At 72.5% G+C, this 56,663-nt stretch carries 51 protein-coding genes (1 of these 51 only partly in view); 24 read left to right on the top strand and 27 right to left on the bottom strand.

Features of this window, described 5'->3' with window-relative positions; all coding sequences use genetic code 11:
* Both ACIGYR_RS01130 and ACIGYR_RS01125 read right to left on the bottom strand, forming a co-directional pair.
* A protein-coding gene (locus tag ACIGYR_RS01130) for a response regulator (protein ID WP_399604679.1) crosses the window boundary here: on the bottom strand, positions 1 to 427 show its 5' portion. The gene continues 278 nt to the left of window position 1, outside the view; 427 of the gene's 705 nt are visible here — the first part of the coding sequence; it begins with the start codon at positions 425 to 427; its stop codon lies off the left edge, out of view.
* 265 nt (positions 428 to 692) lie between these two features.
* Positions 693 to 1,964 (bottom strand): sensor histidine kinase, encoded by a 1,272-nt coding sequence (locus tag ACIGYR_RS01125; RefSeq protein WP_399604681.1) that lies wholly within the window; start codon positions 1,962 to 1,964, stop codon positions 693 to 695.
* 190 nt (positions 1,965 to 2,154) lie between these two features.
* Between ACIGYR_RS01125 and ACIGYR_RS01120 the strand changes: the two genes are divergently transcribed.
* Positions 2,155 to 2,355, top strand: coding sequence for a hypothetical protein (locus ACIGYR_RS01120; protein WP_399604683.1), 201 nt, complete (start codon positions 2,155 to 2,157; stop codon positions 2,353 to 2,355).
* 145 nt (positions 2,356 to 2,500) lie between these two features.
* On the opposite strand, the gene ACIGYR_RS01115 is transcribed toward ACIGYR_RS01120, so the two are convergent.
* The 3 genes from ACIGYR_RS01115 to allB form a co-directional block, all read right to left on the bottom strand.
* Complete coding sequence (locus tag ACIGYR_RS01115) at positions 2,501 to 3,316, bottom strand: AIM24 family protein (protein WP_399604685.1); 816 nt, start codon at positions 3,314 to 3,316, stop codon at positions 2,501 to 2,503.
* A 125-nt stretch (positions 3,317 to 3,441) separates the two neighbouring features.
* Positions 3,442 to 4,557 (bottom strand): allantoicase, encoded by a 1,116-nt coding sequence (gene alc / locus ACIGYR_RS01110; RefSeq protein WP_399604687.1) that lies wholly within the window; start codon positions 4,555 to 4,557, stop codon positions 3,442 to 3,444.
* Between the two features lie 88 nt (positions 4,558 to 4,645).
* Positions 4,646 to 5,983 carry an allantoinase AllB gene (gene allB, locus ACIGYR_RS01105; RefSeq protein WP_399604689.1) on the bottom strand — a complete coding sequence of 446 codons (1,338 nt, stop codon included), beginning with the start codon at positions 5,981 to 5,983 and terminating at the stop codon, positions 4,646 to 4,648.
* Positions 5,984 to 6,255: 272 nt separating this feature from the next.
* Between allB and ACIGYR_RS01100 the strand changes: the two genes are divergently transcribed.
* Positions 6,256 to 7,050, top strand: a complete 795-nt coding sequence (locus ACIGYR_RS01100; RefSeq protein WP_391841464.1) for an IclR family transcriptional regulator — start codon at positions 6,256 to 6,258, stop codon at positions 7,048 to 7,050.
* 98 nt (positions 7,051 to 7,148) lie between these two features.
* On the opposite strand, the gene ACIGYR_RS01095 is transcribed toward ACIGYR_RS01100, so the two are convergent.
* Entirely contained in the window at positions 7,149 to 7,466 is a 318-nt protein-coding gene (locus tag ACIGYR_RS01095) for a DUF5955 family protein (protein ID WP_399604692.1), read from the bottom strand.
* A gap of 145 nt (positions 7,467 to 7,611) precedes the next feature.
* Here ACIGYR_RS01095 and ACIGYR_RS01090 point away from each other — a divergent pair, with 145 nt between their 5' ends.
* Together ACIGYR_RS01090 and aceB are read left to right on the top strand one after the other, a co-directional pair.
* Positions 7,612 to 8,220, top strand: a complete 609-nt coding sequence (locus ACIGYR_RS01090) for an NTP transferase domain-containing protein (RefSeq protein ID WP_399604693.1) — start codon at positions 7,612 to 7,614, stop codon at positions 8,218 to 8,220.
* A 184-nt stretch (positions 8,221 to 8,404) separates the two neighbouring features.
* The gene (gene aceB, locus ACIGYR_RS01085) at positions 8,405 to 10,030 is read left to right on the top strand and encodes a malate synthase A (RefSeq protein ID WP_399604696.1); all 1,626 of its coding nucleotides are present in this window, start codon (positions 8,405 to 8,407) and stop codon (positions 10,028 to 10,030) included.
* A 3-nt stretch (positions 10,031 to 10,033) separates the two neighbouring features.
* Here aceB and ACIGYR_RS01080 read toward each other — a convergent pair whose 3' ends face one another.
* The 6 genes from ACIGYR_RS01080 to ACIGYR_RS01055 form a co-directional block, all read right to left on the bottom strand.
* Entirely contained in the window at positions 10,034 to 10,309 is a 276-nt protein-coding gene (locus tag ACIGYR_RS01080) for a SelT/SelW/SelH family protein (protein ID WP_391841456.1), read from the bottom strand.
* On the bottom strand, positions 10,306 to 11,220 hold the full coding sequence (locus tag ACIGYR_RS01075) for a HipA family kinase (protein ID WP_391841454.1): 915 nt from the start codon (positions 11,218 to 11,220) through the stop codon (positions 10,306 to 10,308). The genes ACIGYR_RS01080 and ACIGYR_RS01075 overlap by 4 nt, the downstream gene beginning before the upstream one ends.
* Before the next feature lie 745 nt (positions 11,221 to 11,965).
* Positions 11,966 to 13,471: a 3-carboxy-cis,cis-muconate cycloisomerase gene (gene pcaB, locus ACIGYR_RS01070; protein ID WP_399604699.1), complete on the bottom strand. Its 1,506-nt coding sequence runs from the start codon at positions 13,469 to 13,471 to the stop codon at positions 11,966 to 11,968.
* Positions 13,468 to 15,696: an FAD/NAD(P)-binding protein gene (locus ACIGYR_RS01065; RefSeq protein ID WP_399604701.1), complete on the bottom strand. Its 2,229-nt coding sequence runs from the start codon at positions 15,694 to 15,696 to the stop codon at positions 13,468 to 13,470. Before ACIGYR_RS01065 ends, pcaB begins: the two co-directional genes overlap by 4 nt.
* Positions 15,687 to 15,899 carry a hypothetical protein gene (locus tag ACIGYR_RS01060; protein WP_399604703.1) on the bottom strand — a complete coding sequence of 71 codons (213 nt, stop codon included), beginning with the start codon at positions 15,897 to 15,899 and terminating at the stop codon, positions 15,687 to 15,689. The genes ACIGYR_RS01065 and ACIGYR_RS01060 overlap by 10 nt, the downstream gene beginning before the upstream one ends.
* 269 nt (positions 15,900 to 16,168) lie before the next feature.
* On the bottom strand, positions 16,169 to 16,342 hold the full coding sequence (locus tag ACIGYR_RS01055; protein WP_399604705.1) for a sigma factor: 174 nt from the start codon (positions 16,340 to 16,342) through the stop codon (positions 16,169 to 16,171).
* An 886-nt stretch (positions 16,343 to 17,228) separates the two neighbouring features.
* Here ACIGYR_RS01055 and ACIGYR_RS01050 point away from each other — a divergent pair.
* Entirely contained in the window at positions 17,229 to 17,474 is a 246-nt protein-coding gene (locus tag ACIGYR_RS01050; RefSeq protein WP_399604707.1) for a hypothetical protein, read from the top strand.
* On the opposite strand, the gene ACIGYR_RS01045 is transcribed toward ACIGYR_RS01050, so the two are convergent.
* Entirely contained in the window at positions 17,416 to 17,844 is a 429-nt protein-coding gene (locus ACIGYR_RS01045; protein WP_399604708.1) for a hypothetical protein, read from the bottom strand. The genes ACIGYR_RS01050 and ACIGYR_RS01045 overlap by 59 nt on opposite strands.
* A gap of 370 nt (positions 17,845 to 18,214) precedes the next feature.
* Here ACIGYR_RS01045 and ACIGYR_RS01040 point away from each other — a divergent pair, with 370 nt between their 5' ends.
* A complete protein-coding gene (locus ACIGYR_RS01040; protein ID WP_399604710.1) occupies positions 18,215 to 18,811 on the top strand; it encodes a 4'-phosphopantetheinyl transferase superfamily protein in 597 nt (198 codons plus the stop codon).
* A gap of 78 nt (positions 18,812 to 18,889) precedes the next feature.
* The gene (locus tag ACIGYR_RS01035) at positions 18,890 to 20,143 is read left to right on the top strand and encodes a 3-deoxy-7-phosphoheptulonate synthase (protein WP_399604712.1); all 1,254 of its coding nucleotides are present in this window, start codon (positions 18,890 to 18,892) and stop codon (positions 20,141 to 20,143) included.
* Between the two features lie 205 nt (positions 20,144 to 20,348).
* Here ACIGYR_RS01035 and ACIGYR_RS01030 read toward each other — a convergent pair whose 3' ends face one another.
* Positions 20,349 to 21,863: an IucA/IucC family protein gene (locus tag ACIGYR_RS01030; RefSeq protein WP_399604714.1), complete on the bottom strand. Its 1,515-nt coding sequence runs from the start codon at positions 21,861 to 21,863 to the stop codon at positions 20,349 to 20,351.
* A 138-nt stretch (positions 21,864 to 22,001) separates the two neighbouring features.
* Between ACIGYR_RS01030 and ACIGYR_RS01025 the strand changes: the two genes are divergently transcribed.
* The 3 genes from ACIGYR_RS01025 to ACIGYR_RS01015 all read left to right on the top strand — a co-directional run bounded on the left by ACIGYR_RS01025 (position 22,002) and on the right by ACIGYR_RS01015 (position 25,893).
* Positions 22,002 to 23,513, top strand: coding sequence for an IucA/IucC family protein (locus ACIGYR_RS01025; protein WP_399604716.1), 1,512 nt, complete (start codon positions 22,002 to 22,004; stop codon positions 23,511 to 23,513).
* A 317-nt stretch (positions 23,514 to 23,830) separates the two neighbouring features.
* Positions 23,831 to 25,093 (top strand): VWA domain-containing protein, encoded by a 1,263-nt coding sequence (locus tag ACIGYR_RS01020; protein WP_399604718.1) that lies wholly within the window; start codon positions 23,831 to 23,833, stop codon positions 25,091 to 25,093.
* Positions 25,093 to 25,893: a hypothetical protein gene (locus tag ACIGYR_RS01015; RefSeq protein WP_399604719.1), complete on the top strand. Its 801-nt coding sequence runs from the start codon at positions 25,093 to 25,095 to the stop codon at positions 25,891 to 25,893. Before ACIGYR_RS01020 ends, ACIGYR_RS01015 begins: the two co-directional genes overlap by 1 nt.
* A 167-nt stretch (positions 25,894 to 26,060) precedes the next feature.
* On the opposite strand, the gene ACIGYR_RS01010 is transcribed toward ACIGYR_RS01015, so the two are convergent.
* On the bottom strand, positions 26,061 to 26,687 hold the full coding sequence (locus tag ACIGYR_RS01010; protein ID WP_399604721.1) for a winged helix-turn-helix transcriptional regulator: 627 nt from the start codon (positions 26,685 to 26,687) through the stop codon (positions 26,061 to 26,063).
* Positions 26,688 to 26,768: 81 nt separating this feature from the next.
* Between ACIGYR_RS01010 and ACIGYR_RS01005 the strand changes: the two genes are divergently transcribed.
* From ACIGYR_RS01005 to ACIGYR_RS00980, 6 genes are all read left to right on the top strand, one after another.
* On the top strand, positions 26,769 to 27,977 hold the full coding sequence (locus ACIGYR_RS01005) for a pyridoxal phosphate-dependent aminotransferase (protein ID WP_391841431.1): 1,209 nt from the start codon (positions 26,769 to 26,771) through the stop codon (positions 27,975 to 27,977).
* 167 nt (positions 27,978 to 28,144) lie between these two features.
* A complete protein-coding gene (locus ACIGYR_RS01000; protein WP_399604724.1) occupies positions 28,145 to 29,983 on the top strand; it encodes a trypsin-like serine peptidase in 1,839 nt (612 codons plus the stop codon).
* A 77-nt stretch (positions 29,984 to 30,060) separates the two neighbouring features.
* Positions 30,061 to 30,687, top strand: a complete 627-nt coding sequence (locus ACIGYR_RS00995; protein ID WP_399604726.1) for a DUF4232 domain-containing protein — start codon at positions 30,061 to 30,063, stop codon at positions 30,685 to 30,687.
* 12 nt (positions 30,688 to 30,699) lie between these two features.
* Positions 30,700 to 31,299: a histidine phosphatase family protein gene (locus ACIGYR_RS00990; protein WP_399604728.1), complete on the top strand. Its 600-nt coding sequence runs from the start codon at positions 30,700 to 30,702 to the stop codon at positions 31,297 to 31,299.
* An 86-nt stretch (positions 31,300 to 31,385) separates the two neighbouring features.
* On the top strand, positions 31,386 to 32,006 hold the full coding sequence (locus ACIGYR_RS00985) for a hypothetical protein (RefSeq protein WP_391841423.1): 621 nt from the start codon (positions 31,386 to 31,388) through the stop codon (positions 32,004 to 32,006).
* Between the two features lie 53 nt (positions 32,007 to 32,059).
* Positions 32,060 to 32,482 carry an acyl-CoA thioesterase gene (locus ACIGYR_RS00980; protein ID WP_399604730.1) on the top strand — a complete coding sequence of 141 codons (423 nt, stop codon included), beginning with the start codon at positions 32,060 to 32,062 and terminating at the stop codon, positions 32,480 to 32,482.
* 19 nt (positions 32,483 to 32,501) lie between these two features.
* Here the strand turns inward: ACIGYR_RS00980 and ACIGYR_RS00975 are convergent, their stop codons facing one another.
* The 9 genes from ACIGYR_RS00975 to ACIGYR_RS00935 all read right to left on the bottom strand — a co-directional run bounded on the left by ACIGYR_RS00975 (position 32,502) and on the right by ACIGYR_RS00935 (position 40,520).
* Complete coding sequence (locus tag ACIGYR_RS00975) at positions 32,502 to 33,155, bottom strand: TMEM175 family protein (RefSeq protein ID WP_399604732.1); 654 nt, start codon at positions 33,153 to 33,155, stop codon at positions 32,502 to 32,504.
* Positions 33,156 to 33,238: 83 nt separating this feature from the next.
* Positions 33,239 to 34,606 (bottom strand): nucleobase:cation symporter-2 family protein, encoded by a 1,368-nt coding sequence (locus ACIGYR_RS00970; protein WP_391841417.1) that lies wholly within the window; start codon positions 34,604 to 34,606, stop codon positions 33,239 to 33,241.
* Between the two features lie 269 nt (positions 34,607 to 34,875).
* The gene (locus ACIGYR_RS00965) at positions 34,876 to 36,261 is read right to left on the bottom strand and encodes an 8-oxoguanine deaminase (protein WP_399604734.1); all 1,386 of its coding nucleotides are present in this window, start codon (positions 36,259 to 36,261) and stop codon (positions 34,876 to 34,878) included.
* Positions 36,262 to 36,333: 72 nt separating this feature from the next.
* A complete protein-coding gene (locus ACIGYR_RS00960; RefSeq protein ID WP_399604736.1) occupies positions 36,334 to 37,752 on the bottom strand; it encodes a nucleobase:cation symporter-2 family protein in 1,419 nt (472 codons plus the stop codon).
* Between the two features lie 64 nt (positions 37,753 to 37,816).
* Positions 37,817 to 38,740 carry a factor-independent urate hydroxylase gene (gene pucL / locus ACIGYR_RS00955; protein ID WP_399604738.1) on the bottom strand — a complete coding sequence of 308 codons (924 nt, stop codon included), beginning with the start codon at positions 38,738 to 38,740 and terminating at the stop codon, positions 37,817 to 37,819.
* 3 nt (positions 38,741 to 38,743) lie between these two features.
* Complete coding sequence (uraH, locus tag ACIGYR_RS00950) at positions 38,744 to 39,139, bottom strand: hydroxyisourate hydrolase (RefSeq protein ID WP_391841409.1); 396 nt, start codon at positions 39,137 to 39,139, stop codon at positions 38,744 to 38,746.
* 4 nt (positions 39,140 to 39,143) lie between these two features.
* Complete coding sequence (gene uraD, locus ACIGYR_RS00945) at positions 39,144 to 39,656, bottom strand: 2-oxo-4-hydroxy-4-carboxy-5-ureidoimidazoline decarboxylase (RefSeq protein ID WP_391841407.1); 513 nt, start codon at positions 39,654 to 39,656, stop codon at positions 39,144 to 39,146.
* A gap of 241 nt (positions 39,657 to 39,897) precedes the next feature.
* Entirely contained in the window at positions 39,898 to 40,260 is a 363-nt protein-coding gene (locus ACIGYR_RS00940; RefSeq protein WP_399604741.1) for a helix-turn-helix domain-containing protein, read from the bottom strand.
* The gene (locus ACIGYR_RS00935; protein ID WP_391841403.1) at positions 40,257 to 40,520 is read right to left on the bottom strand and encodes a hypothetical protein; all 264 of its coding nucleotides are present in this window, start codon (positions 40,518 to 40,520) and stop codon (positions 40,257 to 40,259) included. The genes ACIGYR_RS00940 and ACIGYR_RS00935 overlap by 4 nt, the downstream gene beginning before the upstream one ends.
* A gap of 148 nt (positions 40,521 to 40,668) precedes the next feature.
* Between ACIGYR_RS00935 and ACIGYR_RS00930 the strand changes: the two genes are divergently transcribed.
* From ACIGYR_RS00930 to ACIGYR_RS00915, 4 genes are all read left to right on the top strand, one after another.
* Positions 40,669 to 41,517, top strand: a complete 849-nt coding sequence (locus tag ACIGYR_RS00930; RefSeq protein ID WP_399604743.1) for a TIM barrel protein — start codon at positions 40,669 to 40,671, stop codon at positions 41,515 to 41,517.
* Positions 41,518 to 41,558: 41 nt separating this feature from the next.
* Positions 41,559 to 42,452, top strand: coding sequence for a 2-hydroxy-3-oxopropionate reductase (locus tag ACIGYR_RS00925; protein ID WP_391841400.1), 894 nt, complete (start codon positions 41,559 to 41,561; stop codon positions 42,450 to 42,452).
* A 173-nt stretch (positions 42,453 to 42,625) separates the two neighbouring features.
* On the top strand, positions 42,626 to 44,089 hold the full coding sequence (locus ACIGYR_RS00920) for a catalase (protein WP_399604745.1): 1,464 nt from the start codon (positions 42,626 to 42,628) through the stop codon (positions 44,087 to 44,089).
* A 406-nt stretch (positions 44,090 to 44,495) separates the two neighbouring features.
* Positions 44,496 to 44,729 carry a hypothetical protein gene (locus ACIGYR_RS00915; RefSeq protein ID WP_391841397.1) on the top strand — a complete coding sequence of 78 codons (234 nt, stop codon included), beginning with the start codon at positions 44,496 to 44,498 and terminating at the stop codon, positions 44,727 to 44,729.
* Positions 44,730 to 45,231: 502 nt separating this feature from the next.
* Here ACIGYR_RS00915 and gcl read toward each other — a convergent pair.
* On the bottom strand, positions 45,232 to 47,019 hold the full coding sequence (gene gcl / locus ACIGYR_RS00910; RefSeq protein WP_399604747.1) for a glyoxylate carboligase: 1,788 nt from the start codon (positions 47,017 to 47,019) through the stop codon (positions 45,232 to 45,234).
* A gap of 250 nt (positions 47,020 to 47,269) precedes the next feature.
* Between gcl and ACIGYR_RS00905 the strand changes: the two genes are divergently transcribed.
* On the top strand, positions 47,270 to 48,100 hold the full coding sequence (locus ACIGYR_RS00905; protein WP_399604748.1) for a hypothetical protein: 831 nt from the start codon (positions 47,270 to 47,272) through the stop codon (positions 48,098 to 48,100).
* Between the two features lie 96 nt (positions 48,101 to 48,196).
* Here the strand turns inward: ACIGYR_RS00905 and ACIGYR_RS00900 are convergent, their stop codons facing one another.
* Positions 48,197 to 49,789 (bottom strand): AMP-binding protein, encoded by a 1,593-nt coding sequence (locus tag ACIGYR_RS00900; RefSeq protein ID WP_399604750.1) that lies wholly within the window; start codon positions 49,787 to 49,789, stop codon positions 48,197 to 48,199.
* The gene (locus ACIGYR_RS00895; RefSeq protein WP_399604752.1) at positions 49,786 to 51,456 is read right to left on the bottom strand and encodes an AMP-binding protein; all 1,671 of its coding nucleotides are present in this window, start codon (positions 51,454 to 51,456) and stop codon (positions 49,786 to 49,788) included. The genes ACIGYR_RS00900 and ACIGYR_RS00895 overlap by 4 nt, the downstream gene beginning before the upstream one ends.
* Positions 51,457 to 51,570: 114 nt before the next feature.
* Here ACIGYR_RS00895 and ACIGYR_RS00890 point away from each other — a divergent pair, with 114 nt between their 5' ends.
* The 3 genes from ACIGYR_RS00890 (at position 51,571) to ACIGYR_RS00880 (ending at position 56,519) form a co-directional block, all read left to right on the top strand.
* Positions 51,571 to 52,401 (top strand): response regulator transcription factor, encoded by an 831-nt coding sequence (locus ACIGYR_RS00890; protein WP_399604754.1) that lies wholly within the window; start codon positions 51,571 to 51,573, stop codon positions 52,399 to 52,401.
* Positions 52,402 to 52,554: 153 nt separating this feature from the next.
* The gene (locus ACIGYR_RS00885) at positions 52,555 to 55,485 is read left to right on the top strand and encodes an AAA family ATPase (RefSeq protein WP_399604756.1); all 2,931 of its coding nucleotides are present in this window, start codon (positions 52,555 to 52,557) and stop codon (positions 55,483 to 55,485) included.
* Between the two features lie 242 nt (positions 55,486 to 55,727).
* Positions 55,728 to 56,519, top strand: a complete 792-nt coding sequence (locus tag ACIGYR_RS00880) for a S1 family peptidase (RefSeq protein WP_399604758.1) — start codon at positions 55,728 to 55,730, stop codon at positions 56,517 to 56,519.
* The last annotated feature ends 144 nt before the right edge of the window (positions 56,520 to 56,663 follow it).

Here is a 56,663-nt window from a genome sequence, read left to right as displayed (position 1 = left end):
CCGCCGCGTGCCGCATCAACTGCCGGGTGACGGCGGGCGACAGGACCGGGTCGCCGGCGGCGACCCGGCGCACGGCGTCGACGATCTCGGCGGGCGGGGTGTCCTTCAGTACGAAACCGGCGGCTCCGGCGCGCAGGGCGTGCAGCACCTGTTCGTCGGCGTGGAAGGTGGTGAGCACCACGACCTGCGGGGCGTCCGGCCGCGCGCGCAGCCGGCGCGTCGCCGTGATCCCGTCCACCGACGGCATCCGGATGTCCATCAGGACGACGTCCGGCCGGGTCCGCCGCACGAGCGCGTCGGCCTCCGCGCCGTCGGCGGCCTCCCCGACGACCTCGATGTCCTCGGCCCCGCCGATCATCAGCGCCAGACCGGCGCGCACGAGGGGGTCGTCGTCCACGAGGAGGAGTCTGATCGGCGTCGCAGTCATGGGGTCACGTAATCACGGCCGGGCAGCGGGATGGTGGGGAACCGGTCAGGAGCGGGAGGCACGCGTACGCGTGCGGGAAGAGTGCGCGGACACGTCCCGGGTGAGTGCGCGGGCTCGTCCCCGGGTGAGTTGGCAGAGGCGTACGGGGATGAGTTCGCGCAGGCGTCCCGGGATGAGTGCGCGGACGCGCGTGCCCAGGCGAGTGCGGACACGTCCCGGGTGCGTTGGCGTAGGCGTACGGGGATGAGTGCGTGGACGGCGTCCCTCAGGGCCGCGGCCACGGCAGCCAGCCCCGCACCTCGAACCCCCCGCCGGGGCCCGTGCCGTGTTCCAGGTGTCCCCCCGCCAGCGTGGCCCGTTCCGTGAGGCCGATCAGGCCCTGGCCGGAGCCGGGTACGGGCGGGACGTCGGCGGGCGGCTCGGGGTTGGTGACGGTGACCGTCAGACCGTCGCCGGGGGCGCCGGTGAGGCGGACGGTGACCTCGGTGCCGGGGGCGTGCTTGCGGGCGTTGGTCAGGGCCTCCTGGGCGATGCGGTAGGCGGTGCGGCCGACGGAGGCGGGGACGGCGGCCGGGTCGGCGACGCGGTGGTCGAGGGTGACCTTCATGCCGGCCTGGCGGCACTCGGCGACGAGCGCGTCCAGCACGGCCAGTGTCGGCTGGGGACGCCCGCCGGACGGCTCGTCGGACTCGCCGGCCCGCAGTACGCCGATGATCTCCCGCAGATCCTGGAGGGCCTCGTGGGCGCTCTCCCGGATCACCCCGGCGGCCCGCGCGACCTCCTCCCGGGGCGCGTCCGGCCGGAACTCCAGGGCGCCCGCGTGCACGCTGAGCAGGGTGAGCCGGTGGGCCAGCACGTCGTGCATCTCGCGGGCGATGGCCTCGCGGGCCAGGCGCTGCGCCTGCTCGGCCCGGAGCCGTGCCTCGGTCTCCGCCCGGTGCGCCCGGTCCCTGAGGCTCAGCATCAGCATCCGCTTGGAGCGGACGAACATGCCCCAGCCGGTGATCGACACGGTGAGCAGCGCGGTGAAGACGGTGACCACGACGTAGGGCAGGTCGGGGTCGGGCCGCACCCAGAAGAAGAGCGGTAGCAGCGCGAGATCGACGCCGCCGACCCCGGCCACGTACCGGAAGGGCCGGTGCACGGCGAGCGTGAACAGGGCGACCATCGCCGCGCCGCCCGAGGTGTTGGACAGCAGGCCGACCGGGACCATCGTGAGGGCGAGCCCCACCGGCCACCGGCGGCGCAGCCAGACCGCCCCGCAGGAGAGGGCGCCCAGTATCTGGTCGAGGACGACGAAGGAGTGCGGCAGGCCGGCTTCCTCGGGCAGGGACTGGGCCGCCGCCAGGCCGATGCCGAGGGCCAGCAGGAAGCAGGAGAAGTCGACGACCCAGTCGCGCGCCGTGCGCCGTGGCCGCCGGCCGGAGTCGCCGGCGTCCGGGTCCAGCTCGTACACCAGCGCGGACGGGAACAGCCACCGGCGGCCCAGGAACTCCCTCGGCGTCCGCGCCTGCTCGTCATCGCTCACGGTCGACAAATGTACGCACGGCTCGCGCTCCCTCGCCGCTCCGCGGCCCGGATCACCGACCAATCGCCCGGGGGCAGCGACCAAAGTCGCACCGCCGTGGACTTTCGGCTCCGCCCGCCGGCGCAGGAGCAGCCTTTCGGCGCCGCGCACCCGCCCCGCGGCCGATGCGCCGGGGAGCGCCGCGGGCGAGGGTCGTGGCGTGAAACAGGTTCTGGAACTTCTCGGATTCATCGCCCTGGTGCAGGGCGTGCTGGGCCTTGTGCACGAGTTCACCGGCCGGCACGTGGGCCTCGTGCAGCGGATCGGTTTCCTCGACGGCTACGAGATCTACGCGAGCGTCGCGCTCGTGGTGCTCGCGGTCGCCCTGTTCACCGCCGCGGAGAGCCACAAGCCCGGCTGAGCGCGGACCGGACACCGGCCTCCGGCACGGTTGTCCCGGCCCGCCCTGGCCGATGAGCCGCAGGGTGTCGTCCGCCTGCGACGGAAGGGCGCTGTGACAGATGCCGCCGACGGAGGCGCCCCGCACTCCCGGCGGCCCGGTCCGCTCAGCCGGTGTGTGTCGAGAACAGTCCGCCCGTCGGGCCCTGCTTGTCGCCGCCCTGGGCCTTCTTCAGGGCGTTGGCCAGGCCCTCGATGGTGAGGGACTGGAGGATCACCCGGCCGTTGCCCTCCAGGGTGGCCAGGGACAGGCCCTCACCGCCGAAGACGGCGTTCATGATCCCCTGGCGGTTGAGGCCGCCGACGCGCTGGACGCCGTACTGGATGCCCTCCTCGAAGGCGACCACACAGCCGGTGTCGACCTCGATTCGGCCACCGAAGTCCGCCGGGTTCAGATCGATGAAGTTGCCCGCGCCGGCGATGATCACCGTGCCGTGCCCGGTGAACTTCTCCAGGATGAAGCCCTCGCCGCCGCTCATCCCGGTCCGGCCGCCGGCGAAGGCGATCCCGAAGTCGACGGTGGACTCGGCGGCCACGAAGGCGTCCTTCTCGGCGAACCACGCGCGCGTGCCGTCGAGCTCCAGGGCCCGCATCTCGCCGGGGAGCACGCCGGCGAGGCCGACCGTGCCCTCGCCGCTCTGCGCGGTGAAGTACTGGAAGGCCAGGGACTCACCGGCGAGCATGCGCTGGCCGACCTGCATGGCGGTGCCCATGGCCTGGCGGAGCAGGCCGCCCATGCCACTGCCCGAACCGCTCTGCTGCTGGCCGCCGCCGTTCGACGGGCCGGACAGCCGCGTCTCCATGGTCACGTTCGCCGTCTTGAACAGGAACTTTCCGGCCTCGCAGTAGACGGTCTGGCCGGGGTGCAGGTTGACGACCGCCATCTGCATGGCGGTGCCGACGATCTCTTGCTGAAGGGTCACGTGGAAGACAACGCAGGAGATGGAGGGAAGAGTTCCGCACCGGCGGGACGGGGTTCACGAGGGGTGGCGCGTGGAACGCCCCGGTGCTGTCCGGCCGGGGCGCCCCACGCGCGCGTGGGCGAGGATCAGCCGCCCAGCTCCTGGTGGCGGGCGGCGAGGCCGCTCGCGCCCGGCTCGGTCAGGGAGCCGAACAGGCGCAGACGGGAGATGCCGCCGTCGGGGAAGATGTCGACCCGCGCGTGCGTGCCGACCGCCGGCTCGGGCAGGACGAAGCGGTGGTTGGTGTCGGGCTGGAGCCGGGTGCGCGGGAGGATCTCGGTCCACTCGCCGTCCTCGCCGTCCCGCACGGAGACCGACGCCCAGCCGGCGCTGTTGCCCTTCAGGTAGGCCGTGTCGATCTCGATCGCGCGGATCTGGGACTGGGCGACGAGCCGGTAGCGGATCCAGTCGTTGCCCTGGTCGCGGCGGCGCCGGGTCTCCCAGCCGTCGTCCATCTTGCGGGAGCGGCCCGGCTGGATGGTGTTGGTGGCCGGCGAGTAGAAGAGGTTGGAGGCGTCCTCGACCTGCCCGCCGTTCTCCAGGGCGACCACGTCGAAGGTGCCGAGGACCGCAAGCCACTCGGGGTCCGCGACGACCTCGCCGTACACGCGCAGGCGGGCGATGCCGCCGTCGGGGTGCTGGTTGATCCGCAGGTGGGTGAAGCGCTGCTCGGCCGAGACGGCGAAGCCGTTCGCCGCGTGGCCGCCGACCGGGGTGCGCGGGACCAGGGTCGTCCACTTCACGTCGTCGCCCAGCAGCTCCTCCGGGGAGGGCGAGCCGGGTAGGGAGGCGCCCTCGACCGAGACCGCCTGCGGGTAGTTGCCGCGGAAGTGGGCGGTGTCGACGACGATCCCGCGGATCACTCCGGGCGCGCCGAGGCGGACCAGCGCCCAGTCGTGGTCCTCGGCGGTCGGCCACGGGTGCCCGGCGGAGGCGCCGCGCCGGCGGCGGGTCTCCCAGCCGTCCATGATCTTGCCCTTGTGGCCGAAGTGCTCGGGGTCGAACTCGGCCCGCTCGGGCACCAGCAGGTTCTCCCGCTGGGCGAAGAACTCGTCGTTGGCGGCGATGACACCGGCGCCGAGCTGCCGGTCGGCGAGGTTGGCGTACTGGGTGAAGGGGAAGTCGGCAGTGCGGTAGTCCGCGTACGGGTCGCCGCCTCCGTAGGGGTTCGCGTCGCCGGTGAAGGTAGGTATCGCCGTCACGGTGATCAGGGGGTCCTTTCTGGGAGTCGGCCGGGTGCGGGTGCGGGATGGGCCCCTGCTCGGGCGAGGCCGCGCGCAGGGGGAAGGCTCACTGGGGGCGGCTGAGCAGCGTGCCCTTCGGGTCGCTGAACTCGCCGTCGGCGACGATGCGTTCGCCGCGCAGCCAGGTGGACTTGACGACGCCGTACAGGGTCCTGCCGGCGTAGGCGGTGACCCGGTTGCGGTGCTGGAGGCCGGCCGGGTCGACGGTGAAGGTCTCGTCGGGGGCGAGGACGGCGAAGTCGGCGTCACGGCCGGCCTCGATGGCGCCCTTCTGCCCGAGACCGACGAGTGCGGCGGTCTGCGTGGACATCCAGCGGACCACGTCCTCCAGGCCGTGGCCACGCTTGCGGGCTTCCGTCCACATCGCCGACAGGCTGAGCTGGAGGCCGGAGATGCCGCCCCACGCGGTGGCGAAGTCGTCGGTCTTCAGGTCGGCCGTGGAGGGCGAGTGGTCGGTGACGACACAGTCGATGGTGCCGTCGGCCAGCGCCGCCCACAGCAGGTCCCGGTTGGCGGCCTCGCGGATGGGCGGGCAGCACTTGAACTCGCTGGCGCCGTCCGGGACCTCCTCCGCGGTGAGGGTGAGGTAGTGCGGGCAGGTCTCCACGGTGACGCGGACGCCCTCCGCGCGTGCCGCACGGATCAGCGGCAGGGCGTCGCTGGAGGACAGGTGCAGTACGTGCACGCGTGCGCCCAGCCGCCGGGCCTGCGCGACGAGGGCCGCGATGGCCGTGTCCTCGGCGTCGCGCGGGCGGGACGCGAGGAAGTCGGCGTACCGGGGGCCACCGTGCTGCGGGGCCGCGGCCAGGTGGTGCGGGTCCTCGGCGTGCACGATGAGCAGCCCGTCGAACCCGGCGATCTCGGCCATGGACTGGGCGAGCTGGTCCTGGTCGAGGTGCGGGAACTCGTCCACGCCGGACGGGGACAGGAAGGACTTGAAGCCGAAGACGCCGGCGTCGTGCAGCGGGCGCAGGTCCTTGACGTTGTCGGGCAGGGCGCCGCCCCAGAAGCCGACGTCGATGTGCGCCTTGTCCCGGGCCACCTCCTGCTTGGTCCGCAGGTGGTCGACCGTGGTGGTCGGCGGCAGGGAGTTGAGGGGCATGTCGATCAAGGTGGTGATGCCGCCGGCCGCCGCGGCACGGGTGGCGGTCCAGAAGCCCTCCCACTCGGTGCGGCCGGGGTCGTTGACGTGCACGTGGGTGTCGACCAGGCCGGGCAGCAGGACGTGGTCGCCGACGTCCTCCAGCCGGGCCCGGGCCGGGACCTCGGCGTCGTACGGCAGGACGGCCATGATTTTCCCGGCGGACACGGTGACCGTGGCGGCCCGCGTCCCTTCCGGAGTGATCACGCGCGTCGAGCGCAGCACCAGTTCAGCGTCGGACACCCGAACCCCTCTCTACTCCGCCGTTTTACGTCCAGGAAACGGGATTTACACCCACGTAACGGATTTCAACGTTCTGTTGAAGGAGTCTTCACTCCGGCTTCTCCGTCGTCAAGGGGCACACTTCCGGACGGCACGAGAGAGCGGCCCCTCTGGACGTTTCCACAAAGCGGAATTACAATTCCATCAAGCAGAACGTAGCTACGTACAAGCAGGGAGTCAACCGGCCGCCGGGTAGGCTTCTGCCCTCTTGCCTGTCCCGAAAGGAACGCGCCGTGCCGACGTCCAGCGCCAGCACCACCGACTCCGCCAAGCCCTCCGCCGCCGGCGGGGTGCAGTCCCTGGAGCGTGCCTTCGACCTGCTCGAGCGGATGGCGGACGCGGGCGGCGAGGTGGGTCTGAGTGAACTGTCCGCGACCAGCGGACTGCCGCTGCCGACCATCCACCGGCTGATGCGCACGCTGGTCGCCTGCGGCTACGTACGCCAGCAGGCCAACCGGCGCTACGCGCTCGGGCCCCGGCTGATCCGCCTCGGCGAGTCCGCGTCCCGGCTGCTCGGCACCTGGGCGCGGCCGTACCTGGCCCGGCTGGTGGAGGAGACCGGCGAGACGGCGAACATGGCGCTGCTCGACGGCGACGAGATCGTCTACGTCGCCCAGGTGCCCTCGAAGCACTCGATGCGGATGTTCACGGAAGTGGGCCGCCGGGTGCTTCCGCACTCGACCGGCGTGGGCAAGGCGCTGCTCGCCGGGGTCCCGGACCCGGAGGTGCGGGCACTGCTCTCCCGTACCGGGATGCCCGCGGCCACGGAGAAGACGATCACCACGCCCGAGGGGTTCCTCGCCGCACTGGACGACGTGCGGCGGATGGGATACGCCGTGGACGACAACGAGCAGGAGATCGGGGTGCGCTGTCTTGCGGTGTCCGTCCCGGACAGCCCGACGGCGGCCGCGATCTCGATCTCCGGACCGGCCGGGCGGGTGACGGAAGCGGCGACCGAGAAGATCGTGCCGATGCTCCAGCAGGTCGCCGTCGAGCTGTCCCAGGCACTGGCGAGTTCCGGCGCCTAGCCGCCCTCGGCCAAGAGGTCGGTGACTCGCGTCGGCAGTTGATCACGTCACTCCGCGGCGGCCGTGCCCCGGTCCCCCGCGCTGCCGGGTGGACGCGGTCACCCCTGCCGCGGGGGCTGCCCGAACAGTTCCACCGCCTCCCGCACACCGCGCAGGCCGGGAGCCAGCGCGCTGACCGAGCCGATCGCGCCCGCGATCAGCAACAGGGAGCTGCGCAGGCGCGGGATCTCCGGCAGGCCGCCGGCGGCCATCGCGGCCAGGGCCGCCAGCTCGTCCTCGGCTATCGCCCGGTCGGGGAAGGTCGCCGGTAACGCGGCGAGTTCCCGGCGCAGCCGGGACACCGCGGTCCGCAGTTCCGCCACCCTCGGATCCTCGTCGCTGCCGGTCACTTGCCTCTGCCCCAAGCTCCGCAACACAGCCCTCCCCCCTGACACGCCGTCGTGCGCGGGCCAGTAAACGCCACGCCGTGCGGGAGCGCCACAACGCGGACCGAAATTCAGCCCAACGGAATCGGCGCCGGAAAAACCGGCCGGTTCCGCCGCCGTCGGGTATGCAGGACCCATGAGGGACAACCAGGATCTCCAGGCGGATGTCGCGGGGCTGCTGCTCGCCGCAGGCGGCGGCAGAAGGCTCGGCGGACGCCCCAAGGCGCTGTTGACGCACCGGGGGCGGCCCCTGGTCGAGCACGCGGTCGCGGCACTGCGCGCGGCGGGGTGCGGGCGCGTCCATGTGGTGCTGGGGGCCGGGTCGGACGAGGTGCGAAGGCGCGCCGAGCTGGCCGGCTGTGTGCTGGTGGACAACCCGGACTGGGCTGAGGGGATGGGGTCCTCGCTGCGCGCGGGGCTGGCCTCGCTCACGGGTACGGGGGCGCGCGCGGCCCTGGTCGGCCTGGTCGACCAGCCCGGCATCGGGCGGGCCGCGGTGGCCCGGGTGCTCGGTGCGTACGAGGACGAGAAATCGCTGGTCTCCGCCGCCTATGACGGGGTGCGCGGGCATCCCGTGCTGTTCGGTGCCGCGCACTGGGCGGGCATCGAGGAGACGGCCGTCGGGGACCGCGGGGCGCGGGCCTATCTCACGGCGCACGAGGCGGAGATCCGGCTCGTGGAGTGCGCGGACGTCGCCGAACCGTACGACATCGACACCGAGGCCGACCTGAGCCACCTTGAGTGAAGGACGTGGCACCGAGCGCCACCTTGCCTCGACCCAGAGAATCTCGACATCAACAAACCATTGAAGTTCCACGATGAGGAAACTAGTATCCACTGTTCAGAAGCGTCCGACCGCACAGTGGGCGCTCACTGTCCCGTTCGTGCCACTTGGCACCCGGTGCCACCGCTGAAGGAAGTGACAGCTCATGTCCGCACCAGCGCCGTCCCCGCTGGCTATCGTCGACGCCGAGCCTCTGCCCCGGCAGGAGAAGGTCCTCACGGACGCGGCGCTCGCCTTCGTGGCGGAGCTGCACCGGCGGTTCACCCCGCGCCGTGACGAACTCCTCGCCCGCCGGGCCGAGCGCCGCGCCGAGATCGCCCGCACCTGCACGCTCGACTTCCTGCCCGAGACGGCCGCGATCCGCGCGGACGACACCTGGCAGGTCGCCCCGGCTCCGGCCGCGCTGAACGACCGGCGCGTCGAGATCACCGGCCCCACCGACCGCAAGATGACCATCAACGCGCTCAACTCGGGCGCGAGGGTCTGGCTCGCCGACTTCGAGGACGCCTCCGCGCCCACGTGGGAGAACGTCGTCCTCGGTCAGGCCAACCTGATCGACGCCTACACCCGGAACATCGACTTCACAGACGAGCGCACCGGCAAGTCGTACGCCCTGCGGCCGAACGAGGAGCTGGCGACCGTCGTCATGCGCCCGCGCGGCTGGCACCTGGACGAGCGGCACCTGGCCGACGCCGACGGTACGCCGGTGCCGGGTGCCTTCGTCGACTTCGGCCTGTACTTCTTCCACAACGCACAGCGGCTGCTGGACCTCGGCAAGGGCCCGTACTTCTACCTGCCCAAGACCGAGTCGCACCTCGAGGCCCGGCTGTGGAACGACGTGTTCGTCTTCGCGCAGGACTACCTCGGCATCCCGCAGGGCACCGTCCGCGCCACCGTGCTGATCGAGACCATCACGGCCGCGTACGAGATGGAGGAGATCCTCTACGAACTGCGCGACCACGCCGCCGGGCTGAACGCCGGCCGCTGGGACTACCTGTTCTCCATCGTGAAGAACTTCCGTGACGGCGGGGCGAAGTTCGTCCTCCCGGACCGCAACGCGGTGACGATGACGGCCCCGTTCATGCGGGCGTACACCGAACTGCTCGTCCGCACCTGCCACAAGCGCGGCGCGCACGCCATCGGCGGTATGGCGGCCTTCATCCCGTCCCGCAGGGACGCCGAGGTCAACAAGGTCGCGTTCGAGAAGGTCCGCGCCGACAAGGACCGCGAGGCGAACGACGGTTTCGACGGCTCCTGGGTCGCGCACCCCGACCTGGTGCCGATCGCCATGGAGTCCTTCGACAAGGTCCTCGGGGACAAGCCGAACCAGAAGGACCGGCTGCGCGAGGACGTCCACGTGGAGGCCGCCCAGCTGATCGCGATCGACTCGCTGGACGCCAAGCCGACGTACAACGGTCTGGTCAACGCCGTCCAGGTGGGCATCCGTTACATCGAGGCATGGCTGCGCGGGCTCGGCGCGGTCGCCATCTTCAACCTGATGGAGGACGCGGCCACCGCCGAGATCTCCCGCTCGCAGATCTGGCAGTGGATCAACGCCAGCGTCGAGTTCGAGAACGGCGACAAGGCCACGCCGGAGCTGGCCCGCAAGGTCGCCGCCGAGGAACTGGACGCCATCCGCAAGGAGATCGGCGAGGAGTCCTTCGCGGCCGGCCACTGGCGGGAGGCGCACGACCTGCTGCTGCGGGTGTCCCTGGACGAGGACTACGCGGACTTCCTCACCCTGCCGGCCTACCAGCAGCTCAAGGGCTGACCCTCACGGCGACTTCTCCGAGTGGCCCAGGGACTTTCCCGGGGCCACTCGGTCGCGCACCAGGCGCTTGACCGCCGTGGGCTCCGGGAAACCATGCTCGCGGCGGTCCCAGACGACCTCCCCGTTCACCCGGACCGTGAAGACGCCTCCGGTGCCGGGCTTGAGCGACAGCTCGGCCAGCTCGGTCTCGAAGGTGGTGAGCAGTTCCTGCGCGAGCCAGGCCGCGCGGGGCAGCCAGCGGCATTGGGTGCAGTACTCGATCTGCACACGATGGTTCATCCGAGGTGCACCGACCAATCCTGTTCCGCGGCCGGTTTGCCGTGCAGGTCGGGGACCCGCTTCAGCCAGTCCGGGCGGCCCGCTTGTGTCGTCGCCGTTCGGGCGGCCTCCTCGGCCGCCAGGTCCTCGCGGCTCGGGAAGTCGGTGGGCAGCCACTCGGGCGAGAGCCGGACGCGGTCCAGCAGGTAGCCGACGTAGGCGTCGCGGACGTCGTCGGGCGTGGCGAAGCCGCCCTCCCCGGCGAGCCAGGCGTCCGGCACCTGGGCGACGATGGAGCGCAGCAGTTCCTCCGTCACCCGGGGCGCCAGTTCGGCGTCGGCCGCGCGCACGTCGGGGCCGTAGTGACCGAGGGCGTGGTGCCGGAAGTCGTACCTGCGGCCCGGGGCCGTGGTGTCCCAGCGGTGGTGGAAGACCAGGGCCGCGCCGTGGTCGATGAGCCACAGCCGCGCGGGCGCGGTGCCGAGCGTGGGCCAGACCATCAGGTTGGAGCTGTGGACCGTACGGTCGACGTTGACGGTGAGCGCGTCCAGCCAGACGATCCGGCCGGCCTCCAGCGGGTCCACCGGGAAGGTCCTGGCGATCTCCGGGGTGAAGTCCCGGGCGCCCGGCAGGTGATCCATGCCGAGGTTGAGGCCCGCGCTGGCACTGTGCAGGTCGCGCACCTCCTGGTGCGGTTCCGCGGCGGCGATGGCGGGGTCGAAGCGGACGAGGACCAGTTCCGGGAAGCGCAGGCCGAGCGCGCGGGCCAGCTCGCCGACGATGATCTCGGCGACCAGCGCCTTGTGGCCCTGCGCCGAGCCGGTGAACTTCACGACGTACGTGCCGAGGTCGTCGGCCTCGACGACTCCGGGGACGGAGCCACCGGACCGCAGGGGTTCGACGTAACGGGTCGCGGCGACCTCTCTCAGCATTTCAGAAGGTCCCGTCGCTCATCTACCTTGCCTTCCACGGCAACCTCCGAGGTGCTGCCATCCGGGGAAACGCCCACGATCACCCTGGGGGAAATCCGCGGAGTCGCACCTGGCACGTTCGTCTCCCCTTCTTCCCAGCAGGCCGTCGATGGCGGTGCGACCCTTGCTTCCGGCCTCCGGCATGCCGTGAGCATAGTAACCAAGCGTCCTCGACCCCGAAGGCGTCGAAGCCGTCGTCCGGGCGCACCGTCCCGGGCACCGGCGTTCCGTTCCCCCGCCTCCCGCTCCTCCCCGGGGCCGTCCATCCCGGCGTTCTGCTCCGGGCCGTACCCGCTACCGCTCTCCGGCCTCCCGGACCGCTTCCCCGTCCGCGAAGCCCGGGAGCGTGCCCGCCGTACGGCGCCAGGGCGGCGGCCAGCGCGGGCAGCAGGACGCGCCTGCGGTCGTTCAGCGCGCGCAGCCGTACGCTCTCGTGGTCGGCGGTGACTTCGACGGGCGGGTCGACCTGGCCGAGGTCGTGCGGCCGATAGCGGCCGGGCTGGTCGCAGCGGCCCGACAGCAGCAGTCCCCGCCGGGTGTCCAGGGCGTCTTCCAGGCGGGCCGGTTCGGCCTCGGCCCGCTGCGGGTCCAGCGGCTCGGTCCGGCGGGTCACGTGCAGGCCGATCGGGGCCGCCCACCGGTGTGTGATTACGTCATCGTCAAGTCCTTCCGCGTCGGTACGCCGACAGGTGCGGGCGGGGCGGGATCAACCCCGGCCGTCCTGGCGGGATCGGCGGTGCCGGGCCAGGACGCGGTCCACGAGCGGGCCGGCGGCGCCGGTGTAGTGCTCCGGCGCGCACAGGGCGTGCAGCGCTTCCGCGTCGTGCCGTCCGGCGAGTTCGGGTGTCCCGGCCAGGACGTCCGCGAGATGGCGCCCCTCGGTCGCGGCCCGCGCGGAGGCGGCGGAGACGACGGCCTTGGCAGCGGCTCTGCCGAGGGCGGGCGAGAGGGCGGCGGCGAGCCGTTCGGAGACCACCAGGCCACGGGTGAGACCGAGGTTGGCGTGCATCCGGTCGGCGTGCACGCGCAGGCCCTCGGCCAGCTCGGCAGCGGTGTGCGCGGCGCCCCCGGCCAGCCTGAGGGCGGCACGCAGCGGCTCCCACTCGGCGTGCCAGGCGCCGGCGGGCCGCTCGTCGTCGGTGACCGCCGCCTGGGCGAGCGTGCTCGACAGGCCCGGCAACCGGTAGGCGGCGGAGCGGATCAGGGCGGCCAGGGCGGGGTTGCGTTTGTGCGGCATGGCGGAGGACGCGCCCCGGCCCTCGGCGCCCGGCTCGGACACCTCCGCCGTCTCGGTGCGCGACAGCAGCTGGACGTCGGCGGCGAAGGTGCCGAGGACCGCTCCGGTCACGGTGAGCGCGGACGCCAGGTCGGCCAGGGGGGTGCGCACGGTGTGCCAGGGCACCACCGGTTCGGCGAGAGCGAGTTCGGCGGCGTACGCGGCGGGCAGCTGCCGGGCGTACCGGTCGAGTCCGTCCGGGGTGAGGCCCGCGACGACGCGCGCGTACTCCAGGTAGCCGGCCATCGTGCCGGCCGCGCCGCCGAGCTGCACCGGCAGCCCGTCGGCCCGGACCCGGCGCAGCCGCTCGGCGGCGTCCAGGACGCCCTGGAGCCAGCCGGCCGCCTTGAGGCCGAAGGTGGTGGGCACGGCGTGCTGGCCGAGGGTGCGCGCGGCCATGGGTGTGTCGCGGTGCCGCTCGGCCAGCGCGGCCAGCGCGTCCGCGGTGCGGTCCAGGTCGGCGAGGATCAGCTCCGTGGTGCGGGCCGCGACCAGCATCAGACCGGTGTCCAGGACGTCCTGGCTGGTGGAACCCTGGTGTACGTAGTGCGCGGCGTCGGGGTCCTGGCCCGCCACGGCCTCGGCCAGCGCCCGCACCAGGGCGACCACGGGGTTGGCGGCGGCCCGCGCGGCCAGCGCCAGGGCACGCGCGTCGAACCGTTCCGCCCGCGCGACGGACGTGATGACGACGGCCGCCCGCTCGGGCACGGTGCCGAGACCGGCCTGGGCCCGGGCGAGGGCCGCCTCGGCGTCGAGCAGGGCCTGCAGGCAGGCGCCGTCGCTCGTGGCCGCCTCGGCGGGAGTGCCGGCCCGCACGGGCGAGAGCAGTCCGGTGTCGGCGAACGCCCGGTCCGCGGGCGCGGCGCCGTCGGGGGACGGCGCGGGGCGGTGGCCGGGCGACGACGGCGGGGCGGGCGGTCGGCGGTTGGTGCTCACTCGGTCTCCTGAACGGCCGTGAGGGTGGGTTCCTGGCGGGGGCGCGGACCGGCGGTCGCGGGCCGCGGGACGGTGCCGCCGGCCGGCACGGCGGTCGCGGGCCGCGGGACGGTGCCGCCGCCCGGCACGGCGGTCGCCGGCCGGTGGGTGGTGGGTTCCTGGCCGGGGCGCGGACCGGCGGTCCCGGGCCGCGGGACGGTGCCGCCGCCCGGCACGGCGGTCGCCGGCCGGTGGGTGGTCGCGCCCGGTGCCAGGGGGGCGGGCTCCGGCCTCCTGGCGACGCCTGCGGCGACCGGCGCCGGCGCGGCCAGGGCCAGGAGCGCCAGCGCGATCGCGTCCGAGTCGCCCAGCGTCACCGAGTTCACCCCGGGCCGCACCCCGGCTGCCGTCACCCAGTGGACCGACTCGGTCGGCACGCCGTAGGCGAAGCGGCGCGGGTGGGGGCGGCCGTCGGCGGCCACCAGGTGGTAGGGGCGCGGGGTGACGGACAGGCCGCCGGTCTCGTGGGCGCCGTGCACGGGGTCGGGCAGCGTGAAGGGGGCGCACTGGCCGGTGGCGGTCAGATGGCGCAGCAGCGGGTCCGTGGTCCTGCGCAGGTCCGGCTCGGGCAGCCGGGCCTCCACCAGGCCGGTCACCTCGGTGCGGGATCCGGGCACCGAGGCCGAGTCGACCACGAACACGCCGGCCGGCTCGTCGGCCCGCACCCGCATGCCGGGGCCGAGGACGTGCAGCACGCCCGCCTCCATCAGCGCGGTCATCTCCTCGATGCGGCTGGGTGGCGGCCCGATGGACAGGAACGCGTTGAGCGGTGTGTACCAGCGGTCCAGGTGCTCACGGTACGAGTGGCCGGTCAGCCCGCCGTGGTCGACGACGAGCCGGACCTCGTTGCGCAGGTCCCGCAGCACATCGAGGGCGGACTTCACGGGGCCGTCGACATTGCCGAGTTCGGACTCGGCCAGGTCCCGGCGCAACGCGTCCAGCAGCCATGACCGCCACGGCGCGGGACCGGAGAAGACCCGCTCGCCGTACGGCCGGGCGATGTGCTGCCAGTCCCAGCGGTCGGCCTCCTCGATCCCGTACGCCGCCAGCACGGCCGCTTCCTCGGCGGACTGCCGGCCGGTCGCGAGGGTCGCGGCGCGGAACCGCTCGGCCGCCCGCGCGCCCTGGCGGTGCGTCAGGAGCGTCGTGTAGTAGACGGTCTCGACCTCCTTGGCGATCAGCGGCCACAGATCGCGCCCGAAGTCGAGCCCACCCCGCTCGGCACGCTCGCGCAGTTCGGCGACCTTCGACGGGGTGAGCAGCAACGGCTCGTGGCGGCCGTGCGCGCCCTTCTGGTTACGGCCCCGGGAGCGGTACGGCACCCCTCGGCGCGAGCCCGCGTACAGGACGGGTTCGCGGCCCGAGGGGCGGTACACCAGCAGCCCGTCGCCGTCGCGTTCGAACGTGCCGCCGCGGCCCACGGTGAGCAGCGCCATGTGGTCGAAGAAGGTCAGGCCGAGGCCGCGCAGGGCCACCTTCTCGCCCGGTGCCAGCCGGGACAGATCGAGGTCGGCCGGGTTGCCCGGCGGCACGTAGGCCAGGGTGTGCCGCCGGGCGAAGGACGCCAGCCGCTGCTCGGTGTCGCTCGGCCGCACCGGCAGATGCCCCTGGGCCATGACCACCGCGTCCAGACCGTCGATGCGGGTGCCGTCGGACAGGGTGACGCGCTGGCGGCCGTCCGGCCGGTCCTGCAGCCGCACCGCGCGCAGCGGGTGGACGGTGACGCTGACGTGCTCCGGGGCCGTACGGACGACCCGCGCGAACACCCAGCGCAGATAGTTGCCGTAGAACGCGCGCGTCGGATAGGAGTCCGGCGTCAGGTCGCGTGCCTCGGCCAGCACCTGGTCGTCCAGTGCCTCTCCGTCGGCCGTGGGTTCGCCCATGAGCGCGACGCCGCGCGCCCACTCGTACAGGCTCGGGCCGGGCGCGAGGACGCCCTCCATCTCCACGCTCGGGTCGGTGAACAGGGTGACCTGCGAGGCGACGGTGTTCATCAGCAGGTGGTGCGACTGGTCGGTGCGCCACACCCGGCCGGCGCCTGGCGGGCACGGGTCGACGACGTGGACCACGACCTCCGTGTTCTGGGCGTGTTCACGGGCGTCGGCGCACAGTCGCTCCAGGACCGACAGGCCCCGGGGGCCGGCACCGATGACGCAGACTTCGAGCTGCCTTTCGCTCACATGCATTTCCGTTTCGCTGGGAAGTGGGGCCCGCACGGCTCGTCGGAGAGCCGGGCCGCGGGCGCTGGGCCGCGGGCGTACCGGGCCGTGGGCGTGCCGGCGCGCGGGGCAAGCGCGCTGCTCGCGGTCATACGCCGAGCCGGGAGGATCCCGAGCGCGGCGGTCGGCTCGGGCACGACGTCGAGCTTGAGTGCGGATTTGTCGGTCATGGTGGTTCCCTCTGCTCGGCCGGGTGATGACGTGCGGGCAGCGCAAGACGCGCCCGGACGGGGCTGGTGTGCGTGGGGGATGGCCGGGTGTCGCTCACCGTGGGCCGGGAGCCTCCGACACAGATAAGAGGTGGGATCCGGCCGATGCACTCCACCGGAATCCGACTTTTTCCGGAACGGTGCCTTCCGTGGACGGCCGGGACGGAACAGGCGCCGGGACGGAACAGACGAAGGAAGGGGTGCGGGGGCCCGCTGCCGCGCGCCGGCTGTCAGGCGCCGGGCCCGGGCGCGACCACCGCCTCGCGTACGGTGATCGTGCGGACCCACGCGTACAGGGCACGCGGGTCCTTGAGCCGGGGCAGACCCTGGAACACGGCGATCAGTGCCTCCTGTACGGCGTCGGCGCTGTTGTTCAGGGCGATCGGCCGGCACAGCCGGGTCACCTACGGGGTGAGCAGGCTCAGCAGGTCGTTGAGCGCCAGGGCGTCGCCGGCCTGCGCCGCTCGGACGAGGGAGGCCGCGGTGGCCCATGGCTCCTCCGGCGCGACACCCTGCCGGGACGGCGGGCCCTGCTGGCGGGCTTCCGCTCGCGCGGTCTTATCTGTCGTTCTCCTTCCCCTGGTGGTCGACGCTTCGGCGGCACCAAGGCGGCGTCGGTGCGGGGCTTCGATGGAAGGAGGGGACAGAACGGCGCGGTACTCCCGCCAGTTTGCGAGCTTGTCTCGCATTCGGCCCGGCGGGGGGAGGGCATCGGCCGTCGGGCGCCTCTCTCCAGTGGTCGAGGATGCCCGGCGCGGCGGGGGGAGGGCATCGGCCGTCGGGCGCCTCTCTCCAGTGGTCGAGGATGCCCGGCGCGGCGGCCGGATCCCCCGGCCGCCGCGGCACCCGACGGCAGGAGGAGGCGGGCGGTACAGAGCGACGCACGAATTGCGGCAGGAGCCGGGGGGCCGCCTTTGGGACTCGGCTCCGGGGTCGCGTGGGGTTCCGTGGATTCGTGTCGGCGAGGCCGTGCAGCCGTGTTCCTTCCTGCATATTTTGCCACCCGCCGGTTAAGTGGCGCTCCAAGTTGTTGAGCCTCTCGGACGCCTGTTCCCGGTGCTAGGGTTGCCAGCGGTGTGCGTGAGCTGTCCCATTCGCCATCAACGGGGGTATCAATTTCATGGATTTGCGCGACCTGTGCGGGAGAACGGGAACCGGTCGGTCCAATAAGAATTCGGGTGGGTACAGGAAGGCTCGGTGCGCGACGCCGCCACCGGTGAACGCATTGACCGACGCATTCCCCTTCTCCGCCTTCCGGGTGAGCGCGGCGGAGCCGGAAGCGGGGATGCGGTGACGAGGGAGGGCAACACCAGCACGCTGCACGATCCGCACCTGCTGGCTCGCCTGGTCGAGGGGGCGCAGCGCGGCGACGCGCCGGCGATGGACGAGCTGCTGGGCGTCCTCGCCCCCTACGTCGGCCGGATCTGCGGTCCGGTCGCCCTGCAGGACGGCGCGGACGCGGCCCAGGAGACCCTCATCACCGCCTTCCGCCTGATCCGTCAACTAGATCGCCGCCCGGCAGCCGCAGGCTGGTGAAGAAGGCGAACCGGCAGCCGTCACGGTCCGCCGCGGCGGCCATGCCGCTCGTCAGCACCTTGCCCTGCATCAGGCACCAGCCGGGGCGCAGCACGATGTCGACCTGCTCGCGGAACCCGAGGGCGCCGACCGCCTCACCGGTCAGCCGCTCACCCTCGGACCGCGTGATGCTGAAGCCGCGCAAACCACCGAGGACCAGGGGGAGTTCGCTCGCCAGGTCCGGGGCGACCGACCACAACCGGTCCAGGGACACGTCGAAACGGCGCTCGGCGAACGCCGCATGCCGCCCGGCCGCGGACGCGATGACGTGCAGACGGCGCACCGCGTCCAGTTCGGCTGTCGGCCAGCCGTTGCTCCCCGAGCCGGTCACCCCCGTCCCTCCCTCTGCGTCGCGAGGAGGGGCACACCGAACCCCCGCACGGTAAAAGCATAGTAAAGCAGGGAGTGTGCCGTCGCCGCGCCGCCTCTTTGTGTCCGAGAGGCCGGGATACCGACTTCACCTCGGTCACAGGGAGGGGTTCGGCCGAGCAAGGTGTGGCAGCCCGCCTGGTCGCACCGCCGTGCGGTCCGGCACAATCCGGCGAACCGGGCAGGACGTCGTCCCGGTATTCGCGGAATTCACCGTGCCGTCCATTCCCTGACCCATCAGCCAGTAACAGGGAGAATACCTCGTGCATTCGAATGGGGCGCTCCGCATTCTGCCCCGCGTATTCGCCGGTGCCGGGCCACGTATTCCGGGGGTGGGCTTCGCGGTCGCCTCCGTCCACGAGGGCCCGCCGGTCGCCGTCACCGACGAGGAACGGCGCCTGGCCCGGACGATGCCACCACCGCGCCGCGGCGATTTCCTCATCGGACGCAGCGCGCTGCACCGAACCGTACGCGCGGCCGGGCTCACCGCGGGCCCGGTGCGGTGCGACGGCCCCAGGCCCCGACTGCCCGAAGGCATCTCGGCGTCGATCAGCCATTCCCGCGGCATCGCGGTCGCCGTCGCCGGTCCCGCCGACCGGTTCCCGACCCTCGGCGTCGACCTGGAACTCGCCGATCTCCCGGTCCGCGCCGCTCACTTGGTGCTGCGTGAGCCCGAACGCCCGCTCCTCGGCCCACCCCGGACGGCGGCCCGGCGCCTGCTCACCCTCTGTTCCGCCAAAGAGGCCGCCTTCAAGGCCCTCAGCCCGCTCACCGGTCCGGCCCTGCGCGGCTTGCGGGACCTGCGGCTCACCCCGGACGGTGCCGGATTCCTCGCCCAGGCGGACGGGCACCCCGAGCGTCGGGTGCGCGTGAGCGTACGGCAGCTGCCCGAAGGCGGACTGCTGTGGTGGGCGTTGCCCCACGACTGAGCGCAGCCTCCACCCACCACCCGACCCGCACCCGACACCGCTCCCCTCACCTCACCTCACGACGGAGGCCGATGCCCCATGTCCTCGCCCGCTGCGCTCCGCTCCGCCCGGCCGCCGGCCTGGACGCCGTCCGACTGGCGGCACCACCCTGCCGCCCAGCAGCCCGAGTGGCCCGATCCCGCGCTGCTGCGCCGGATCCGGTCCCGGCTGGCCGGCGCCGCACCGCTCGTACGGCCGCACGAGATCCTCGCCCTGCGCCGGGCACTTGCCGCCGCCGCGCACGGCGAGGCATTCGTGGTGCAACTCGGCGACTGCGCCGAGACGTTCGAGTCCCCCACCTTCGCGGGCGTCGCGGCCCGGGTCGGCCTGCTGCACGGCACCTCCCGGACCATCGGCGCGGCCCTCGGCCGGCCCGTGATCCCGGTGGGCCGGCTGGCGGGCCAGTACGCCAAGCCCCGCTCCGCACCGACCGAGCGCGTCGGGGAACTGGTCCTGCCCTCGTTCCGCGGGCACCTGGTCAACGACCCGGCGCCGGACCCCGCGGCCCGCGTGCCCGACGCGATGCGGCTGCTGGAGGGCCACGCCCACGCGCGTGCCGTGCTCGCACTGCTGCGGGAACTGGCGGAGTCGGGCACGACGATGCCCGGCGTCTCGGCGGCCGGCGCGCCGGCCGTGTGGACCAGCCACGAGGCGCTGGTGCTCGACTACGAGGAGCCTCAGGTACGGCGGGACCCGGTGACCGGCAGCCTGTTCCTGACCTCCACGCATCTGCCCTGGATCGGCGCACGCACCTGCGACCCCGGCGGGGCGCACGTGCGGTTCCTGTCCGGTGTCGACAACCCGGTGGGCGTGAAGGTCGCTCCGGGCACCGACCGCGGGGACCTGGCCGCGCTGTGCGCCCGGCTCGATCCGGACCGGGAGCCGGGGCGTCTGGTGCTGATCTCCCGGATGGGCGCGGAGCAGGTGCGCGAGGTGCTGCCCCCGCTGGTGGCGGAGGTCGCCCGGCTCGGCCACCCGGCCGTGTGGCTGTGCGATCCGATGCACGGCAACACCTATGTCGGCGCCGGTGGTTACAAGACCCGGGACGTGGCGACGGTGGCCGCCGAGATCCGCGGCTTCTTCACGGCCCTCCGCTCGGTCGGCGGCCGGCCCGGCGGCCTGCATCTGGAGGCCACCCCGGCCGAGGTCACCGAGTGTGTCGGCAGCGCCGCCGGCATCGCCGAGGAGGATCTGCCCCGCCGCTACGAGACCGCGTGCGACCCGCGCCTGAACGGCTCGCAGACCGCGGAGATCGCCGCCCTGACGGCGGAGCTGTGCTCGGCCGGTGGGTGACGACGCACCGCCGAACCGGTGCGCCGACGTGCCGGTGCACCGACATACCGGTGCGCCGACATACCGGTGCGCCGACGTGCCGGTCCACTGACGGACCCCGCGCCGGCCTCCCGCACCGACGCCCGATGCCGCCGGCCTCCTGGCCGCTGCACCGGCGGCTGATGCCCCAGTCCTGGCGGCACGGCGCCGGCCGGAGCACGGCGGGTCAGGGGCGGGTACCGGGCTCGGCCAGCGGGTTCGGCAGGGGAAGGTAGCGGGCGTCCGCGCCGTCCGCCCCCGTCCAGCGCAGCAGCAGGTTGGTCTTGCCCGGCAGGGTGGGCGCGGTGAGCAGGCCGGGGATCTCGGGCAGGTCGTGCCGGGCGAGTTCGCGGCGGGCGGCGGGCCACGGATCGAGGCCGGGACGGTGCTCGGCGAGGGCGCCGGCGATCTCCGTGAGGTGGTTGACGACCAGGCAGTACACCAGCCGCTCCCAGCCGGCGGCCCGTGTGACGTCCGGCAGCAGTTTGGCGCCCTCGGCGTCCCGGAACAGGGCCTGCACGGGCAGGCCGGCCGCGTCCACGGCGACGAGGGTGTTCTGCAGATGCGCCTCCAGGACCACCCCGTGGTCGTGGAACGCGGTCAGGACGGGCGGTACGACCTGCCGCAGGTAGGCCGCCCACCAGCCGGCCGGATCGGCCGTGGCGGCCAGCGGGCTGCCCTCGAAGCCCTCGGCGAGACCCGCCGCGAGCAGTGGGGTGGCACCCGGCAGCAGGTGGCCCCGCAGCCCGTCCCTGACCAGCACGGCCAGCTCCTCGAAGGCGAAGGCGGCGGTGCGGTAGCCGCGGTCGCTCAGCCAGGCCGCGGGCGGGCCCATCGCCGCGAAGGCGCGCCCGGCGGCGGCGTCGGTACGGCGCAGTTTCCGCAGGTCGTGACGCCACAGCCGACGGATGTCGTTAGTGATGCGGACGTCCAGGCTGAACTTCAGGAACAGATCGCGACGGGGCTCGTACACCGTGCGGACGGCGGCCGTGGGCCAGGTGTCGCAGGCGGTGGAGCCGAGCCGCAGCAGCCGGCCGTCGGCGAACGCGGGGGCGAGGTCGCCGGCGGTCAGGTCGAGCTGCCAGGGGTGCGCGGGCAGCAGCCGGTAGCCGGGCGGGGCCGCCCCGAGGGCGTCCAGGGCGCTGGTGTCGCCCTCCTCGGCCACCTGGTCCTCGCGGACGCCGAGCAGCTCCAGCGGGAAGCGGGCGTGCGCCTCGGGCGCGTACGGCAGCCAGGACGCGACCGGTCCGCCGCCGCGCGCCTTGGGGGCCGGGTGGTACGGATGGCCGGTGAGCAGGGACTGCTCGGAGCGCAGGTAGGGGTCCTCGGGTGCGGTGGCCCGTGCCCGGGCGGTGAGCAGGGCGGCGACCGCGTCGCGGCTGTCGATCATCTCCGCGGGCAGGTCGCCGCCGGGCAGCCCGGTGTGCCGGCGCAGCTCCTCGGCGACCAGTTTGACCAGCTCCGGGTGGCCGATCCGGCGCCAGGCCCCGGCCGTGTACAGCTCGGGGTCCGCGGGGCGCCGCCCGGCGCGCACCCGCAGCAGTCGTCCGTCCGGCAGCCGGTGGACGCGGCGGTCCCCGGCGGCGTCCGGCAGCGGCTCGGCCACCTCCCGCAGCAGGCAGTTGAGCAGAGGCGCTGCCGCGTACGCGTCGGCGCGGCGGCCGGCCTCGTCGGTGGGGGGTGTGAGGTACACGCGTTCCATTCGTCCCTCGTCCAGGGGCCCGCGGTAGTCCCCGCGCACACCGGGTGCGCCGTCCGGGGCCGGTGATGATCAGTATGGCTGTCGTCCCCGGCGGTCCCCGACTATCGTGCCGTGCCCGCGTACCCGAGGAGCCCTGCCGTGCACCGTCCCCCCACCGCCGAGGCCGAGATCGCCGAGGAGCTGGCCGCCGTCCGGCCCGATCTGCTGCCCCGGTACGCGGCAGAGCTGCCGGGTGCCCGCGCCGCCGTGCTGACCCGGCTGTGGCGGGCGCTGGCCCATGAGCCGCTGCCGTGGCTCACCGGCCGGGTGCCGGGGCCGCACGGTCTCGCCCTGCGCCTGGCCGACGGCCGGACCCTGCACGGGCCGCACGCGGACCCCTACGCCACGAGCGCGTACGTCGGCGCGGTGCGGCTGGACCGGGAGCGGTACGACGATCCGGCACGCCTGATGGCCGCGCTCGGGGTGCCGCACGCGTCCGGCTTCGCGGCGGAACTGGCCGGCAGTGTGGCGTCGCTGGCGCTGTCCCGGGCGGGCGCGGACCACCCGAAGGAGTGGCCGGAGCAGGACTGGGAGTGGGAGCAGCGGGTGGTCGACGGGCACCCGTTCCATCCGAACTGCCGTTCCCGGCCGGGTTTCTCGGTGGCGGACCAGCTGGCCTACGGTCCGGAGCACAGGCCCGTGGTCGGCCTGGGGACGGTGGCGGTACCGGCGGCGGACTGCCTGCTGTCCGGCGACTGGCCGACGGAACTGAGGGCGGGCGAGCGGCTGTTGGTCCCGGTGCACCCCTGGCAGGCCGCGCATGTGCTCGGGCGGCCGTACGCCGCCTGGCGCCCGGCCCGGCCGCTGATGTCCCTGCGCACCCTGGCGCTGCCGGGCGGCCCGCATGTGAAGACCGCGCTCAGTGCCCGGCTGACCTCGTCGGTACGGGACATCTCCGTCGACTCGGTGCGGGCCGCGGCGCCCCTGTCCGCCTTCGCCGAGGACCTGGCGACGCGCACCGGCGGGCTGCTGCACGTCACCCGCACGCTGGGGGCGGTCACCGCCCACTCCCCCGACCTGGCCGCGCTGCTGCGGGAGTCGCCGGAGGCGTACGCCGCTCCGGGCGAACGCGTTCTCCCGGTGGCCGCCCTCGCCACCACCTCCCTGCCCGACTCCCCCTCCTGGCTGGCCGCGTTCGCCCGGCTGGCGCTCACGGTGGGCCTGCGCCTGCTGGATCTCGGGGTGGCCCTGGAGGCGCACGGCCAGAACCTCCTGGTGATCCTGTCGGCCGACGGCACCCCGCTGCGCCTGGTCTACCGCGACCTCGCCGACATCCGGATCAGCCCCGCCCGGCTGGCCCGCCACGGCATCACCCCGCCCGCCCTCACGGGCCGTCTGATCACGGACGATCCCACCGCCCTGCGCCGCAAGCTGTTCGGCTCCCTGGTGGCGGGAGCGCTGGCCGGTACGGCGGGCTCGGGCCCGGCGCTGGCCGCCGCCCTCGGGGACGTCCTGCCCGCACTGCCCCGCACCCCTGATCTGGCCGCCCTGCGGGAAAGTCCGCTGCCCACGAAGGCGTTGACCCTGATGCGGCTCTCACCCGGCCGCTCCGGGGACATCTGGACGACACTGCCCCATCCCTGCGCGGCGCGGTTCCCGGAGACCGGCTGAATTCGCGTCATGTTGGGCACCGGCCGGGGCGAACACCGCACGGCACCGGGGACCGGGACGCCGAACGGCCGCATGGGGATGGTGGCGGGGATGCCGAACGGCCGCATGAGGATGGTGGCCGGGACGCCGAACGGCCGCACGGGGATGGTGGCGGGGACACCGAACGGCCGCACGGGGATGGTGGCGGGGATGCCGAACGGCCGCACGGGGATGGTGGCGGGGGCAGGGGCCGCCGTGGCGGGGCGGGGGCGGGGGCGGGGAGGAGATGGCCACCCGGCGTTTTGGAGTCCGACGTATCTGATCAATAGGATCCGGCGATGATCAGAAGACAACGGCTGGCGGCGGGCGTCTGCGCTCTGCTCGCCGCCCTGACGGCCGGGATCGCCTTCCCCGCCGGAGCGGTCGCCGACGAGACGGAACAGGCCGCGCCGAAGGTCGAACTGGTGCTGGACGTCAGCGGTTCCATGCGCACCCGCGACATCGACGGCGGCACCCGGATGGCCGCGGCGAAGCAGGCGTTCAACGAGGTGCTGGACGCGACGCCGGAGGAGGTCCGGCTCGGCATCCGTACGCTCGGCGCCAACTACCACGGCGACGACCGCAAGGAGGGCTGCAAGGACACCGCGCAGCTGTACCCGGTCGGCCCGCTGAACCGGACGGACGCGAAGACGGCGGTGGCCACCCTGGCGCCGACCGGCTGGACCCCGATCGGTCCCGCGCTGCTGAAGGCGGCGGACGACCTGAACGGCGGCTCCGGCACCCGTCGTATCGTCCTGATCAGTGACGGTGAGGACACCTGCCAGCCGCTCGACCCGTGCGAGGTGGCCCGGGAGATAGCGGCCAAGGGCATCGGGCTGACCATCGACACCCTCGGCCTGGTGCCGGACGCCAAGACCCGCGCCCAGCTCAGCTGCATCGCGGACGCGACCGGCGGCACCTACACCGACGTCCGGCACAAGGAGGAACTCTCCGACCGGGTCGGCCAGTTGCTCGACCGGGCGGCCGATCCGGTGGTGACACCGGTGGCCACCGAGGGCGCGGACCGGTGCGAGCGGGCACCGGCGCTCACCTCCGGGCTCTACACCGACCGTGAGGAGTTCGGACAACAGCGCTGGTACAAGGTGGACGTCGAGCCCGGCCACGAGCTGCGCGCCTCGGTGAGCGTCGCGGACGACCGGGCCGTCGACCCCAACTACGGGGTGCTGCTGCGGGCGGTGACCGTGCACGGACGGGAGATCGTGCGCGGTGAGGCCGCCGGCACCGGCCGCACGGACGTCATCTCCACCGGTCTGCGCTATCCGAAGGCGGAGAGCGACGACGACACGGCGACCGCGGAGACCGTGTGTCTCCAGGTCACCCAGTCGTTCTCGGCGGCCTCGGGGGTCAAGACCACCCCCGGGCTGCCGCTGGAGCTGACCGTCGACGTGGTCGACGGGCCGTCGGGGCACCACGACGTGGCCTCCTTCGGCCTCGGCCGCGGCTGGTGGCTGCTCGGCGCGCTGGTGCTGATCGGTTTCCTGGCGGGTCTGCTGTGGGGCTGGCTGTCGCGCTGGCGGGTCGCGGTCTGGAGGACGAACTGATGCGGATCACACGAGCGCTGGGCACCGCGCTGCTGGCGCTGGGGCTGGCCGCCGGACCGGCCGCCGCCGACTCCTCGCCCTCACCGAGCGCCTCCTCCGACGATGCGGCGCCCACCCGGGCGGGCACCTCGTTCCGCACGGCGACGGAGATCGAGCAGGGCCAGCGGGCCACCGCCTCCGGCTCCACCGGCGACTACCTGTACTGGTCCTTCCCCGCGGACATCGGTCAGCGTCCCACCGTCAAGGCGACGGTGAAGCTCCCGGACACGCACGACCCGCAGACCTGGCAGCTCGACGTGTACGACGGGCTGCGGCGCCGCCAGTCCTGCCAGTACGGCGCGGCGACCCGCACCGCCGCACAGGGCGCCGCCTCGGTCGAGCTGGCGTGTGTGCTGCGCGCGGTGCGCGGCTGGTCGGAGCCGTGGGCCGATGACCCGCTGCCGGGCACGTACTACTTCCGGCTCACGGTGGTGGACCTCGGGGCCGCCGACCTCGGCCAGCCGGTCGGCGCCGAGGTGCGCGTGGACTCCAAGGACATCGGCGGCGCGGCGGCGGTGGACGGCTCGCTGGGCAAGCCGCTGGTCCCCGGCATCGCCGCCAAGTCCAAGGAGGACGAGGGCACTTCGAAGGCGGCGGTGCTGTCCAGCTTCGGCTCGGACGACGGCTGGTCCTCCGGCTGGTGGTCCGACCGCTGGGTGTGGACCGCGATCGGCGGCGTGCTGGCCGCGCTCGCCGGTATCGGGGGCTACGTACTGACCCGGGGATCGGGACGGCCGTCCCGGGTGCCGCCGGGCGCGTGAGCCGTACGGCGAGCACGATCGCGTGAAGGCCCGCCCCTCCGGCGGGCCTTCACCTGCCCCACGCCACCCACCACCCCGACGGCCCCTCGCCCGTCCCGCGCCACCCACCCCTCCGACGGCCCTTCGCCCGTCCCACGCCACCCACCCCTCCGGCGGGCCTTGCTGCCTCACGGCTCCCGCAGGGCCTTGGCGAGCGTGCCGTCCCCGGTCACCGTCACCCGTCCGTCGCGTACCGCGTCCGGCAGGGTCAGCTCGCCCCGGGCGAGGGCCTCGCAGGTCTCCGCGTCCATCACCAGCCGCGCGTCCGCCTCACCCGGCGCGGGCCCGTCGCCGTACACCGGCCCGTCGTCCGCCCCAACGTGGAGGTGGAAGTCGCCCTCTTCCAAGCACACTTCGACCAACCCCTCGCCGTCCAGGGCGCGCAGCAGCGGCAGGGCGAACCAGTGCGCGCGCACGGCGTCGGTGGGCCCGCGCTCGCCCAACTCCCCCTCACCCCACCGGCCCAGCGCCTGTAGCACGGGCAGCAACTCCAGGCCACGCGTCGTGAGTTCGTACACGTAGGCGGCGCCCGGCGGGGGCAGTCGCCGTCTGGTCGTGAGGCCGTCGCGTTCCATGTCCTTCAGCCGTGAGGCGAGTACGTCCGTGCTCACGCCGGGCAGGTCCGCGTGCAGGTCCGTGTAGCGGCGGGGACCGGCGAGCAGCTCCCGGACGATCAGCAGGGTCCAGCGGTCGCCGACGAGGTCGAGCGCGCGGGCCGCGGAGCAGTACTGGTCGTAGCTTCGGCGAGGTGACATGGGACGCAGTCTAGACATGTTGTTGGACTTTCCAAGCTCTCACTTGGTAAAACCAAGTAACACGAGTTCCCGGAGGGGCGCATGGAGTTCCGGCAGTCCAACAAGCTCAGCGCGGTGTGCTATGAGATCCGCGGCCCGGTGATCGAGCACGCCAACGCGCTGGAGGAGGCAGGGCACAGCGTGCTGCGCCTGAACACCGGCAATCCCGCGGCCTTCGGCTTCGAGGCGCCGGAGGAGATCCTCCAGGACATGATCCGGATGCTGCCGCAGGCGCACGGCTACACGGACTCCCGCGGTGTCCTCTCCGCCCGCCGCGCGGTCGCCCAGCGGTACCAGAACCTGGGGATCGAGGTGGACGTCGACGACGTCTACCTGGGCAACGGTGTCTCGGAGCTGGTCTCCATGGCCGTCCAGGCCCTGGTCGAGGACGGCGACGAGATCCTCATCCCCGCGCCGGACTTCCCGCTCTGGACGGCCGTCACGACCCTGGCCGGCGGCAAGGCCGTCCACTACCGGTGCGACGAACAGGCCGACTGGAACCCGGACCTGGCCGACATGGCATCGAAGATCACCGACCGCACCAAGGCCGTGGTCCTCATCAACCCGAACAACCCGACCGGCGCGGTCTATCCGAAGGAGGTCGTCGAGGGCATCCTCGACCTGGCCCGCCGGCACGGTCTGATGGTGTTCGCCGACGAGATCTACGACCAGATCCTGTACGACGACGCCGTCCACCACTCGGCCGCCGCACTCGCCCCCGACCTGGTCGTCCTCACCTTCTGCGGCCTGTCCAAGACCTATCGGGTCGCGGGCTTCCGCTCGGGCTGGCTGGTGGTCACCGGCCCGAAGCAGCACGCCAAGGACTACCTGGAGGGCCTGACCATGCTGGCCTCCATGCGGCTGTGCGCCAACGCGCCCGCCCAGTACGCCATCCAGGCCGCACTCGGCGGACGCCAGTCCGTCCGTGACCTCACCCAGCCCGGCGGCCGGCTGCACGAACAGCGGAACGTGGCCTGGGAGAAGCTCAACGAGATCCCCGGCGTGTCCTGCGTCAAGCCCAGGGGCGCGCTGTACGCGTTCCCGCGCATCGACCCCAAGGTGCACAAGATCCACGACGACGAGCGGTTCGTCCTGGACCTGCTGCTGCGCGAGAAGATCCAGGTGGTCCAGGGCACCGGCTTCAACTGGCCCTCCCCCGACCACTTCCGCATCCTCACCCTGCCGCACGCCGACGACCTGGAGGCGGCGATCGGCCGGATCGGCAGATTCCTCAGCGGCTACCGGCAGTAGCGCCTGGGGGCCGTGTGGCCCGTTTCGCTCGTGTGTGCGAAGATCACCCGGCAACGACCGGGGGCTCCGCACGAGGCGGGGCGGGCACACCGGCCGTCGGTGCGGGTCCTACCGGCGCAGCACCGCCGCCCCGGTCCGGTTCCAGCCAGTGACCAGGGGGAGCATCAGTGTTCTCGTACGGACGACTGTTCTCGTACGGAAGACGTCGTGTCGCGTACGGAAGACGTCGGGCGGGCGTCGCCGTGCTGTGCGCGGCGCTGTCCGCGTTCGCGATGCCGGCCGCGCAGGCCGACCCCGCGCCGCCCGCGCCCACTGCCGGGCAGGAGGCGCGGGAGGCCGCGCGGTTCTGGACCGCGCAGCGCATGGCCGGGGCCCGGCCGCTGGACGCGGTGCGGCACATGCCGTCGATGCCGGGGGCGTCGGCCGCGGCGGCGGCCCGGCCGAAGGGCACGCTGTTCAAGGGAACCCGGCTGGTCGGGACGTTCTTCGGCTCCGACGGACCGAGCGGCACCACCTGGCACTGCACCGGCAGCGTGATCGACACCAAAGCCCGGAACATCGTGCTCACAGCGGCCCACTGTGCGCTGAACATGAAGGGCGACTACGTCTTCGTCCCGAAGTTCGTCAAAGGCGCGGCCCCCGACCGGCAGCCGTACGGCATCTTTCACATCCAGCGCATCTTCGTCGACCCCCGGTACGTGCCCGACCAGGGCTCGACGACCACCAAGAAGGTGTCCTCCGATCTGGACACCGCGTTCGCCCGGGTCTCGGCCAACCAGCAGGGCACGTCCCTCCAGGACGCGGTGGGCGGTGGCCTGACCTTCGCCCGGCCCTCCGGCTACACCCACCGCGTCACCGTCGTCGGCTACCCCTCCTACCGGCACAACAGCGCCGGGCGCGCGGTCAAGTGCACGGTCCCGACGAAACAGCTCAGCGGTTACCGGCAGTTGTCGATGACCTGCGGTGGCTACTACGGCGGGGTGTCCGGCAGCCCGTGGATCACCGACTACCAGGACGACGCCCGCACCGGGCACGTCATCGGCAACCTCGGCGGCTACAACGGCGGCGGCAACGACGCGAACGTCGACTACATCAGCTACGCCACCGCGTTCGGCGCGGACGCCGCGAACCTGCTCGCCGACGCCGTCGCGGACCAGGAGCCGCCCGCCGACCTGCCTCCGTACCGGGGCCCGAAGGGCACGCTGCCGGGTGGCGCGGGACGCTGGCGCAAGGCCGCGCTCATGACCTCGGGCGAATACACCGGCGACCAGCGCGGCGATCTGCTCGTGGTCTGGTCCGACGGCGCGGTCACCCTCTACCCCGGCGACGGCAAGGGCGGGTTCGGCGCCGAGAGGCGGCTGCAGAAGGCCAACTCCACCTGGACGCACGCCCGGACCCTCACCGGCGGCGCCTTCGCCGGCGGCGACCGGTCCGGCCTGCTGGTGCGCTGGTCCGACGGCGAGGTCACCCTCTACCCGCAGCCCGGACCCTCCGGCCTGGGCCGGGAGATCCGGATGGCGGCGCCCCGCTCCGCGTGGAAGAACGCCGCCCAGTTCACCGCCGGACCGTTCCGCAGCGACCGGGGCACCGGCCTGCTGGTCCGCTGGGCCGACGGCACGCTCACGCTGTACCCGGCGGTCGGCACCGGCGGCTTCGGCACCGGTTCGCGGCTCCTCGCGGCGAACGGCACCTGGACCAAGGCCGCCCTGCTGACCGGCGGCGACTTCGGCGGCGCGGCCGACGGGGACCTGCTGGTGCGCTGGTCCGACGGCGCGCTCGACACGTACGCCGACACCTCCCCCGCCGGGCTCGGCACCCGGTCCCGGATGCGCGGCCCGAACAGCCTCTGGAAGAACGCGCAGGTGCTGTCGGCCGGCGGCTTGCGCCACGGCCGTTCCGGCAACGACCTGATCGTGCGCTGGTCCGACGGGGAGACCACGCTGTACGCCGACAGCGGCGCCAAGGCCCTCGGCACCGAGTACACGCTGGTACACCCCGGCACCTGACCGCACGACTCCCGCTGCCGCACACCCACCCACGCACACATCTCGACCCGCTTCCGTACGCACTTCCAGGGGGAACGATGCCCGCGACGACCCGACGGGCCGGCGGCCTCGCCGCGCTCACGGCCGGCCTGACGCTGACGGCCGCCGGCCTGACACTGACGGGCTGCGACACCACCACGACGGCCGCACCGGACGCCACCGCACCACCCTGCCGGACCGCGTCCCTCACATGGACGCTGTCCCTCCTCGACGACACCGGCAGCGGCAGCGGCAGCGGCAGCGGCAGCGGCAGCGGCAAGGAGAAGGGGCACGGGGGACCCCGGCCCAACGCGCGGCTCATCGCCGTCAACAAGGGCTCCGCCCCCTGCGTGTTCGCGGGTTACCCGAGCCTGGAGATCCACAACGGCAAGGCGGAGAGCATCGAGGGAGCCGGTCCCGGACACCCCGCGGCCCTCCCCCTGTCCGCCAAGGCGGCCGTCACCGTGGACCTGCGCTACACGCCCCGGGACACCAAGGGCGCGGACACCTGGTGCGTACGGCAGGGCGAGGCCGTCGTCCGGGCACCGCACGACACCGGCGACGCGGTCGTCCCCGTCACGGACGCGCGCGGGAAGGCCGCCACGCTCGATGCCTGCGGGGACACCATCGCCATGACACCCGGCCGTCTGGCGCAGTCCGCCCTGCGGACGGAGACGCCCCTGTGACACCGTGCCGTCATGGGTGACCTCTTTCTCGTCCGGCACGGGGAGACCGAGTGGTCGCGGTCCGGGCGGCACACCGGCTCGACCGACGTACCTCTCACCGAGCACGGGCGGGCGGAGGCGCGGCGGCTGGTACCGCTGATCCGCTCACACCGGATCGGGGCCGCCTTCGTCAGCCCTTTCCAGCGGGCCCGCGAGACCGCCCAGCTCATCGGCATCCCGGACGCACGGGTCGACGCCGACCTGCGGGAGTGGGACTACGGCGGGTACGAGGGCGTGACCACCCCGGAGATCCAGCGGAGCCGGCCCGGCTGGTTCCTGTTCACGGACGGTGTCGCGCCCGGCCCGCCGGACCACCCGGGCGAGACCGCGGAGCAGGTCGGGGAGCGCGCCGACCGGATGCTGGCCAAGGCCGACGCCGCCCTCGCCAACACCGAAGGGATCGTCGTGCTGATCGCCCACGGTCACTTCCTCCGTGTCCTCACCGCCCGCCGCCTGGGCCTCGCGCCCCGGGACGGGGCCCTCTTCCAGCTCGCGACGGGGACGCTGTGCCGCCTCGGCACCGAGCACGGGCGACCGGTGATCGCGGGGTGGAACATCCGGCCCGGGGAGTAGCGGGCGTTGTCAGACCCGGGCCGTACTCTGCGAAGGGGCCGCCCCCCGGCGGTCCGGCGGAGCGACGGCGCCGGAAGGAGCATCCCGTGACCCGACCACCGACCGCCGCGCAGCGGCGGCTGATCGAGGCCGCCGATCCGGTGACCGGCCGGCTGCGCGGTGGCGCGACCCAGCTCGCGGCGCTGGTGCAGCGGGGGCTCGCCTTCCGGCACCCCCGGCCGCCGCACGACCACTTCCTCACCCCCGCGGGCCACCGGATGCGGGAGGCGGTGCCCGAGGCACCGGCCGAGCCCGCTCCGGACACCGCCGTGTTCGCGGCCCGTGTCGGCGGCGAGGAGGAGCCGCCGGTGTCCGGCCCGGCCCGGCGGCGCGAAGTGCACGGCGCCTGGCAGGGGCTGCTGGAGCTGCGCCGGATGACCAATCCCGACGGCGCGGTGGACCGGCCGTGCGGGTGGGAGCGGGCGCACCTGGTGCGGGCCGCCGCGCTCGCGCTGGAGGCGGCCGGGCAGCGCCCGGCCGGCGGGGACACGGCCGGTTACCGGGTCCGGGCGACCCCGCAGCCGGAGGCGGTCGCGGTGTACGCGCCGGACGCGGAGGCGCTGGCGCTCTGCGCCGCGACGCTGGAGGGGGCCGGCTGGCAGGCCGGCGAGTACACCGAGCCACGGACGAGAGCGCGCTACCTGCTGGCCTCGCCGCGCCGGGTGTGACCGGCGTGTCAAGATCGGTCGAGCGCCGGAATCCCGTCCGAGAGGGGCAAGCAGTGACCGAACCGTTTTCCGTCCGTGTGACCGTCCGTGGCTACGAGACCGACACCCAGGGACATCTCAACCAGGCGGTGTACCTCAACTACGCCGAGCACGCCCGCTGGTCGCTGCTCCACGCGGCCGGGATCAGTCAGGCCCGGCTGGTCGGACAGGGCGTGGGCCCGGTCGCCCTGGAGACGACCGTCCGTTACCTGCGCGAACTGCTCGCCGGTGACGAGGTCGACGTCACGTGCGCGTTCGAGTGGGGCACCGGCAAGACCTTCCGGATCCGCCAGGAGATACGCAAGGCCGACGGCACCCTGGCGGCGGAGCTCACCGCGGTGGGCGGCCTCCTGAACCTCGCGGAACGCAAGCTGGTCGCCGACCCACGGGAGGTGTTCAAGGAACTGGCGACGGACCTCGCCCTGTTCGGCCTGTAGCCGGCCATAGACCTGAGACCTACGAGTCGGGCGACGTGCCCTGGTGCACGGCGGTCTGCGTCGCCGGATTCTTCCGGGTCGGCACCGGGACCTGGTTGAAGCCGTAGTACAGGGCGAGCAGGCCGTGCGCGGCCAGGGTCACCGGCGCGGAGACGAAGGCCAGGCCGACGGCCAGCGGGTAGCCCAGGGAGCCCAGCGCGAAGCGGATCCGGGTCGCCCGGGCCGCCGTGACGTCGACGTCGGCGTCGAAGAGGTGACCGGTACGGGTCAGATGCCACCACAGGGCCTGAAAGGCGAGGGCCATGACCACCATGACCAGGCTGTAGACGGCGGCCGCCGCATGCGAGGCGGTGCCCTCGCGCAGGTACTCGGCGAGCATCGCGGTCGGCCAGGGCACCGCCGACACGACCATGAGCAGCAGCAGGTTCAGAAACATCAGGGTCCGGTCGACCCGGGCCACATGGCTGAATATCTGGTGATGGTTGATCCACATGATGCCGACGACCAGGAAGCTCACCACGTAGGCGGCGTACGAGGGCCACTGCGCGCCCAGCGCGTGCCACAGACCGCCGTGTTCATCCGCTTCGGGCACCTTGATGTCCAGGACCAGCAGGGTGATGGCGATGGCGAACACGCCGTCGCTGAAGGCCTCGACACGGCCGGACTCGTTCATGACACCAAGATTGCACCACGGTGGGCGGGGACACGGCATGGTTTTCCGTACACCCGCCCACCCGGCCCCGCGTGCAGGGCAGTTCAGTGTGCGGCGGCGATCTCCTCCCCCGCCTCCATGGGATGGGTGACGTCCTGGGCCTCCTCGCCCCTGCCGAGGTGGTTGAAGAGGAGGTTGAGCACCACGGCCATGAGGCAGCCCGTGGAGATGCCCGAGTCCAGGACGATCTTCGCCGTCTCGGGGAACGCGTGGTAGAACTCCGGCGCGGTGATCGGGATGATGCCGACGGCGAGGGAGACGGCCACGATCAGGACGTTGTTGTCCCTGTCCAGGCCGGCCCGGACCAGGGTCTGGATGCCGCTCGCGGCGACCGAGCCGAACAGGACGACGCCGGCACCGCCGAGCACCGGGCGGGGCACGACCGCGATGAGCGAGGCGGCCATCGGGCACAGGCCCATCAGGACCAGGAAGCCGCCGCCGGTCGCGACGACGTACCGGCTGCGGATCCGCGTCATGGCCACCAGGCCGATGTTCTGGGCGAAGGCGCTGCACATGAAGCCGTTGAACAGCGGGCTGAGCGCGGAGCCGAGGGTGTCGGCGCGCAGTCCCGCCGCGATGGTCCTCTCGTCTGCGGGGCGTTCGACGATCTCGCCGAGCGCCAGCATGTCGGCGGTCGACTCGGTCATCGAGACCACCATCACCACGCACATCGAGAGGATCGCGGCGAGCTGGAACTGCGGGGCGCCGAAGTGGAACGGCGTGGGGAAGCCGACCACGTCGGCGTCGGCGACGGGACCGAAGTCCGTGACGCCGAACGGTATCGCGAGGAGCGTGCCGGCGATCAGGCCGATCAGGACGGCGATCTGTTTGACGAAGCCCCGGGTGAAGCGGCGCAGCAGCAGGACGATGAGCAGGGTGATGCCGGCGAGCGTGAGATAGGTCGTCGAGCCGTAGTCGTCGGCCCTGGGATCGGGGCCCTGCGCCCAGCCGAAGGCGACCGGGAGGAGGGAGACGCCGATCAGGGTGATGACGGAGCCGGTGACGACCGGCGGGAAGAAGCGGACCGCCTTGCAGAAGACCGGGGCGGCGAGGAAGCCGAGCAGGCCGGCGACGATGACCGCGCCGAAGATGATCGGCAGGGCGTCGGACTTGTCGTCGGTCGAGGCGACGATCGCGGTCATGGGGGCGACCCCGGCGAAGGTGACGCCGTTGACGAACGGCAGCCGGGCACCGATCTTCCAGAAGCCGAGGGTCTGGAGGAAGGTGGCGAGTCCGGCGGTGAACAGGCAGGCGCCGGTGAGGAAGGTCAGCTCGGTGGCGGACAGGCCGATGGCCGCGCCGACGATGAGCGGTGGTGCGACTACTCCGGCGTACATGGCGGCCACATGCTGCAGACCGCTGGTCGCCATTTTGAGGGCGGGGAGTTTCTCGTCAACTGGATGGGCGGCCACGGCGGCTCCTCCGGGCGGGTAACACGTCGTCGTCGACGTGGGTTTCATGGAGGTGGTGCGTGCAAGTGGTCGTGCGGGACCGTGACGGGGGTGGCGAATGAGCGGTGACGAGCGGTGTGGGGTGGCCGTCTCCGGAGCGCGCGTGCGCGCTCCGGAGACGACTGCCGTGGATCCCGCTCGGATCCACGGCCCCGGCCGTGAGCCGTCCCTCCCGGCCGGAGTCTGTTGAGGCCCTGCGATGCGTCAGCCCGGTGGGACCGGGCCGCGGGTCAGCTCTGCGCGGCGATCCGCGCCAGGCGCTGGGCCTCTTCGCGGGTCGAGCGGGCCACGGCGTCCTCGTCGACGGTGACCAGGCGGCCGTTGTCGACGATCTGCCGGCCGTTGACGAAGGAGGCGGTCACCGGGGCCGCGGCGCCGAAGACGAGCGCGGTCACCGGGTCGGCGATGGAGGCGTGGGCGAGCGTGTCCATCTTCCACAGCACCACGTCGGCCAGCTTGCCGGCCTCCAGCGAGCCGATCTGCCCGGCCCGGCCGAGCACCTGGGCGCCACCGAAGGTACCGAGCCGCAGCGCCTGGCGGGCGTTGAGCGCGGCCTCGCGGTGGGCGCCGAGGCGGTTGATCAGCAGGGCGTTGCGCAGTTCGGTGTGGAGTTCACCGGACTCGTTGGAGGCGGTGCCGTCGACGCCGAGGCCGACCGGGACGCCCGCCTTCAGCATGTCGGGGACGCGGGCGATGCCGGCGGCGAGGCGGGCGTTGGACGACGGGCAGTGGGCGACACCGGTCTTGGTGCGGCCGAATGCCTCGATGTCGGAGTCGTTCATGTGGACGCAGTGCGCCATCCACACGTCCTCACCGAGCCAGCCCGTGGACTCGAAGTAGTCGGTGGGGCCCATACCGAACAGCTCGTGGCAGAACTTCTCCTCCTCCACGGTCTCCGAGCCGTGCGTGTGCAGCCGTACACCGAGCCGGCGCGCCAGCTCCGCGCCCTGGCGCAGGAGTTCGGTGGAGACGGAGAACGGCGAGCAGGGGGCGACCGCCACCTGGGTCATGGCGTCGAAGGAGGCGTCGTGGTGCTTCTTGACGGTCTCCTCGGTCGCGGCGAGGGCACCCTCCAGCGTCTCGACGGCGAAGTCCGGCGGCAGGCCGCCGTCCTTCTCGCTGCGGTCCATCGAGCCGCGGGCCAGCGTGAAGCGGACGCCCATCTCGGCGGCGGCCCGGATGATCGAACCGGACAGGTCGCCGGAGCCGTGCGGGTACACGTAGTGGTGGTCCATGGCGGTGGTGACACCGCCCCGGGCCATCATGGCGAGGGAGCCCTGCGCGGCCGCGTACGTCATCTGCTCGTCGATGCGCGCCCAGGTGGGGTAGAGCGCGACCAGCCAGTTGAACAGGTTGTGGTCGGTGGCCAGGCCCCGGGTGATCCACTGGTAGAAGTGGTGGTGGGTGTTGACCAGACCCGGCGTGGCCAGATGGCCGCTCGCGTCGATCCGGCGTACCACGTTCTCCACACCCTCGGGGGCCTTGCCCGCGCCCACCGCCTCGATCCGGTTGCCGGCGAGAACGAGGTACCCGGAGGCGTACTCCGTGTCGCCGGCGTCGACGGTCGCGATCGCGCAGTTGTCGATGACGATGCGCTGGTCTGCCGATGGTGCCATGGTGCTTCCTTGTCTTTCAGTGGCGGGCCCGTGAACCGAGGGGACTGTCCACGGGGAGGGCACGGCAGGACCCTAGGAGGATTTGAGTGCCGGAGCGGGCTGAGCGGGCCCGCGCCGGGTGCCGAGATGATGGAAGAAGAGATTGAGCAGGACCGCGACGAGCGCGCCCGCGCTGATGCCGGAGCCGAGCACGGTCTGCGCCCAGGCCGGGAAGTCGGCGTAGAAGGTCGGCGCGGCCAGCGGGATGATGCCGGCGCCGAGGGCCACGGCCACCAGGACGATGTTGGAGCTGTCGTCCAGGCCCGCCTCGGACAGCGTACGGATGCCGCTGACGGCGATCGAGCCGAAGAGCACGATGCCCGCGCCGCCGAGGACCGGCATGGGGACCAGGGAGACGACCGCGCCGAGGACCGGGAAGGCGCCGAGGACCAGCAGACTGCCACCGGCGACGGCGACCACGTATCGGCTGCGCACCCGGGTGAGGGAGACGACGCCGACGTTCTGGGCGAAGGCGGAGGTGGGGAAGCCGCCGAAGACGGGGCCGAGCAGGGTGGCGATGCCGTCGGTGCGCAGGCCGCGGGTGATGGTCCTCGCGTCGGCGCGGCGGTCGCAGATCTCGCCGAGGGCGAGCATGCCGGCACTGGACTCGGTCATCAGCACCAGCATCACGATGCACAGCGAGAGGATGGCCGCGGGCTGGAACTCGGGGGCGCCGAAGGCGAACGGGGCGGGGAGTGCGGCGACGGGCGCCGACTTCAGGCCGCTGAAGTCGGCCATGCCGAAGGGCATCGCGGCCAGAGTGCCGATGAGCAGTCCGAACAGCAGGGCGACCTGCTTGACGAAGCCCTTGCCGAACCGCTGGATCAGCAGGATGACGGCGAGGGTGAACCCGGCGAGCGCCAGGTGCCGCAGGGCGCCGAAGTCGGCGGCGGTCTTGTCGCCGCCCTGTGCCCAGCTCACCGGGACGGGCATCAGCGTGACGCCGATCAAAGTGATGACGACGCCGGTGACCAGGGGCGGGAAGAAGCGCAGGAGCCGGCCGAAGAACGGGCCGAGCGCCAGGCAGAAGGCACCGGCGACCATCACCGCGCCGTAGATCGCGGGGAGTTGGTGGCCTTTGCCGTGGGTCTCGGCGATCGCGAGGATCGGGGCGATGCCGGCGGAGGAGGCGGCGTTGACGAAGGGCAGCCGGTTGCCGACGATTCCCTTGACGCCGATGGTCTGCAGGATGGTCGCGACGCCGGCGATGAGCAGGCTCGCGGCGATGAGCCGGGTGCGGGCCGCGATGTCGAGTCCGCATGCCTGGCCGATGATGAGCGGAGGAGTGACGACGCCCGCGTACATCGCGGCGATGTGCTGCAGCGCGGCCGGGACGAGCCGCGAGAAGTGGAGCTTCTCGTCCACCGGGTGCACGGACGTGACGGCGTCCTCGGTGTGCACCGGTGGGGTGGAACACGGGGCTGTGGCGGGCCCCTTCGCAGGCTGTGCCATTTCGTTCCCTCCGGTGTTGCGGGCCCCCGGCCCGGGTGGCGGGGCCGGGGGCGCGCGTCCCGCGTCAGAGGTTGGTCATGTCGACCGGGATGAGGGCCTCACAACCGTCCCGCAGGATGGTGGCCTCGATGAGGCCGTAGGGGCGGTCGGCGGCGAAGTAGACCTCGTTGTCGTTCTTCAGGCCGAACGGCTCCAGGTCCACCAGGAAGTGGTGCTTGTTCGGCAGCGAGAAGCGGACCTCGTCGATCTCGCTGCGGTTGTTGATGATGCGCGAGCCCATCTGGTACAGCGTCTGCTGCAGGGAGAGGGAGTAGGTCTCGGCGAACGCCTGGAGCATGTGCTTCTTGACCTGCTCGTAGGACTTCTCCCAGTGGGGCATCTTCTGCTCGTCGTCGGTCCAGTTGAACCGCCAGCGGCCGGAGACCTGGGTCGCCAGGATGCGGTCGTACGCCTCCTGCAGGGTGGTGTACTTGTCCTTGACGTAGCCCCAGAACTCGGAGTTGGTCGAGTTCATCACGAGCAGGTCCTTCAGGCCGGAGACGACCTCCCACTTCTCACCGTCGTAGGTGATCTGGGTGACGCGGGTCTCCTGGCCCTTGCGGACGAAGGAGTGCTTGACCTCGTCGGCGCCGATGAACCTGGAGTTGGCGTCGGAGGTCTCGATCCGCTCCCAGGCGTACTCCTCGATGCGGATCCGGGCCTGCTGGATCGGCTCCTGCGAGGTGACGAAGTGCCGGGCGAGGTGGATGCCGAACTGCTCGGCGGACTCTATGCCGTACTCCTTGGCGAACGCGAACACCGTGTTCTTGGTGGTGTCGGTCGGCAGCACGTTGGCGTTCGAGCCGGAGTAGTGGACCTCGTCCATGTCGCCGCTCAGCGCGACGGAGACGTTGAGGTCCTTGATGTGGTGGGTGGCGCCGTCCCGCGTGATCTTGACGACTCGGTTCTCGGCCTTGCCGTACTGGTTCTGTCCCAGGATGGTCGGCATTCGCTAGCTCCCTCGGTAAACGGAGTAGCCGAACGGGTTGAGCAGCAGCGGCACGTGGTAGTGCTCGCCCGGGACGACGGCGAACGTGATCGCCACCTCCGGGAAGAACACACCAGGTCCGCTGTCCCGATTCGCGGGGGCGTCCTGCTGCGCATCGGCTTGCTTCTTCTCGAAGTACGGCTCCACGGCGAAGTCGAGCCGTACGTGGGTCGTCCCTTCCGGCAGGGCCGGCAGGTCCTTGCACCGGCCGTCGGCGTCGGTCGCGGAGTCGCCGAGTGCCTGCCAGTCCGCGTCCCGGCCCGAGCGGGCCGACAGGTGGATGGCGACGCCCTCGGCGGGGCGGCCGATCGAGGTGTCCAGGATGTGCGTGGACACGGAGGCGGTGGTGCTGGTGCTCATGGTGTCAGGCGTCCTCTTCGACGAGTCGGGCCAGTCGGATGCGGTTGATCTTGCCCAGCTCGGTGCGGACGATCTCCCGCTCCTGCTCCGGCGAGTTGCCGATCCGCTCCTTGACCGCGTCGCGCATCTGCTCGCCGGTCCGGCCGGTGGCGCAGATGAGGAAGACGTGGCCGAACTTCTCCTGGTAGGCCAGGTTGAGTTCGAGCATCTCCGCCTTGAGGTCCTCGGCGGCGCCGGCCATGCCGGCCTGCTCCCGCGCGGAGGTCGGGTCGCCGGGCTTGGGTCGCCCGATCGGCGGGTGCCCGGCCATCGCCTCCGCCAGGTCCGCGGAGGACAGTTGGGCCATGGCCGTGTCACTCGCGGTGTAGAGGTCCTCCGCGGTGGCGTAGGGGCGGGCGGCGAGCAGTCTGCGGCCCCACTCGGTGGAGGCGCACGCCTCGTGGAGGGCGACGAGGGCCGCGCGCTCCTCCAGATCGTTGAACCGGGCCAGGCCCGGGGGCGTGGAAGTCGACGTCACGGGAGCCTCCGTGGCCGCGATGGGCCTTCGTGCTGAACGGGCTGCCGATAGCTAACGCCCTCGGAAACATCACGTCAACACTTTGTTGAAAATTCCGCGTAAGAAGCCGAGCCGGACGCAGGGGACCGCGCGACGGCCGGGCGACGGCACTCCCCGAGGGGCGCGGGGAACCGCGCGACCAGCCACGACGGCGCGGTGGCGGCCCGGCCGAAGACCCCCGAACGGCGCCCCCAGCGGAGCGCTACGCGCCCTTCTCCCGGTTGAGGTAGTTGTAGACCGTGAAGCGGCTGACGCCGAGCGCGCTCGCCACGGTCTCCACCCCGTGCCGCACGGCGAACGCGCCGCGCGCCTCCAGGATCCGTACGACCTCCTGCTTGGCTTTGCGGTCCAGGTCGGCCAGCGGCCGGCCCTCCCGGCGCTCCATGGCGGCCAGGATGTGATCCAGGGAGTCGGCGAGCTGGGGCAGGCGCACGGCGACGACGTCGACGCCCTCCCAGGCGAGGACGACATCCTCGGGGCCGGCCTCGTCGGCCGGGAGTATCGACGCGCCCATGGCGTCGACCAGCGGCTTCACCGCTGTGATGAAGGGCTCTTCCCCGGTCATCTATCGCCCTCCCCGATCCCGTCGTCGATCACGTTGACCTGGAGCGAGACCCGGGTGGCTCCGGCCTCCAGGGACTTGCGCAGCAGCGCGTCCACCGCGGTGAGCACGCGGTCGGCAGCACCCTCGGCCGTGTTGCCGAAGGGGCCGACGTCGACCGCGTCCAGCTCGGCCGTCTCGATGACCTCCCGCGCCACCAGGGCGTGCGCGGGCGCCTCGTCCAGGTCGAAGGGTTCGGTCGTGAACTCCACTCTCAATCGCACGCGCTCAACCTAACGCCCGGCGGGGCTTTTCGGGCGGCCGGTGACGGACCCCCCTTGACAAGCGCGGACACCCGACGGCAATCTTCCATTACGCAGAAACGAACTTCCGCATTACGGAATCTCAACCACGGAAGGGAGCGCGGCCCGAATGCCAGGTTTTGGATGGAGCACCGCCGCAGACCAGCGCTTCAACGTCAACCTGTCGATCCTCTTCACGGAACTCCCGCTCCTGGAGCGTCCCGCGGCCGCCGCCGCGGCGGGCTTCTCCGCGGTCGAGCTGTGGTGGCCCTGGGTCGACTCCCCCACCCCCGAGCAGTCCGAGCTCGACGCCCTGAAAAAGGCGATCGAGGACGCGGGCGTCCAGCTCACGGGACTGAACTTCTACGCCGGACAGCTGCCGGGCCCGGACCGCGGCGCCCTGTCGATCCCCGGTGAGGAGTCGGAGCGGTTCCGCGCCAACCTCGATGTGGCCGTCGCCTTCGGCCGATCCCTGGGCTGCACGACGTTCAACGCCCTGTACGGCAACCGCGTCGAGGGCGTGGACCCGGCCGAGCAGGACGCGCTCGCCCTGGAGAACCTGGTCCTCGCGGCCAGGGCCGTCGGCAGGGTCGGCGGGACCATCCTGATCGAGGCCCTCAACGCGCCCGAGTCGCCGAAGTGCCCGATCGTGAGCGCGCCCAAGGCGATCGAGATCGTGGACAAGGTCAACGCGGCGACGGGCCTCGGGAACGCCAAGTTCCTGATGGACCTCTACCACCTCTCCATGAACGGCGAGGACCTGCCCTCGGTGATCGAGCGGTACGCGGCGAAGACCGGGCACGTGCAGATCGCCGACAACCCCGGGCGCGGCGCCCCCGGGACGGGTTCGCTGCCGCTGGAGGAGCTGCTCGGCCGGCTGAGGAAGGCCGGCTACGACGGCTGGATCGGCCTGGAGTACAAGGCCGGCGACCGCCCGAGCGCCGAGTCCTTCGCGTGGCTCCCGCGCGAAGCGCGCTGAACCCCCCGACTTTGCAGAGCAGTCAGAGAGGCACCCCCATCATGAGCAACACCCTTCCCAAGATCGCCTGGATCGGCCTCGGCATCATGGGCTCCCCCATGTCCGAGAACCTGATCAAGGCGGGCTACCAGGTCACCGGCTTCACCCTGGAGCAGGACAAGCTGGACCGGCTCGCCGCCGCCGGCGGCACCGCGGCCGGCTCGATCGCCGAGGCCGTGCGCGACGCCGACGTGGTGATCACCATGGTGCCCGCCTCCCCGCAGGTCGAGGCCATCGCCTACGGCCCGGACGGCATCCTGGAGAACGCGAAGCAGGGCGCCCTGCTGATCGACATGTCCTCGATCACCCCGCAGACCTCCGTGGACCTGGCCGCCGCCGCCAAGGACAAGGGCATCCGGGTGCTGGACGCCCCGGTGTCCGGCGGTGAGGCCGGCGCCGTCGAGGCCGTACTGTCGATCATGATCGGCGGCGAGCGGGCCGACTTCGAGCAGGCCAAGCCGGTCTTCGAGGCGCTCGGCAAGACCATCGTGCTGTGCGGTCCGCACGGCTCCGGCCAGACCGTCAAGGCCGCCAACCAGCTGATCGTCGCCGTGAACATCCAGGCGTGCGCCGAGGCCGTGGTCTTCCTGGAGAAGTCGGGCGTGGACCTGCAGGCCGCCCTGGACGTCCTCAACGGCGGCCTGGCCGGCTCCACCGTGCTGACGCGCAAGAAGGACAACTTCCTGAACCGCGATTTCAAGCCGGGCTTCCGCATCGACCTGCACCACAAGGACATGGGCATCGTCACCGACGCCGCCCGCAACGTCGGCGCGGCCCTGCCGGTCGGCGCCGTGGTCGCCCAGCTGGTCGCCTCCCTGCGCGCCCAGGGCGACGGCGGGCTGGACCACTCGGCCCTGCTGCGGGCCGTGGAGCGCCTGTCCGGCGCCCAGGTCTGACGAACCTCCCCGAGCTTCCGGGCCGCGGCGCCGCTGACACCTGTCCTGTCGCGCCCAGGCGTCGCCGCGGCCCGGAATCAACTTCAACAAACTGTTGACGCTCAGATCGCCCCACTCCTAGGCTCCACAAAGCGGAAACAGGTTTCCGCTGACACCCGCACGGAAGGTCCACGATGTCGAAGCGCGTGCTCACGACAGAGTCCGGCGCACCGGTCGCCGACAACCAGAACTCCGCCTCCGCCGGCGTCGGCGGCCCGCTCCTGATCCAGGACCAGCACCTCCTGGAGAAGCTCGCGCGCTTCAACCGCGAGCGGATCCCGGAGCGTGTCGTGCACGCCCGCGGCTCCGGCGCGTACGGCCACTTCGAGGTGACGGACGACGTCACCGGCTACACCCACGCCGACTTCCTCAGCTCGATCGGCAAGCGCACCGAGGTGTTCCTGCGCTTCTCCACGGTCGCCGACTCCCTCGGCGGCGCCGACGCGGTCCGCGACCCGCGCGGCTTCGCGGTGAAGTTCTACACCGAGGAGGGCAACTACGACCTCGTCGGCAACAACACCCCGGTGTTCTTCATCAAGGACCCGATCAAGTTCCCCGACTTCATCCACTCGCAGAAGCGGGACCCGTTCACCGGCAAGCAGGAGCCGGACAACGTCTGGGACTTCTGGGCCCACTCCCCCGAGGCCACGCACCAGGTGACCTGGCTCATGGGCGACCGCGGCATCCCGGCGTCGTACCGCCACATGGACGGTTTCGGTTCGCACACCTACCAGTGGACGAACGCCCAGGGCGAGGCATTCTTCGTCAAGTACCACTTCAAGACGAACCAGGGCATCCGCTGCCTGTCCGCCGAGCAGGGCGCCGAACTGGCCGGCCAGGACCCCAACTCGCACCAGACGGACCTGCTCCAGGCCATCGAGCGGGGCGTGCACCCGTCGTGGACCCTGCACGTGCAGATCATGCCGGCGGCCGAGGCGGCGGACTACCGCTTCAACCCGTTCGACCTGACCAAGGTGTGGCCGCACAAGGACTACCCGCTCCACCGGGTCGGCCGTCTGGTGCTGGACCGCAACCCGGACAACGTCTTCGCCGAGGTCGAGCAGGCCGCGTTCTCCCCGAACAACTTCGTGCCCGGCATCGGTCCGTCCCCGGACAAGATGCTCCAGGGCCGCCTGTTCGCCTACGCCGACGCCCACCGCTACCGCCTGGGCGTCAACCACACCCTGCTCGCCGTGAACGCTCCGAAGGCGGTTTTGGGCGGCGCCCAGAACTACGGCCGCGACGGTCTCATGGCGGTCAACGGCCAGGGCCGCGGCGCCAAGAACTACGAGCCGAACTCCTACGACGGCCCGGCCGAGACCGGCCGCCCGCTGGCGGCCCCGCTGGCGGTGGCCGGCTACACGGGCAGCCACGAGACCCCGCTGCACACCAAGGACGACCACTTCTTCCAGGCGGGCGAGCTGTACCGCCTGATGTCGGAGGAGGAGAAGTCCCGCCTGATCGCGAACATCGCCGGCGGCCTCTCGAAGGTCTCCCGCGACGACGTGATCGAGAAGAACCTGGCCCACTTCCACGCCGCCGACCCCGAGTACGGCAAGCGCGTGGAGGAGGCGGTCCGCGCCCTGCGCGAGGACTGAGCCCCAGGAACACACAAGCAGCGTACGGGATCTGACGGGAGGTCATGATCTCCGCACGCGGCCCGCGCAAGCCGCCGGACGGCCCGGATGAGGGGTGGCCGTACGGCGGTGTGCGCGGGCAGGGCGAGGACCGTGGCGGCGTGCGAGCCAGTGCGGTGGTCAAGGACCAGGTCCCCTTCTCGACCAGAGGGAAGGGCTCCCGGCTCCATCGCACCCGCCGCGGTCCCACCCAGCCCCCGACCGGGGGCCACCCGCCCCGTCCGGCGGCGCGAACGACCTGTCGCGCCCAGCCTCGCGCCGTCGGACGGACACCACGTGACACCGAAGCGCCCCCTGATCGAGGGGGCGCTTCGTGCTGTTCCGGCTCCGGCGTGCGCGGCGGCCGTATCCGCAGGACGCTGATCCCATGGCCAATCCGACCCACTACCCGCACATCGTGGTCCACGCGCCGGCCCTGGACGGCTCCCGGCGGGTCACCGAGGGCGACGTGACGCTGGGGATCGCCTCGCATCTGGACGACGTCGTGGAGATCCTGCGGCTCGCCGACCTGGACCGGATCGAGGTGGAGGAGAGCGACCTGATCGACTGGCAGGGCGGCGGCCCGGACGACTGGCCCGGGCTGTCGGAGCACGAGCTGTGACGACGGCGCGTACGGCAGCGGTCGTAGCCCGGCCGCGCAACCCTCAAATCAAGCTCTGAACACCGCCGCGGAGGCTTCGACATCGTCCCGCGACAGGGCACAGTGACGGCACACGGGGCCCGCCGGCACGGGGGTGGCGGGCCCCGCACGGGGGCGTCTCACACAGGCCGTACGGCGCCGCGGGGGTGCCTCACGGGCCGTACGGCGCCGCGGGGGTATCTCAGGGCCGTACGACGTCGCGGGGGTGCCGCACGGGCCGTGCGACGCCGCTTCCGATCCCGCCGGACCCGCAGGCCGCGCTCCGCACCGGGGCCACCGCGCCGCAGCGACCGGCGCCGTGCTCGGGGCGGCGCCGTGCCCGGACCTCGCGGGTGAGGGCGTCGCCGGTGAGGGCCGTCGCCCGTTCGGCCGGGCGGTCCGAGCGGCCGGGGACCGCGTCCGGGGCATGACGAAGGGGCGGCCCGTCCCCCCGGACAGGCCGCCCCCTCGTGTGTCAGGCGTGTCAGACCTTCAGCGTCTTGATCGACGTCGGCGCGTGGCCGGGCTCCGTGGCCAGGTCCTCGAACTCGGAGATGTCGCTGATGTCCATGGTGCGGCTCATCGAGATGTTGGTGATCCGCTCCAGGATCGCCTCGACGACGACCGGCACCTGGTGCTCGGCGGCCAGCTTCTTGGCCTGCTCGAAGGCGGCGCCCAGCTGGTCCGGCTCGGTGACCCGGATGGCCTTGCAGCCCAGGCCCTCGGCGACCTTGACGTGGTCGACGCCGTAGACGCCCAGCTCCGGAGCGTTGATGTTCTCAAACTCCAGGTTGACCTGGAAGTTGATGTCCAGGCCGATCTGCGCCTGGCGGATCAGGCCCAGGTAGGCGTTGTTCACCAGGACGTGGACGTAGGGGATCTTGTGCTGGGCGGCGACCGCCAGCTCCTCGATCATGAACTGGAAGTCGTAGTCGCCGGAGAGCGCGACGACCGGGGCGTCCGGGTCGGCCTTGGCGACGCCGATCGCGGCCGGGATGGTCCATCCGAGCGGGCCGGCCTGGCCGCAGTTGATCCAGTGGCGCGGCTTGTAGACGTGCAGCATCTGCGCGCCGGCGATCTGGGAGAGACCGATCGTGGTGACGTACCGGGTGTCCGGGCCGAACGCCTTGTTCATCTCCTCGTACACGCGCTGCGGCTTCATCGGCACGTTGTCGAAGTGCGTACGGCGCAGCAGGGTGGCCTTGCGCTCCTGGGTGGAGGCGATCCAGGCGGAACGGTCGGGCAGCCTGCCGGCGGCCTTGAGCTCCTTGGCCACCTCGACGAACAGCTCCAGGGCGGCCTTGGCGTCGGAGACGACTCCGTAGTCCGGCGGGAAGATCTTGCCGATCTGGGTGGGCTCGATGTCGACGTGGACGAACTTGCGCTCCCCCCGGTAGACGTCGAGCTTGTAGCCGGTGTGACGGTTGGCCCAGCGGTTGCCGATGCCGAGGACGAAGTCCGACTCCAGGAAGGTGGCGTTGCCGTACCGGTGCGAGGTCTGCACGCCGACCATGCCGGCGTTCAGCTCGTGGTCGTCGGCCAGCGCGCCCCAGCCCATCAGGGTCGGGATGACGGGGGTCCGGGTCAGCTCGGCGAACTCGGCCAGCAGGTCGGAGGCGTCGGCGCCGATGATCCCGCCGCCCGCGACGATGACGGGGCGCTCGGAGTCCAGCAGGAAGGAGATGGCCTTCTCGATCTGGGCGCGGGTCGCGGCCGGCTTGTAGACCGGGAGCGGCGCGTACGTCTCGGGGTCGAACTCGATCTCGGTGAGCTGGACGTCGATCGGCAGGTCGATGAGGACCGGACCGGGACGGCCGGAGCGCATCAGGTGGAACGCCTGCTGGAAGACGCCGGGGACCTGTGCGGCCTCCAGGACGGTGACCGCCATCTTGGTGACCGGCTTGGCGATCGAGGCGATGTCGACGGCCTGGAAGTCCTCCTTGTGGATCACATGGGTGGGCGCCTGGCCCGTGATGCACAGGATCGGGATGGAGTCACCGATGGCCGAGTACAGGCCGGTGATCATGTCGGTGCCGGCCGGGCCGGAGGTGCCGATGCAGACGCCGATGTTGCCCGGCGTGGTGCGGGTGTAGCCCTCGGCCATGTGCGAGGCACCCTCGACATGGCGGGCGAGGGTGTGGCTGATGCCCCCGCCCTCTTTGAGGGCCTTGTAGAAGGGGTTGATCGCGGCGCCCGGCACACCGAAGGCGTCGGTGACGCCCTCGCGCTTGAGGATCTCAACTGCCGCGCGGGCAGCGGTCATACGAGCCATCGAGTACTCCTGCTTCGGCTTCTCGGATGCGTACTCCCGGCGCGCCCCGCGGTGAGCACAGTCTCCCGATTGTCAAACTCCGCAACGTTTTCCGTATTGCGGAACTTAGTTTCTACTATCTGGAAGCAATGTAGAAGGGTGGGCGAAGGTCGTCAAGAGCGGTCCGGAGAGCGGGAAGCACCGGACAGGAGTGGCCGGGGAGGAGCACCATGGGGAGCGCCGTCCCGACGCGACGCCTTGGAGTGGGGCCATGCCCGAGAGCGTGCCGGTGTGTTGTCCGGTCTGCCGGCGCGCACACCTCTACACCGCGCCGACGTATCCGTGCGTGTGCGGTGCGCCGATCGCCCCGCGACTGGATCCGGCCGCCGGGCCGGCCGTGGCGGAGCACCGCGCCTGGGACGACGAGTGGCTCACCGTGGTGTGCGCCGGCTGCGGGCGCCCCGGCCACTGGCCCCATCCGGAACTGGGCTGCCCGTGCGGCACCGTGCTGCGCATTCCGGTGGCGAGAGGGCGCTCCGACGGCACGGCGGCGGGAGGTGGGCCGGTCGTGGCCGCCGCGGCGGACCCCCTCCCCGCAGCGGCCGCCGACGGGGCACCCGCCGTCGACCGGGCGCCGGCCGGCGGCACCCGGGACTCCGGTGACGCGCCCGGACCGGCCGGGCACCGTGCCCCGTTCCGGCCCCGCGCCATCCGCACCGCCCGCGACGCGGTCACCACCGCCGCGCTCTATCTGCGCTGGCTCGGTTACCGGGACATCCGCCGCGCCGACCAGCGGCCCCCGAGCGGTATCGGGCTCGCGGCCCGTGGGCTCCTCGCGCAGGTGGACCCGAGCGTGCGGCCGGCCGCGCCCCGGGACGTGGAGTGCCTGTGGCTGACGGCGATGACCGAGTCCGCGCGATGCGTGTACTTCTCCCTCGCCGGGTACACCGACGCCGCCCGGACCGGAGCGGGCACGCTGGGGATCCCGCTGTTCCTGCTCGACCTGGCGGGCGTCCCGCAGCCGGTGAACGGCACCGCCGCCACCCTGCACGCCACGGGCGCGCCGACGCCGGGCACCAGGGCCCGGGACGGGCGGCCCTGACACCGTCTCCCGACGAGCCGGGCCGGGTGTGCCGCCGACACCAGGCCGGCCCGGGGCCGCCGCGGAACACTCGGCGGGTGCTCCGCGCCGGCGGTCTCACGCCCCGTACCGCTCCCGCAGTTCCACCTTGCGCACCTTCCCCGACACGGTCATCGGGAAGGAGTCGAGGAGCTGGAGGCGGCTGGGCACCTTGTAGTGGGCCAGCCGCCCGGCGCAGTAGGCGCGCAGCTCCTCCAGGGTGAGCGGGTCGGCCGCGTCGCCCGGGATGACACAGGCGAGGACCTCCTCGCCGTACCGCTCGTGCGGCACCCCCACGACCTGGACGTCCCGGATCTTCGGGTGGGTGTAGAGGAACTCCTCGACCTCGCGGGGGTAGATGTTCTCGCCACCCCGGATGATCATGTCCTTGATCCGGCCGACGATCTCGACGTACCCGTCCTCGCGCATCACCGCGAGGTCCCCCGTGTGCATCCAGCGGCCCGCGTCGATCGCCTCGGCCGTCTTCTCCGGCTCGTTCCAGTAGCCCAGCATCACGCCGTAGCCGCGCGTGCACAGCTCACCGGCCTCGCCGCGGGGCCGGGTCACCCCGGTGGCCGGGTCGACCACCTTGACCTCGACGTGCGGCAGGACCCGGCCGACCGTGCCGGTGCGGTGCTCCAGGTCGTCGTCCATGCGGGTCTGGAGCGAGACGGGGGACGTCTCGGTCATGCCGTAGCAGATGGAGACCTGCTCCATGTGCATCTCGGCGACCACCCGCTTCATCACCTCCACCGGGCAGGGCGAGCCCGCCATGATGCCGGTGCGCAGGGTGGAGAGGTCGTAGGAGGCGAAGTCCGGGAGGTTCAGCTCCGCGATGAACATGGTCGGGACGCCGTACAGGGACGTGCACCGCTCCCGTCGCACCGCCTCCAGCGTCGCCCGCGGGTCGAAGGACGGGCCCGGGATCACCACGCAGGCGCCGTGCGAGGTGGCCGCCAGGTTTCCCATGACCATGCCGAAGCAGTGGTAGAAGGGCACCGGGACGCAGATCCGGTCCCGCTCGGTGTAGGCGATCGACTCCCCCACGAAGTAGCCGTTGTTGAGGATGTTGTGGTGGGAGAGGGTGGCGCCCTTGGGGAAGCCCGTCGTGCCCGAGGTGTACTGGATGTTGATCGGGTCGTCGCAGGACAGCTCCGCGAACGGGGCGTCGGTGGCCTCGCGCGCGAGCAGCGCCTCCCAGCTCGGGTCCCCGATGTAGACGGTCTCCCGCAACCGAGGGCAGCCGGCGCGCACTTCCTCGACCATCGCCCGGTAGTCGCTCGTCCGGTGGCGGAGGGAGGCGACGAGGAAGGAGACACCCGCCTGGCCGAGGACGTACGCGACCTCGTGCGTGCGGTAGGCCGGGTTGATGTTCACCATGATCGCGCCGATGCGGGCGGTGGCGTACTGGACCAGCACCCACTCCGGGCAGTTGACCGCCCAGATGCCCACCCGGTCGCCCTTGGCGACCCCGCTCGCCACCAGCGCGTGCGCCAGCCGGTCGACGTCGGCGCCGAATTCGGCGTACGTCCAGCGCCGCCCGGACGGCACGTCGACCAGCGCCTCGCGGTCGGGCCAGGCCGCGACGGCCCGGTCCAGGCTGGCGCCGATGGTGTCCCCGAGGAGCGCGGTGGTTCCCGTCCCGTGGCTGTACGACGGCCTGCCGGTCACCGGAAGTCCTCCTCGCGGTACTCGTCCTTCGAGCCCGCGGCCGTGGCCTCGCGCAGCTCGATCCGGCGGATCTTGCCGGACACGGTCTTGGGCAGGGCGGTGAACTCCAGCCGGCGGACGCGCTTGTACGGGGCGAGCACCTCGCGGGAGTGCTCGAAGATCGCCTTGGCGGTGCCGGGGCCGGGCTCCCAGCCCTCGGCGAGGACGACGTACGCCTTGGGCACGGCGAGCCGCAGCGCGTCCGGGGCGGGGACGACGGCCGCCTCGGCCACCGCCTCGTGCTCCAGCAGCGCGCTCTCCAGCTCGAAGGGACTCACCTTGTAGTCGGATGACTTGAACACATCGTCGCTTCGCCCGATGTACGTGAGATATCCCTCTTCGTCCCTGGCCGCGATGTCCCCGGTGCGGTAGTAGCCGCCCGCCATGGCCTCCGCCGTGCGGTCGGGATCACCGTGGTAGCCGGTCATCAGGCCGACCGGGCGCTCGGCGAGGTCGAGGGCGATCTCGCCCTCGGTGGCACCGGGAGCGCCGGAGACCGGGTCGAGGAGTTCCACCCGGAAGCCGGGGCTGGGGCGGCCCATGGAACCGGTCTTCAGCTGCTGGCCCGGGCTGTTGGAGACCTGCACGGCGGTCTCGGTCTGGCCGAAGCCGTCCCGGACGGTCACGCCCCAGGCGCGCCGGACCTGCTCGATGACCTCGGGGTTGAGCGGCTCGCCGGCGGCCACGGCCTCGCGGGGCGGGGACTGGAGCCGGCCGAGGTCGGCCTGGATGAGCATCCGCCACACGGTCGGCGGGGCGCAGAAGGTGGTGACGCCGACGCGGTCCATCTCGGCCATCAGCCGGGACGCGTCGAACCGGCTGTAGTTGACCACGAAGACGGTCGCCTCCGCGTTCCACGGAGCGAACAGGCTGGACCAGGCGTGCTTGGCCCAGCCCGGCGAGGAGATGTTCAGATGCACGTCACCGGGCTTGAGGCCGATCCAGTACATGGTGGCCAGGTGCCCGACGGGGTAGGAGGTGTGGGTGTGCTCGACCAGCTTGGGGTGGGCGGTCGTGCCCGAGGTGAAGTAGAGCATCAGCGGGTCGTCGGCCAGGGTCGGGCCCTCGGGGACGAAGTCGGCGGGGGCCGCGTAGGCGTCCTCGTACGGCTCCCAGCCCTCCTCCGGCAGACCGCCGACGGAGATCCGGGTGTAGGCGCCGGGTACGTCGGCGAACTTGGCGGTGTCCTCCGCCCGGACGATGACGTGCTTGACCCGGCCACGTGCCACGCGGTCGCGCAGGTCGGCCGGGCCGAGCAGCGGGGTGGCCGGGATGACCACCGCGCGCAGCTTCATCGCGGCCAGCGCGGTCTCCCACAGCTCGGCCTGGTTGCCGAGCATGACGAGGACGCGGTCCTCGGCGGCGACCCCCCGGTCGTGCAGCCACCGGGCCACCCGGGTGGACCGTTCGGCCAGCTGAGCGAAGGACAGCCGGGTCTCGGCGCCGTCCTCCTCGACGATGTGCAGCGCCGTGCGGTCGTTGCCGGCGGCGATCACGTCGAACCAGTCCAGTGCCCAGTTGAAGTGCTCGGGCCGTGGCCAGCGGAAGCCCTGGCAGGCGGTGGCATAGTCCTCGCGGTGTTCCAGCAGGAAATCCCGGGCCCCGCGGAACATCTCGGTCGCCGTCATCCATGTCCTCCTCAGTGCCGGACCATTGCCGGGCGGCTCTCTGGCATCGTCTAATCCGTGATGCAGGTCTCACTACCCCCGAACGGGGGTGTGGACGGCCGAAAGGGCGAACTCGTGACGGCAGACGCGGTGGAGGCGGTGGAGATCGGAGCCGCGCTGGCCCGGCTGCGGCGCGCGACTGGGCTTCCCGTCGCCTTCGGCGGCCTGGTGGAGTCCGGCCGGCCGCAGATCCGCATCAGCGAGCTGAGCGGCACGACCACGGCCGCGCTGCGCTCGCTCGCGGTGACCTCCGGCAACGGGCTCGGCGGCAAGGCGGTGGCGCTGGCCCGGCCCTGCGCGGTGCCGGACTACTCCCGTTCACGGCAGATCAGCCACGAGTACGACGTACCGGTGGCCGCCGAGGGCATCCACGCCGTGCTCGCGGTGCCGGTCGTGGTCCGGCGCCGGGTGCGCGGAGTGCTGTACGGCGCGCTGCGCTCGGCCCGGCCGCTCGGCGACCGCACGCTGGGCGCGGCGGTGGCGGTGGCGCGGGACCTGGAGCAGACGCTGGTGGTGCGGGACGAGACGCGCAAGTTGCTGGCGGCGGCCCGGCCGGAGCGGGCCACCGCCGATCAGGGGGCCGCCTGGGAACAGGTGCGCGAGGCGCACGCGGCGCTGCGGGCCCTGGCACCCCGGATCACCGAGCCGGGGCTGCGCGCCGAACTGCTGGCGGCCTGTGGATCGCTCACCTCGCCGCCGCGAGCCGGGGGCGTGAGGCTGGCGCCACGCGAGCTCGACGTGCTGTCCTGGGTGGCGGCGGGGGCCACCAACGCGGCGGTGGCCGAGCGGCTGGGCATCAGCCCGGAGACGGTCAAGGGTTATCTGCGTTCGGCGATGCGGAAGCTGGGCGCGCACACACGAGGGGAGGCGGTGACCGCGGCCCGTAGGGCGGGACTGCTGCCGTAGTCCGGGGGCGGTAAGGAAACCTGCCCATTCATCCGGTGTCGCTTTGAATTTCCCTCTGCTTGACCGTTTGTTATTTCCCTCACCACGGCTTCCGTCCGAATTTCAAGGATCGTTGCCTAGAATTTGGCCCGGACACGACACACGAGGGGAGCGGTGACCGTGCGACGGGACTTCCAGGAGCCTGCCAGGTGCCGCCCCGACCTGGTCATCGGCCGCGAGGACCTGTTCGCCGGCGGCCGTGAGCAACTCGCCTCGGGGGGCAGTGTGCTGCTCCACGGCCCCGCCGGAATAGGGAAATCCACCGTCCTGCGGGCATTGGCCGAGGAATACGGCGCCACCGCCCGTACCGTGTTGCGCTGCTCGGCGACCGAGTCCGAATCCCACCTTCCGTTCCTCGCCCTCGCCGATCTCCTCGGTCTGGTCCTCGACGACGTCTCCCCCGGCCTGCCCGCCGCACAGCGCACCGCCCTGGAGTCGGCGCTCACCGGCCGCGGCGAGTCCAGTCTGCAGCGCGACGGCCTCGCCCTGCGCCTGGCGGTGCTCTCCGCGCTGCGCGCGCTCGCCGCCCACGGCCCGGTCCTCGTCGTCGCCGACGACCTTCAGTGGCTGGACCCGGCCAGCGCCGAACTCCTCGGCTTCGCCGCCCGGCGCCTGGAGGGCACCCCCGTCCAACTGCTGTGCGCGGTCCGCACGGAGGGCCAGGAGAGCCAGGAGTACGACCGTCACCTGCGTGCCTGCCCACCGGACACCCTCGCGGTCCGGCTGGGCCCGCTCTCGCGCACCCAGGTCGCCCAACTGCTCGACCACCGCGGCCACGGCGGTCTGTCCCGCTCCACGGTCCGCGAGATCCATCGCACCAGCGGCGGCAACCCGCTGTTCGCCCTGGAACTCGGCCGTGCTCTCGCCGACAGCCCCACACCGCCCCGGCCCGGCGAGCCGCTGCCGGTGCCGACCTCGCTGCGTGCCCTGGTGCTCAGCCGCCTGGACATGCTCTCGGTGGAGGCCCGCCGCACCCTGCTGGTGGCCAGCGCCGGCGCCCGCCCCACCCCGGCGCTGCTGCACGCGGCCGGCCGGGACAACGCCGAGGCCGAGTGCGCCCAGGCCGCCGAACTCGGTCTGCTGGCCACCGAGCCCGACGCCCCGGCCGTACGGTTCGCGCACCCGCTGATCTCGGCCGCCCTGTACGCGGAGGCACCCGCGCACGAACGGCGGGCCGCGCACGCGGCGCTGTCCACCGCCGCCTCCGACCCGATCGAACGGGCCCGGCACCTGGCCCTCGCGACCACCGGCACCGACCCGGAGGTCGCCGCCCGGCTCGCCGGGGCCGCGACCCTCGCCCGGGACCGCGGGGCGCCGTCGGTCGCCGCCCAGCTGGGGCTGCTCGCCGCCCGGCACACCCCCGCCGACGGCACCCCGAGCCAGGAGGAGCGCCGGCTCACCGCCGCCGAGGACGCGATCACCGCCGGCGAGGTCGACCTGGCCCGGGACATCGCACGGGAGGTGCTGACCCGGGCCACCGTGCCCGCCGACCGGGTGCGCGCCTGGATCATCGTCATCGACACCGCCGGCCACACCATGGCCGAGGTCGACGCCGTCTTCCCGCAGGCCCTCGCCGACGCCGGCGACGACCCCCGGCTGCTGGCCCTGGTCCACTACCAGCTGGCCTGGCGGGCGCTGATCGTGGAGGGCGACTTCACCGAGGCCCGGGAGGCCGCCGCGCACGCCGCCGAGCTGGCCGCGCGCGGCACGGACCGGCGCACCGAGCTGCTCGCCCTCGCCTTCCAGGCGCAGACCGAGACCCTGATGGGCCATCCGGAGGCACCCCGCACCATCAAGCGGGCTCTTCGGCAGCCCCAGGACCCCCGGGTGGCGTGGCATCACAACGGCGCGGGCAGCGCCCGGTTCCGCTGGCTGGTCATGGGCGACCAGCTGGCCGAGGCCCGGGCCACGGTCACCGCGCTGCTGCGCGAGGTCCGCCGGCGCGGTTCGGTGGAGAGCGAGGTGCACTTCCTGCGCGGCCTCGCCGAGACCGAACTGCGCGCCGGGCACTGCGGGCGCGCCCTGGACCTGGCCCGTGAGAGCCTGCGGCTGGCCCGGGACTCGGGCATCGGCGAGACCGCGTCGGCGATGCTCACCTCGCTCGCGGAGGCGTCCGGCGGCGATGTGGACCGGGCGCTGGCGCTCGCCCGGGAGGCGGTGGAGCACGCCGAGGAGGACGGCGACCAGATGTACCTCTCCCGGGCGCTGGGCGCCCTCGGGTACGCCCAACTGGTGGCCGGGGACCCGGCGGGCACCGTGCGCTCGCTGCGCCGGGTGCGCAGCCTGGAACTGGGGCTCGGCATCACCGACCCGGCCCGGGGCCGCTGGCAGGGTGACCTCGCCGAGGCGCTGGTCCGGACAGGTGAACCCGCCGAGGCGCAGGACGTCATCGACGTCAGCCGGGAACACGCGCTGCGGCTCGGCCGGGAGAGTGTCCTCGCCGTGCTCGACCGGTCCGAGGCGCTGGTGCGCGCCGTCCAGGGGGATCTGGAGGCCGCCGTCGCCCAGCTGACGTCCGCTCAGGACCGGCTGGGCAAGCTCGGCTACGGCCTGGAGGAGGCACGGGCCGCGTTCGCGCTGGCCCGGCTGCGGAGCAGGCACAGCGCCGAAGGGGCGCGGCTGCGGCGAGAGCCCGAGCGCGCTCGGCCGCGGCGGACGGAACACGGTCGGGACCTCAGCACGGGCCCGGACGCCCCGGAGTCGCGGGCGGGCACGGCCGCGGCGGCCGTCGACGAGGCCACCCGGCTGTTCCGCCGCTGCCGGGCGCTGCCCTGGCTGCGCCAAGTGGACGAAGCCCTCACCACCCCCGAGCCGGAACCGGCACCGGCCGTGCCGAAGGCGCTGGACGCCCTGGACGCGCTCGCCGCGATGGAGCGTCAGGTCGCGGCGCTGGTCATGGAAGGCGCCACCAACCGGGAGATCGCGGCCCGGCTGTTCATCAGCGTGAAGACGGTGGAGGCGACCCTGACCCGGGTCTACCGAAAGCTGGGGATCCGCTCACGGGTGGACATCGTCCGATTGGCGGCAGGTCGACGGGCGCACTGAACACCGCTCTTGTTAACTGAACCGGACCGAGGGTTTTCCCTCACCCCAACCCCCTAGGGGGTTCCCTCATTGGGAGCCAAGGGTCCGGGTCCTAGCGTAAAGGGCGTGCCGCTCGCCCGGGCACACGGGGGTCGGTCCCTTCCCCGAGCTCTCGACTGCGCTCGAGCAGGGGGACCCCACCCGTGCACAACCCCCACACACCCGCGCGACCCCCACCGGTGCAACCCCCACTGAGGAGACTCATGTTCGGGCCCAGACGTGTGAGAAAGACCGCCGCGACCCTGGTGGCCTCCGCCGCCGCCGCGGCGACCGCGCTGCTCGCCTCCCCCACGGCGAGCGCCGCCCCCCAGCCCATCGTCGGAGGCACGACCACCACGACGACCGCGTACCCGTTCATGATGCAGATCACGGACGCGTCCCAGAACCAGTTCTGCGGCGGCACCCTGGTGGCGCCCAAGAAGGTCGTGACCGCCGCCCACTGCATGGTCGGGGAGTCCACGGGCAGCGTCCGCGTGGTCGGTGGCCGGACGTACCTGAACGGCACCAATGGCACGGTGAGCCGGGTCAGCAAGATCTGGGTCAACCCGGACTACACGGACGCCACGAACGGCGACGACGTGGCCGTACTGACCCTTTCGACGTCGATGCCGTACAGCGCGGCGAAGTACGTCACCTCCTCCCAGACCAGCGTCTACGCGGCCGGCGGCACGGCCCGGATCCTCGGCTGGGGCACCACCTCGGAGAACGGCGGCTCCTCCAACCAGCTGCGGACCGCGACCGTCCCGGTCGTGTCCGACTCCAGCTGCCGTTCCTCCTACGGTTCGGACTTCGTCCAGTCCGACATGGTTTGCGCCGGATACACCTCCGGCGGCGTTGACACCTGCCAGGGCGACAGCGGCGGTCCCCTGCTCATCGGGGGCGTCCTGGCAGGGATCACTTCTTGGGGCGAGGGGTGCGCGGAGGCCGGTTACCCGGGTGTCTACACCCGGTTGACCACCTTCTCGGACCTGGTGACCGCACAGGTCAACTCGTGACCCGGAAGATTTCCCGAGTACCCCTCGGGTGACGGCCAGGGGGCGGTGGGGGGGCCCCCCCCCCCCCCCCCCCCCCCCCCCCCCCCCCCACCCCCCCCCCCCCCCCCCCCCCCCCCCCCCCCCCCCCCCCCCCCCCCCCCCTAC

This window comes from Streptomyces sp. NPDC053076 (genome assembly GCF_044546845.1).
Lineage (GTDB): Bacteria > Actinomycetota > Actinomycetes > Streptomycetales > Streptomycetaceae > Streptomyces.
This window is presented reverse-complemented; position numbering and strand designations above follow the sequence as displayed.

Bases quoted from the DNA above. Each gene is read 5' to 3' on its own strand.
- uraH (WP_391841409.1), bottom strand. From the start codon at position 39,139: ATGAGCACCAGCACCACCGCCTCCGTGTCCACGCACATCCTGGACACC.
- ACIGYR_RS00965 (WP_399604734.1), bottom strand. From the start codon at position 36,261: ATGGCACCATCGGCAGACCAGCGCATCGTCATCGACAACTGCGCGATC.
- ACIGYR_RS00975 (WP_399604732.1), bottom strand. From the start codon at position 33,155: ATGAACGAGTCCGGCCGTGTCGAGGCCTTCAGCGACGGCGTGTTCGCC.
- ACIGYR_RS01005 (WP_391841431.1), top strand. From the start codon at position 26,769: ATGGAGTTCCGGCAGTCCAACAAGCTCAGCGCGGTGTGCTATGAGATC.
- ACIGYR_RS00960 (WP_399604736.1), bottom strand. From the start codon at position 37,752: ATGGCACAGCCTGCGAAGGGGCCCGCCACAGCCCCGTGTTCCACCCCA.
- ACIGYR_RS00920 (WP_399604745.1), top strand. From the start codon at position 42,626: ATGTCGAAGCGCGTGCTCACGACAGAGTCCGGCGCACCGGTCGCCGAC.
- ACIGYR_RS00915 (WP_391841397.1), top strand. From the start codon at position 44,496: ATGGCCAATCCGACCCACTACCCGCACATCGTGGTCCACGCGCCGGCC.
- ACIGYR_RS01015 (WP_399604719.1), top strand. From the start codon at position 25,093: ATGCGGATCACACGAGCGCTGGGCACCGCGCTGCTGGCGCTGGGGCTG.
- ACIGYR_RS00895 (WP_399604752.1), bottom strand. From the start codon at position 51,456: ATGACGGCGACCGAGATGTTCCGCGGGGCCCGGGATTTCCTGCTGGAA.
- ACIGYR_RS00880 (WP_399604758.1), top strand. From the start codon at position 55,728: ATGTTCGGGCCCAGACGTGTGAGAAAGACCGCCGCGACCCTGGTGGCC.
- ACIGYR_RS01075 (WP_391841454.1), bottom strand. From the start codon at position 11,220: ATGCTGAGAGAGGTCGCCGCGACCCGTTACGTCGAACCCCTGCGGTCC.
- ACIGYR_RS00940 (WP_399604741.1), bottom strand. From the start codon at position 40,260: ATGACCGGGGAAGAGCCCTTCATCACAGCGGTGAAGCCGCTGGTCGAC.
- ACIGYR_RS00995 (WP_399604726.1), top strand. From the start codon at position 30,061: ATGCCCGCGACGACCCGACGGGCCGGCGGCCTCGCCGCGCTCACGGCC.
- aceB (WP_399604696.1), top strand. From the start codon at position 8,405: ATGTCCGCACCAGCGCCGTCCCCGCTGGCTATCGTCGACGCCGAGCCT.
- ACIGYR_RS01010 (WP_399604721.1), bottom strand. From the start codon at position 26,687: ATGTCACCTCGCCGAAGCTACGACCAGTACTGCTCCGCGGCCCGCGCG.
- ACIGYR_RS01090 (WP_399604693.1), top strand. From the start codon at position 7,612: ATGAGGGACAACCAGGATCTCCAGGCGGATGTCGCGGGGCTGCTGCTC.
- ACIGYR_RS00990 (WP_399604728.1), top strand. From the start codon at position 30,700: ATGGGTGACCTCTTTCTCGTCCGGCACGGGGAGACCGAGTGGTCGCGG.
- ACIGYR_RS00925 (WP_391841400.1), top strand. From the start codon at position 41,559: ATGAGCAACACCCTTCCCAAGATCGCCTGGATCGGCCTCGGCATCATG.
- ACIGYR_RS01060 (WP_399604703.1), bottom strand. From the start codon at position 15,899: ATGACCGACAAATCCGCACTCAAGCTCGACGTCGTGCCCGAGCCGACC.
- ACIGYR_RS01020 (WP_399604718.1), top strand. From the start codon at position 23,831: ATGATCAGAAGACAACGGCTGGCGGCGGGCGTCTGCGCTCTGCTCGCC.
- pucL (WP_399604738.1), bottom strand. From the start codon at position 38,740: ATGCCGACCATCCTGGGACAGAACCAGTACGGCAAGGCCGAGAACCGA.
- ACIGYR_RS01065 (WP_399604701.1), bottom strand. From the start codon at position 15,696: ATGCATGTGAGCGAAAGGCAGCTCGAAGTCTGCGTCATCGGTGCCGGC.
- ACIGYR_RS01035 (WP_399604712.1), top strand. From the start codon at position 18,890: ATGTCCTCGCCCGCTGCGCTCCGCTCCGCCCGGCCGCCGGCCTGGACG.
- ACIGYR_RS00930 (WP_399604743.1), top strand. From the start codon at position 40,669: ATGCCAGGTTTTGGATGGAGCACCGCCGCAGACCAGCGCTTCAACGTC.
- ACIGYR_RS00905 (WP_399604748.1), top strand. From the start codon at position 47,270: ATGCCCGAGAGCGTGCCGGTGTGTTGTCCGGTCTGCCGGCGCGCACAC.
- gcl (WP_399604747.1), bottom strand. From the start codon at position 47,019: ATGGCTCGTATGACCGCTGCCCGCGCGGCAGTTGAGATCCTCAAGCGC.
- ACIGYR_RS01030 (WP_399604714.1), bottom strand. From the start codon at position 21,863: ATGGAACGCGTGTACCTCACACCCCCCACCGACGAGGCCGGCCGCCGC.
- ACIGYR_RS01080 (WP_391841456.1), bottom strand. From the start codon at position 10,309: ATGAACCATCGTGTGCAGATCGAGTACTGCACCCAATGCCGCTGGCTG.